This window comes from Chryseobacterium sp., from assembly GCF_022869225.1.
GTDB lineage: Bacteria > Bacteroidota > Bacteroidia > Flavobacteriales > Weeksellaceae > Chryseobacterium.
This window is the reverse complement of sequence record NZ_JALIHL010000001.1, coordinates 2,593,583-2,651,253: the sequence shown is the minus strand read 5'-3', so window position 1 is coordinate 2,651,253 and position 57,671 is coordinate 2,593,583. Positions and strand designations below refer to the sequence as shown.

The window sequence follows — 57,671 nt, the reverse complement described above, 5'->3', positions numbered from 1 at the left end:
ATTGCACTGTAATTGAAACTCCAGTCTTTATAATCTGCCATTAGGGTGAATGATCCGCTGTGCCACGGGGTGTAAGGAATCTGATTGCGATAAAAGGTATCTTCAGGATCACTCATATCTTTTGCACTCTGATAGGTGTAAGAAAGCAACGGCCTGATCTTTACTTTTCCAACCTGCAGCTCTGCCTGCAGATTCACATCAGCTCCAACGATTTCAACCAGTCCAAGATTCATCATCAGCCAGCGGAACATACTTCCATTCGGAGCCGCTACGATTTTGTCCTCTGCTCTGTTGTAATAACCATCCACTTTAGCATAAAAAGCTTTTAAAACAGGATTATTATACTTCTTCTGATACGTAAAGCCAAAGTCATACTGATTCGTAAATTCCGGCTTCAGATAGGTATTGCCGATATTGGTATAATACAGGTCATTGAAAGTAGGCAGCCGGAAAATTCTTTTGTAAAAAGCTCTAAGGGTAAGCTCAGGTACATTTGCAGGCTGATAGCTCATAAATACGGCAGGAGTCCATTCACTTCTGTCTTCAGGCCTTTTATTCCGTTTTACTTCTTCGAAAGTAAAAGTTCCCAGCAGACTTCCCAGAATTTTGAATCTGTTCCACTGATAGGTGGTTGCCAAAGCCACCAATGAGGTATACCGCGTAGGATAAGAAAAGTCTTCTAAGTTGGCATCCAGATTATTGTACTGGAAATCTCCGCTCAGGCTGACATCCCAATTGGGCGTAATAGAATATAAATTGGATGAAGAGAGATATACTTCCCGCTGGATATAAACATTGTTTGAAGGAATAATAAACTGTGAGCGAACGGTATCCAGAAAATGGGTATAGTCATAGGCAAATTTTGCTTTCAGCTGGGTTTCCAATTTTGGAAAAAGCTTTTTCTCAGGTTAGCCTGTATAAAGTAATTTTCATCTGACAATCTCGCACCTCTGCCGTTAAAGCGGCTATTGACAATAGGTGCCGGCATTCCCCGGTCTGAAATATAGCCGTATCCTCTTATATTCCAGCTTCCGTTATTTACCGTTCCATTGAGAGAAGTCTCAAAACGTTTTGCTTTGATATCAGAGTCCCGCCTCTTCGCTATGGTATCATAGGCCTGCTGGCCGTCAGGATATTTTTTAGCATAACGGAACCTATAGATTCCGTCACTTTGCATAAATTCAGCACTGAAACTTGCTGAAACCCTTTTTGAAATTTTCTGTTCCAGCCGGAATGATGGATTGAAAAGGTCTATAGAAGCACTTTTCGCCCTCACAACAAGATTCGTCTTCCCGGCTCCTTTAAATACAGGTGTTCTGGGCTGTAAATAAATAGATCCTGAGGACCCGAAGTCCTTTGCAGGCTGGAAAATCTCACTTTTCTGGCCATTGTATAGTGAAATTTCCTCCAGATCATCTAAAGAATATTTTCCGAGATCAACAAGCCCGTTTTGGGCATTCCCCAATTGAATTCCATCATAGAAAACTCCCACATGCTGGCTTCCGAGGCTTCGGATATTAACAGTTTTTAACCCTCCCATTCCACCGTAATCCTTGATCTGAACACCGGAAAAATACCGCAGGGCATCTGCTACTGAATGGCTGTTCAGCCTTTCAAGGTCTTCTCCCTGTAACGTCTGTGCCGGAAGGATTTCTTTAAAATTCTTTTTATAGAGATTGACCGCTTTGATAGCCTCTTCTTTCAGGCTGTCTTTTTTCTTTGTTTGGGAAAACACAAATTGAGATGTTAACACCAATATTGTGAAAACAACTTTATGAAGTTGAGATGTAGTTAGTTTTGCCACCATTAGCTCATTTAGGGATAATGATGACGCTAATGGGATATAAGAAAGCAACGACCAAGCACAGCAGCCACTGCACAGAATCATTGATGTCCTAAGCTTTATTCCACGAAAGCGTCAAACGATTATTTTCTGGCAGGTCTTCTGACTTACTCCGTTTTTGAAATCCTTCCCATTAAAAAAACAGTGGATATATTCTTCAAAAACTTTGGTGTGGAGCTTACAGCAGCGGGTCTGTCCCGGATTTTCACCGGATTCCCTTTTAAGAGCTTTTTATGGCTCACCAAATTTCGGCAAAGATAGAAAATTAATAATACATAGCCTAAATAACAAAATGATTTACAATATTATAAAAAGGATGACGATAAAAGCGGATTTAAGTGTAAGGTTATTAAAGCTGATCCGGAAGCTGTCAGTCATTTTCATGCTTAATTTTTAACACAAGTTTTATTCTCTGAATTCAGTCTCTTTTATACCATACTTTATTTTCTATGACAAATAGGCTGTCTCTAGATGGAGACAGCCTATTTCCAAGCAAGTATATTATTCTTTCAGGTCAAATCCCAATATTCAGAAAAATACTGAAACGGGATTTCGCTTCAATATCTCCTCCGGCAAGATGGGTATATACCGGGAGCATCACTTCGCTTCCCAGGCTGAATTTTTTATAAGAGGCTTCAAAACCGAGCTTTCCATACAATGCACTTCCTGCAGTATTGGGCAGCGCTTCATTAAACTGTTTATTTTGTACATATACTTCTCCCTGAAGACCGGTCTTAGCTGAGAAAATGGTTTTTTCATTTCCCGTGATTTGATAAAATCCTGTTGCGGCATAGTTCCATTGATTCCCAAAGCGGTAATTCTTTTTGTTTTCCGTTTTAAGGGTATAATCCGTATTAATCATGACAGCAATTTTATTCTTCTGAAATTTATAATTCAGTGCTGCCTGATAATCCCAACTTCCTGTTCCCAGCTGGAAACTCGGATTAACTCCCGATATTCCTTTTTCATCAAACCTGCCTAAAGGGATCTTCACTCCCAGCCCACCACTGAGCTGATGGAAGCTGTCTTCAGAATGGATAAGCTGATAAATTCCCATCAGGTTAAGATCCCCGATCCCATTAATTCTGATATCCCCCTGCAGGGTCTTCTTCTCGTGAAAATGGAACGGTAAACTCGCATATAGACTCAGTTTTTTTGTTACCGGAATTTTACCCCAAAGCTGTAAGGTATTGAAATATTGATCCTGGGTAAGATCTTTAACAAATAAATTTTCTTTGGCTTTATAATGCTGTGCAAAATATTTGATCCCGATAAACTGTGGATTTAATAAAGATTCAAAACCTGACGATCCGTTGCCGGCTGCACAACCGCAGGCATCGCAGTCGTCATAAAAATCGTCTGTACTAAAATGATATTGGGGGATATAAGCACTATCCCTGATGATTTTGGCCTGACTCATCGTACATAGAATCATGCTTATGATGAAAATGAATTTCTTCATGTCTTTTTAAATTATTCTGCAAATTTTGGATTGGATATAAAACTTTTATCGGATAACGTCTTTAAGAAAGCAATGATCAACTGTTTTTCCTTGCTGTTCATTACAATTCCGATGTGATTATTCTGTTTCAGCTGCGGATCCAGATTCGGATTATCCTCTACCCTGTCGGTATAAAAATTCAGCACAGCTTCCAATGTATAAAATCTTCCGTCATGCATATAAGGGGCCGTATATTCTACATTTCTCAAACCCGGCACACGAAATTTCATCCAGTCGTTCTGATCCAGGGTTACCCGATAGCGTCCTGCATCTTTAAACTGTGTATTGTAATACATTCCCGTATTCCGGAAGCTCTCATCGGTAAACAGTTCTCCGCTGTGGCAGGAAGCGCATTTCTGATTGAAGAGCGCCATCCCTTGAGATTCTTCTGAGGTAAAGCTTTCTTTTCCTTGCCTGAACCGGTCATATTTTGAATCTGCAGAAATCATGGATGCCATAAACTGTGACAGGGCTTTCAGGATTCTTTCTCCTGTAACGGTTTCATCACCGTAAGCTGCACTGAAAAGCTTTTTATATTTCGGATCATCTTTTATTTTTGAAATCGCTTCCGGCATGGAGCTATCCATTTCATTCACATCTGTCATCGGAATGATCGGCTGTTCATTTAAATTGTGAATCACCCCATCCCACATATATCTTTTCAGAAATGCCATATTCTGAATCGGGGGAGCATTCCTGATTCCGGTCCTATCATCAACCCCATGGCTTACGGTATGCCCGTGATGGGTAAAAGCATTTTCCTGGATGTGGCAAAAACCGCATGAAATGGTATTATTCCGGGAAAGTCTCCCTTCGTAAAAAAGTTTCCGCCCCAGCTCTACCCCATTTTTGGTAACCAGATTCACGGACTGGTCAAAAGTCATTTCCGGAAAATAGGAAGGAAACTGAAGGGTATACGCTTCATCTTTTTCCAATGGCTGGATCACCTCATCAGAACAAGAAACACAGGTCAGCACCAGGGCCGCCATGATCCATACTGTTTTTATGAAAGCCTTAGTCATTGTGAACGTGATCTACTTTAAACATTTTTGTAAGATTATTGGTTACATCTGCCAAATGCTGGCTTGAGCCCATCATCATATCATTCGCAGAGGTAAGGGTTAAAGGCTTATCTCCGCTCAAAAACTGGTTCAGATCTGCCAGAATATGAATGGAAGGTCTGATCTGGCCTGTCACTCGTGCAGTTGTTGGTAAATTCAACGTAATTTCCCGGTAAAGATCAGGGGTATTGTTAGCTGCTACCTTTCCCATATTTCCCGTATGGTTCATAAATTCCGCAGCGGGAGAACCGGTTCCGTATTTTCCTTCTAATTTTACAAAAACATAGCCTGCTGCCCAGGACCATGACATTCCTTTCTGCTTTGCTTTACCCCAAAACTCAGCCTGACCGTCCTGCCCTAATAAATAGGCATTCTGGCTGATTCCCAATCCGAATCTTATTTTTTTATAATTATTCTTAGGGATTCCGTCCAGGTTCAGATAGACGATCCCTGCAACGGCATCGGCCTGATCAATGATAAATGCTCCTTTATCGGGATTATTTTCATTGTATTTAAATTCATTTCCATTTTCATCAATAAGGGCAATGTTACTGATGACATATTTTAAAGCGGAAAAATAATGTTTCTGCCCCTGAGAAGAAGTCTGTACCGTCTGGTTTAGCACAATATCTCCCAGATTATTAAATCCGTTTTCGAATTTTATCTGAAGATTTCCAGGGGTTGTATCCTGTGGATCATCATCATCCGGCTTCCACATGAAGAAAAAGAAAATAAAGTAAAGACAATAAAGAATAGGGATAAAAATTTATAAATTTTCATTGTTGATTTTTAAGTTGAATACAATTTGAATTTGTGCAATAGCACTGTTTTGAATATGAAAACATTCTTTTTTTACCACAAAAGGCACAACAATTTTTACACTTAAGGTATTGTAAGTGCTACGTTTTGTGCATATGAAGAGCACCTAAGTTTTTGAAAATCAAAGATTTTCAGCTTAAGCGGGCTTTTCATTCAAAGCAATGATCTTAAAAACTGATGAGGATTAAGAAGATACTTTGTGGCTTTTGTCGTTTAATAGGGAAGTATAACTTAAAACACCGGGGGTTTGAAAATGTGTTTCAGAAACAGAAAGGAATACGCTGTTTTATAGATGAAATTAAAATTGGAAAAATGAATTTTTTCCGTGAGAGAAACCACTGTGATTTCCGGAAGAATATAGATATCCAGAATTTTCTGTCCGGAATTCTTTGTTTTATTGAATGGTAAATTGTCGGAATCACTTGCTTTTGCAAGTTCTTTGCTCAGGTAGCATTTTCCGTTGCAATGAATCTCCGGCCTGCTTTTATTAACACACAGGGTATTAACAATATAGTTATAATTTACAGCATACTCTACCATGGGGATCAGAGGCCTGAACACCATATAGAAAGTAAAGAGTATACTGTAAATTAATTTCATGAGTTTATTTCTTGCTCAAAGCTTCATCATATCTTCTGCTTACTTCTTTCCAGTTTAAAACATTCCAGATAGCTGTAAGATAATCCGCTCTCTTATTTTGATACTTCAAATAATAAGCATGCTCCCAAACATCAATTCCAAGAACAGGAGTTCCTTTTTCTTCCACAATATCCATTAAGGGATTATCCTGGTTCGGTGTTGAGGAAACAAACAGTTTTCCATTTTTATCCACAGAAAGCCATGCCCAGCCGGAACCGAAACGGTCTGCACCTGCCTTGCTCATTTTTTCTTTGAAGGCTTCCAAACTCCCAAAAGCTTCATTAATTGCTTTAGCTAACTTTGCTGATGGCCGGGTATTTTTTTCCGGGGTAAGAATCGTCCAGAAAAGCTCATGGTTGTAATGTCCACCGGCATTATTTCTTACTGCAGGGCTCAACTTTGATGTTTCAGAAAGGATCTGAATCAGAGTTTGTTTCTCCTGTGGTGTTCCTGTGATTGCTTTATTCAAGTTACTGGCATAGGCTGCCCCGTGCTTTGAATAATGAATCTCCATCGTTTGGGCATCAATAGAACCTTCCAATGCATTATAAGCATATGGTAAAGGAGTCTGTTTAAACTGGGCCATTGTAAACTGGGCCGCAAATACTGCAGTTACAGCAGCTATTTTCAAAATCTTCATAACGTTTTTGTTTATGGTTGAACAATGTTTTTCTTATTAAGCTGGAAGATGGGAGATGGAGGCTGGAAGTGATGAATGCCATAACATAGATTCTTCAACTTCTATTTGCTTTTACAGCTATCTCAAAAACTGCCAGAGATTCATCGTCTGGATCAGCTTCAAGCACCCAGCTTCCCTCTTTCTTATTTCAATAATTTCTTAATATCCTCCATCAGAATTTCTCTGTCAGGATGGTATTTTCCGGTCAGTTTCGGGGTTTTCCCTTCCGGATCTTCATAATTCAATCCTGAATAATACAGAATCGGCATATGGTCTTTATTATATCTGCAGCGGATATTTCCTTCCTGATCCACCAATGCAATCATCCCACTGTGATTAAGACTTTCACCTTCATTTTCCTGATCCCCTACATAAATATTGAATTGATCTGCAAGCTTTCCAATATAGGTTCTGTCTCCTGTCAAAAAATGCCAGTTGGGAGATTTCGCACCTATTCTTTTGGCATGCTCTTTTAAAGCTTGGGGAGTATCATTTTCAGGATCAATACTGATGGAGACCATACCAAAACCAGGATCATTGATCTGATTTTGAATGGCTTTCATATTGGTATTCATTACGGGGCAGATCGTAGGACATTTACTGAAGAAGAACTCTACAAGATATACTTTTCCCAGCATATCTTTATTGGTGATTTTTTTGCCGTTCTGATCGGTCAGTTCAAAATCAGGAACCTTCATAACAGTATAAAGATTCTTTTTAAAGTATCCCATTCCTACGCCTATTCCCAGGAACAGTAAAGCAATCACCACGATCGGGATAATAATTTTACTCTTATGATTGGGCTTATTATTTCTGGGCATATTTTTCAGGGCTTTTTTTAAATTCATCTTTGCAGTAGGTACTGCAAAAACCATACGTTTTATTGTTGTACACCGCTGTATCTTTAAGGAACCCTGCAGTCTTCATATGGCAGATCGGATCCTCTTCGTTCACTACCTGTATATTTTTCATATTTTCTTTGGAAGAAGTCATACTGCTTTTATGTTTTACCTGAGGTGTTTCTTTCGCACACGACAATAGAGAGATTGACAACAAAGTTGACAAAATAATCGGAGATTTCATTTAGGTATAAATTGAAATTAATGATAATATAAAATAGAATAGCCGGCTTTCAATGAAACTGATCATTTTTTAAGCTTGTTATAGTACCATATAATACTTAACAATAAACACCAGATTCTCTTGAAGCAAAAACTAAAAAATTAGTTTAAATAAATTTAAACCAAAGGAGGATGGAATATCCTGGAAAAATAGTCTGAGGTATGAAAATTAAAATAGTCTGGTTCCGGGACGGAAACTGAAAACTCAACTCCTTTTTTCCCGGAAAAAGAAAAGATATCATGGGAAAGAAAAACATCCAGTCCGGTCATCTTTATGGTTTGAGTACTGTTAGACTGTTTCTCTGTTTTTGCCAGTTCTTTTTCCACATAGCACTTACCTTTACAGGTTGACTGTGGCACATTCCTGTTCTCGCAAAGGTTCTTCACGATATAGTCATAGTTCACAGCATAATTTACCAATGGCAAAACGGGGCGTATTGCAACGGTAAAAATGATGAATATGGAAATCAAAAACTTCAACGGTTTTGTTCTGTGTTACAAATATACTATTTCAAAATTGTTTTATAATAGATTTATGATGAATGTCATTGATCATTTCTTTTCTTACATATGATTTTTACAGCGTTTATTTTTTGGAATACGCAACGGCGCAAGTATATTTTCAGTATCTACTTGATCAGGCGTAAAGATTTTATCTTCGATAACATTAAATACCATTTGGATACTGTTACCCATAAAAATTACAAAACTGTGCCTGTCACCGGTGTAATATTATCCCGAACTTTGAGTAAAACTTTAGACCTAAACAAAAATTTAGTTCTTTATATACAATTTAATCTTGTTGATAAAAGCTCTGCTGATGTTTTTTAGCAGAGCTTTTTTGTTTTCTTAAAGAGTTTTGTTTTGCTGGAAATCACAAGGGTGCAAAAGGTATTTTTAACGCTATGCTTTAGTAAGGCGCGAGGATTTTATCTCCGATAAAATTATTTTCTGTTAATTAAAAATATGATGTATAATTAAAAAAAGCCCCGCTAAAATTCAGCAGAGCCTTTATTGAATATAATTTAGTTGTGTTTATTATTTGTTTTTTAAAATTTCATTCTTTGAATTCTCACTGCATTTAAAATAGCCAGCAATGCTACTCCCACATCTGCAAAAACAGCTTCCCACATGGTAGCCAACCCTCCGGCTCCTAAGATAAGAACAACTGCTTTTACCGCGAAGGCAAGGATGATGTTCTGCCAAACGATCTTTTTCGTCTGTTTCCCGATGTTGATCGCCATTGGAATTTTACTTGGCTTATCATCCTGGATCACGACATCAGCCGTTTCAATGGTCGCGTCGCTTCCTAACCCTCCCATAGCAATTCCTACATCACTAAGAGCCACTACCGGAGCGTCATTCACTCCATCTCCTACGAAAGCTACAGTTTGATTTTTGGCTTTAATTTCTTTGACTTTGTTAACCTTATCTTCCGGCAGCAGATCCCCGTACGCATTGTCGATACCAAGCTGTTCCGCTACATATTTTACAACGGTACTCTTATCTCCGCTCAGCATAGTGGCTTTTACATTCATTTTATGAAGGTTATCCACCGTTTCTTTTGCATCTTCTTTGATACTGTCTGCAATGGTAATATACCCTGCAAACTTTTTATCATAGGCTATAGCAATAATGGTGTACACAATATGGGCGTGGTTGATATCATAGCTGATCTTGAACTTATCCATCAATTTGAAATTCCCGACAAGAAGCTCCTTTCCATTGACTGTCGCTTTCAGCCCGTGTCCGGCAATTTCTTCTACATTTTCCAATGGGATAGAATGGTTGATATCTCCTGCATAATGATGGATGGCAGTAGCAACCGGGTGTGTACTTTTACTTTCCAGTGCATTGACAAGCTGAAGGATTTCATCTTTGTTAAATTCAGAGGTAATGCTTACTTCCTGAACTTTGAAAACACCTTCCGTCATGGTACCGGTTTTGTCCATCACCACATTCTGAATTTCGGCAATACTGTCAAGAAAATTACTTCCTTTAAACAAAATCCCGTTTCGGCTGGCGGCTCCTATTCCTCCAAAATATCCCAACGGAATAGAAATTACCAATGCACAGGGACATGAAATCACAAGGAAAATCAATGCTCTGTACAGCCAATCTCGGAACAGATAATCACTGACAAAGAAATAAGGCAGTAAACAGATTCCTATGGCAAGAAAGACAACGATCGGAGTGTATACTTTGGCAAATTTTCTGATGAATAATTCTGTAGGAGCCTTTTGAGCGGTCGCATTCTGAACAAGTTCCAATATTTTGCTCAGCTTACTGTCTTCATAAGCTGTCGTCACCTTTACCAGCGCAATACTGTTCATATTGATCATCCCTGCCAGTACGGCTTCGCCTTTATTTTTGGTATCCGGTTTACTTTCACCTGTCAAAGCAGCCGTATTGAATGAAGCGGAATCAGAAAGCAGCTCCCCATCCAAAGCCAGTTTTTCCCCCGGCTTCAGCTGAATAACATCTCCTACTTTCGTTTCTTTTGCCTTCATGGTTTTAGGCTGATTATTCTCCACCACCGTTACCTCATCCGGGCGCTGATCCAATAAGGCTTTTATATTTCCTTTGGCTCTGGTGACCGCCATAGACTGGAACACTTCTCCTACGGCATAGAACAGCATGACAGCAACTCCTTCCGGATATTCTCCAATAGCAAAGGCTCCAATGGTTGCAATTCCCATCAGGAAAAACTCGGAGAAGACATCTCCATTGATAATGCTTTTGTAAGCATCCTTCAATACGGGGAAGCCTACAGGAATATAAGCCACTAAAAACCATACTAAACGGATCCAGCCGGTAAACCATGTTGGTTGTATATAGTTGTCAAAAGCGATTCCTGCCAATAACAGGACAAAGGATATGACTGCCGGAAGAAACATCTGGAAGACGCTCTGATCACCGGAATCATGAGAATGGTCATGACCGTCATGGTCATGTCCGTCTCCTTCTGAATGATTATGTTTTTTTGTTTCTGGTTTTTCCGGGGTTGTACTACAGCACTTTTCCATACATGATATTTTTATACAAATTTAAGAGTGAGACTGATGCAATGCTATTGCAAACTTTCAAGACAATTTTCACAGATTCCTTTCGCAAACAGCCTTATTTCATCAATTCTGAAATGGGTCTGTCTATTTTCCGGAAACGAAATATCTTCTTTACAGGTGGTCTGTTTGCATATTTTACAATAGAAATGCAGGTGCCAGTCTTTATGTGTTTTTTCATCACAGCCATCTTCACATAGTTTATATTTCGTGGTTGTATTTTCCTGAATACTATGAACGATCCCTTTTTCTTCAAAAGTTTTTAAGGTTCTGTAAATGGTGATCCTGTCGGCATTATCAAAATGATTTTCTATTTCAGAAAGAGACAATGCCGCTTCCTGTGAGCTTAAAAAATCATAGACCAGAATCCTCATACTGGTAGGCTTGGTATTTTTGTCAATAAGCTTATTTTCTATATCCTTTTTCATGTTCAGCAATTTAAATATTACAGATGGACTTCATCTTCTTCGTATCCCTCTTCCTCTATCTGAAAAGTAGTATGACTTATTTTAAAATTTTTAACGGTCTTTTCCTGTAATGCTCTCAACAGTAGATTTTGAGAAGCTTCTCCTTCTTTGACAATATGGGCGCTCATCGCATTTACACTTGATGTAAGAGACCATACATGAAGATCATGCACGTTCTTTACTCCCGGAGTCTGCTCCAGCGATTGACGCAATTCATGAATATCTACATCTTTTGGAGTTCCTTCCAGTAAAACATTGATCGCTTCTTTCAACAGCTTCCATGTTCTGGGGAAGATCAACAGTCCGATCGCGGCAGAAATTAATGGATCAGCATAGTACCATCCTGTAGTCAACATAATAACTCCGGCCATCATAACGCCTACAGAAGTAAGCATATCTGAAAGGACTTCAAAGTAAGCCCCTTTCATATTTAAACTGCCTTCCGAATCTTTCCGCAGAATCATCATTCCGATAATATTGACCACTAATCCGATTCCTGCTACGATAAGCATCGATTTGCTTTGTACTTCCGGAGGGTTTTGAAAACGCTGATAAGCTTCAATCAATACATAGATTGAAATTCCCAATAAAACTACCGCATTCACTACCGCTGCCAATATTTCAGTCCGGTAATATCCATAGGTCCTTGAAAGGTCTGCCTTTCTTTCTCCTATTTTAATGGCTATAAATGCTAAAAGCAATCCCACCACATCTGTCAGCATATGGGCTGCATCTGCCAATAGTGCAAGGCTATTGGTAATAATTCCTCCGATAACCTCAGCGATGAGATAGGTACCGCTCAGGCATAATACAACCAGGAGACTCTTTTTATGCCTGCTTGCCGCAGACGGTGTTTGTACTGGTATTGGTGTGTTTTCCATATCGCATCTATGATTTAATTACATTTCATAATAGGATGTATTTTCTTTTTTTAACGGAACATTCTCTTCGCCAATCATTTGTCTGATATTGATCTCTATGGTTTGGGCCAGAGAAGTCATCGGTGTATCCACCGGCCCGTTTTCAAAAGGGTCCTGCATAATGATGGATGTCTTTTCAATTGCAATAAACATAACCGGAATCAGAAAAGTAACCGCGATTTCCACCACCAGCTGCGAATCGTCCAGACCAAATGGAAGTATGGCAGCAAATACATAGATGAGAATATGGACTAAAATGCTGTAAGATCTCGGAAAAACAGTATTTTTCAGTCTTTCACATTTTCCCATACTGTCACAAAGCCTTGTAATGATATCATTCAGCTGCATTTGCTGAAAATCCGTTAAGCCTCTGCCCATCGTAATTTCTCTCAATTGTTTGGAATGGGCATCCAAAAGTGCATTGGGAATATTCATTCCATGGATGTGATTCTTATCGAGGTACTGTTGTACTTTTTCAGAAAAGGGCCGCTTTCTTAGAGACTCTCCCAGTGCATAGGTCCAGATGATCTGCCGTTCAGCAAAATCTTTGACCGCTTTATCTTCTCCCGCAGGCATAAACTGGATAACCAGCCTTACCAACGTCCTTGAATCATTGACGATAGCTCCCCACACCGTTCGTGCCTCCCACCACCTCTCGTATGACTGGGAGGTCCGGAAAGCCAGCAATAATGATACAGCCGTTCCTAAAAGGGCAGGAATATTCAGCGGAAGTGAAATCTTCTTGAACCATGGCAGCATATCCAAAAGGCCAATAGCCGCAGCGAATATTCCAATGAAAAGAATCTGAGATTTTATTTCATGGATGAAATACCAGACTGATATTTTTTTATTTAATAACATAATGTATCATTTATTAAATCGGATAAGAAATGTTATCTTTTCCTTCAGTCGATTTTTATACTTCTATAAAAACTATTCTCTAAACAGTTCTAATATAAGCATAAAAAACGATATTTACCTGATTCCGGCTGCTTTCATTAATGTTCGTGCTCTCCGGAATTCACTAATTTAGCATTGACAAAAAAGGCTCCTTTCACTACAATTTTTGCATTAGCAGGAATTTCTCCTACGGATGTAATTGCCGTATATCCCATATCGGATGTTCCTTTCACAACTTCTATTTTTTCAAAATTCAAGGTTTTAGGATGGGGTTTACCTTTTTCATCATGTTCTTCCGCCTCTTTTTTATCAGTCTGAATAAAAACATAGTATTTACCGTCCGCTTCCACAATCGCTTCAGTAGGAACAGCCGGAGTAGTGCTTTTATCGAGACTCACTATTCCGGTAATATTCATTCCGTCGATCAGTCCGGATTTGTTGCCGATCACTTCGCAGTGCATGGAAATGGTTTTACTTTCATTTTCAAAAGAAGATCCTATGCTGTAAATCCTGGCGTCATATTCCGTTTCAGGATTATTGGTCAGTTTAAAGTGAACGATCTGCCCCACTCTCATCTTCGGAAGGTCTCTTTCGAAGACCTGCAGATCCAGATGAATAGAACCGTTATCAATTACAGTGGCAACAGGAGAAGAAATATCCACATAACTTCCTATCTGTGCCGTTATACTGCTGATCGTTCCGCTGATCGGAGATGTGATCACTAACCCTGACTTCATATTTCCATTGCTTACATTCCCGGGGCTTATCCCCATCATCTGAAGCTGCTTTAGGAGCGAGGCTCTTTTGGTTCTTAACGTTTTCAGCTCAGCATCGGCGCTCTGGAGGTTCTTTTTTGCTCCTGCATCGTTATCAAAAAGCTCTCTTTGTCTTCTGTACTCCTGCTCTGCATAGGTAATCCTGCTGTTGGTCGTCAGGTAATCTTCCTGAAGCTGGATGTATTCCGGGTTGGCAATCGTGGCAATCACCTGTCCTTTTTTCACAATGCTTCCCACCTGAATGTTTAATGTTTTAATTATCCCGCCATACAGAGAAGTAATCGTTGCTTTATTACTGTTGGGAACACTTAATAGGCCGTTTGCTTTTATCGTTGATGTCAGCTCTTTCATTTCTACTGTTCCCAGAGCAACTCCTACGGATTTCATCTGTTCTTCCGTGAGTGAAGCTATTGTTTGTGGAGCTTCTTCATGTGCCTGCTCTTTCTGTTCTGTTTTTTCAGGGGCTTTTTCTTCCGAAGCTTCTTTTTTTCCACAGCTTGTTAGTAACATTGAGATCAGGATAAGAGGGATGATATTATGTTTGAGTTTCATAATTAAAAATGTATTTTGTCTGATGCTGTGTGCCATCGATTTCACTTGTCTGGCAGAACGTTTTATTAACAGCGATTTCATATTATTTATTAATGATAGAATTAATGGTAACTACAGATTGATTCACCTGCTGGATAGATTCCAGGTATTTTAACTGAATATTGGTGGCCGTTTGCAAAGCAAAAAGGTACTCTACGTAAGAGATCTCTCCTGTTTTGTACCCTAACTGGGCCGCTTTTACAATTTTCTCTGCATTAGGTACAGCCTGATTTGCATAATATTCATACTGCTGTACATCCTGCTGATACTGGCTGAACGTATTCTCCAACTGGGTGGACAGCTGTTTCTGCTGCATTCTGGCATTCGTTTCCGCCACCTGTTTTTCATATTCCAGCGCCTGGATTCTTGCTTTTGTAGCCCCAAATGTGAGAGGAATAGCCACTCCTACTGTTGCCGACTGAAAACGTTTCCCTGAGTTATAAAAATTCTCCTGTCCGTTGATGGTATGAAAGCCGATCAGAGACTGATTGGTATATCCTAAGCTAAAGTCGGGAAGCCCGAGAGACTTTTCAACCTTTTTATTCTTTTCTGCAATTTCCATTTCCTGATAAAAAGCTTTTACAGTCGGATTGTTGGCAACTACTGCGCTATCGAGTACATTTTCTGCTTTTAAAGGTTCATAGTTTTTATTAAACGGAACTTCAAACTCTTCTGAGGTATTCATAAGGGTCTTCAAGTTTTTATACGCATTACTCAAAAACACCTCATTCTGTCTCAGCAGCAGATCGATCTCTCCTTTCTGGGTTTCTGCCGTATTGATTTCAATCTTTTTAATATCACCGGCTTTAAATCTTACCGTTGCAATTCTGATAAAATCCTCATACACCTGATCCAGGCTCGCCAGCTGTGCTTTGTTGTACTGCAGGTATTCGATCTGATAATAATAAGTACGGACCTGTCTTATCAGCTCATTCGCTGCGATCTCTTTGTCAATCTTCTTACTTTTGATATTCTCATTGATCAGGTCTTTTCTTGCTTTGAACAGCGTGGGAAAAGGAATACTCTGAGAAATGGCAAAAGACTGGTCAAACTTGGGACTGTTGTACTGCCCAAGCTGAGCCTCAAAGCTTAATTTGGGCAGTTCTTTAGCCGTAGGTCTCAGGGCTTCTGCTGATTTGACGCTTAAATCTTTTGATTGTAAGGTTAAATTATTATCCACCGCCATCTCTACCGCCTGTTCTACAGAAATCGGTCTGGACTGTGCCTTAAAAGTCTGTCCCAGCATCATGAATCCCAGCATAAGAAGGATAGTCAATGTTCCTGTATTATTCTTTCTTTTCAAAATCTTGGTATTAAAAATAATATACAGCATCGGCAGCACGAATAAAGTAAGGAAGGTTGCTGTTATCAGTCCACCGATCACTACGGTTGCCAACGGTTTCTGAACTTCCGCTCCCGCCCCTGTGGAAATCGCCATCGGCAAGAATCCTAATGAGGCTACTGTTGCTGTCATTAAAACAGGTCTTAGCCTCGTTTTTGTTCCTTCAAATACTCTTTTCAGAATGTCTGTTTCACCTTCTTTTTCCAGCTGGTTGAAAGTTCCTATCAGAACGATTCCATTCAGCACAGCGACTCCAAACAGGGCAATAAACCCAATCCCGGCACTGATACTGAACGGCATATCTCTTACCAGAAGAGCGAATACTCCTCCAATAGCACTCATCGGAATCGCTGTAAAGATCAAAGCGGCCTGTTTGAATGAACGGAAGGTAAAATACAACAACATAAAAATAAGAAATAACGACACCGGAACCGCGATCATCAGGCGTTTACTGGCTTCCTGAAGATTTTCAAACTGCCCGCCATAGGTAAAGTAATAGCCGGATGGCAGCTTCACCTGTTTATCCAATTTTGCCTGAATATCTTTCACTACGCTTTCTACGTCGCGCCCTTTTACATTAAACCCGATTACAATTCTGCGTTTTCCCTGCTCCCGGCTGATCTGCGCAGGTCCCAGCTTATAGCTTATATTCGCGACCTGTGATAATGGGATCTGCGCTCCTGTAGCTGAGGTAATCATTAAGTTATTAACATCTGAAATATCGGTTCTGTGAAGACTGTCCAGACGGACTACCAGATCAAAACGCCTTTCGTTTTCGAAAACCTGTCCGGCAGCTTTTCCTGCAAAGGCCGTACTTACAGCATTATTTACGTCTTCAATATTCAATCCGTAATTGGCTATTCTTGTCCGGTCATATTGGACATTGATCTGTGGAAGACCGCTTACTCTTTCAATCTGAGGTGCGGTAGCTCCGTCAACGGTCTGAATTATTTTTCCAACCTTATCTGCATATACCGCCAGAGAATCCAGGTTTTCCCCGAAAATCTTTACAGCAACATCCTGTCTGATCCCGGTCATCAGCTCATTGAAACGCATCTGTATAGGCTGGTTTTTCTCAAAGAAAACTCCGGGAATGGTCTCTAATTTCCCGCTGATCTCGTCTGCCAGCTCATTATACGATTTTTTTGTTTTCCATTCGCTTTGAGGTTTCAGGACGACAATCATATCGGTTGCCTCGGGCGGCATCGGATCTGTAGGAACTTCTGCAGAACCTGTCTTTCCCACTACCATTTTCACCTCATCAAACTTCTTAATAATCCTGGAAGCCTGCATCGATGTTTCTATACTCTGGCTCAGCGAGCTTCCCTGGGGAAGTATACAGTGAAATGCAAAATCTCCTTCCTGCAGCTGGGGGATAAATTCACCGCCCATATTTTTAAAAATGAAAGCAGCCAGTACCAAAACCAATATGGTAGCGGAAACTATGGCATACTTTACTTTAATCGCCTTCTGAAGCAATGGCTGGTAGATCTTCTGCAGACGGTTCATCATTTTATCTGAAAAAGTTTCTTTGTGGGAGATTTTTTTAGATAAAAATAATGCGCTCATCATCGGGATATACGTCAATGATAAGATCAAAGCGCCCAGAATGGCAAATCCTACTGTTTTTGCCATTGGAGTAAACATTTTACCTTCCACCCCAGCCAGGGTAAGAATGGGAATGTAGACAATAAGGATGATGATTTCTCCGAATGCAGCACTGCTTCTGATCTTAGAGGCTGAAAGGAAAACTTCTTCGTCCATTTCAGACTGTGTTAATGTCTTTACAGACTTCCTTACTCCCAGATGATGCAGTGTTGCCTCTACAATGATCACAGCGCCATCTACAATCAGTCCGAAATCTATCGCTCCCAGACTCATCAGGTTGGCACTTACCCCAAAAACGTTCATCATTCCCAATGCAAACAACAGGGATAACGGAATAGCCGAAGCCACAATAAGACCGGCTCTCAGATTTCCGAGAAAGATGACAAGAACGAAGATGACAATTAAAGCTCCTTCAATCAGGTTTTTTTCAACGGTACTGATTGCTCTGTCCACCAGATCGGTTCTATCCAGAAACGGTTCTATCACAATATCGTCCGGAAGAGATTTTTGAATGGTGGGAATTTTAGCTTTGATATTGTTGACGACTTCATTACTGTTGGCTCCTTTCAGCATCATCACCACACCTCCTACCGCATCCACTTTTCCGTCATAGGTCAGAGCTCCGTAACGAACAGCACTTCCCAGACGAACATCGGCAACATCTTTTATAAAGATCGGAACGCTGCCCGTTTCATTTTTAACGGCTATATTTTTAATATCTTCCAGAGAAGTTACAAGGCCTATTCCCCTGATAAAATAGGCATTCGGCTTTTTATCAATATAGGCGCCTCCTGTATTTTGATTGTTCTTTTCAAGTGCCGTGAATATTTCAGTAATACTTGTTCCCATTGCCTTTAAACGGTTAGGATCAATGGCTACTTCATATTGTTTCAATTCTCCTCCAAAGCTGTTGATTTCTGCGACTCCCGGAGTTCCGTTGAGCTGTCTGCGGACAATCCAGTCCTGCATGGTTCTGAGTTCTTTGGGATTGTACTTCTTTTCGCTTCCCTTTTTAGGGTGAAGAATGTATTGATATACTTCTCCAAGCCCGGTGCTTACCGGTGCGAGCTCAGGAGTTCCTATTCCTTTCGGGATTTCTTCAACTGCATTTTTTAATTGTTCACTGATGAGCTGTCTTGCAAAGTATATATTGACTTCTTCCTTGAAGACTACTGTAATTACAGAAAGTCCAAACCTTGAAATACTTCTTGTCTCAAGAATATCCGGAACATTTGCTATACTCTGCTCTATAGGAAAGGTGACCAACTGCTCTACTTCCTGTCCCGCCAATGTAGGACATGCTGTAATGATCTGCACCTGATTATTGGTAATATCCGGGACCGCATCTATCGGCAGCCGGGTAGCACTCCAGATTCCCCAGATAATCAGCAGTAAGGTCATTACCCCAATAACGACTTTATTTTTGATACTGAATTTTATGATTTTATCTAACACGATTTTTATTTAATTTTTATTGAAAAACAAGCACTTACAGCTTATAAAGCTGCAGCAAAAATATCATGAAAACCTCTGCAATGGTATTGCAAAGTTTCAGGTAATGCTTAGAAAGCGAACTCTCTAAGGAATCAATAAAAATTAAATTTTAGGAGGCTGCCAGACGTGGTCATACACCTGATAGGCAAAACCATTCTTCTGGAATAGAATTTTCTTTGAAAAATAAGCAGGGATCTGCTCGGGAATTTCTAATAGCGGATCCATTTTAAATGCTGAAACCGTGATTTGACAACAGCTGCAGGCACAAAGCGGTGAACAAACGTCCCCTTTTTCAACAGAGTGTACCCCGTGGATCGTTAATGAGATTTTCTTTTCCCCTGAATCTAACGGTCCGGACATATCTTCACATGGCATCAATGATAACGCCATGAAATAAATTGCCAGTATCCATCTTAACAGATTCATTGTGACAAAGGTAAGTTTTTTTTCTAAAGATGAAGTCTATTGCTCTACAACTTGCTCAGAAAAAACATATTTTCTTGTCTTAGCTTATTTGATTTACTGACTTTTTATTAAAAAATTCACTATCTGGATAAATTATTACAATAGAGATAACAATAAAACAAACCATTCATTAAAAACAACACAAAAACAAACATTTTTTATTAAAAAATATTAACACACTCATAATTAACTAATATTAAGCAACAATTTTTAATAAATTTGCAAAAACAAAAAAAACAACATTAAATACGACATTATTTGTCGCATTCCATTTATAGTTTTACTAAAAAAAATTTTACTAAATAATATGAAAACACAATTATTTTCGATTGCACTGTTAGTGTCATCATTAACATTCGCACAAAATGCAGCAGGTCTAACCGTTCACGATACTAGAACGATCAATGATTTACCCTCTGCCTATAGTAATATAGTTAAGGCAGAATTTAAATCCAGAGATGCAGTGGGGGTTCCAGGAATAGGAAACTATTCGGGTATGTTAACAATTGCTCCTTGGTTTGATAATTCAGGGAACAAACGTCATCAGCTTAATTTTAATGATGGGGGTATTTTTTATAGAAATGGTTTATTTACAAGTACTCAATGGGGAAACTGGAGCAAACTGCTAATACAATCAAGTGAAGGAAAAGTAAAAATTGGTAATAATGATCCTGACACAAATACTGCTGCTTTATTAAGGATATATGATAAAGATGATGTTATGATGGAAGTTGCCAATTCATATGGTACATTTCAGATTGCCAAATCTGGATGTAATGGTTGCTACGGAGGCACGACAGGTGATACGGTTTTAAGAAATCTGGGACAGACTCATAACATTATTATCGCTCAGCCAAACAATAATAATGACGGTAATTCCTTCGTAGGATTTCAGGATGCTTACCGAGGGATATGGATCAAATTTCTCAACAATGGAATTGCCAAATTCGATGGTAAAATCCATGCTAAAGAAATTGAAGTGAAAGCCAATGTATGGGCAGATTATGTCTTTAAAAAAGATTACCAATTAAAATCTTTAGAGGATGTTGAAAAACATATTATTGAAAAAGGACATTTGCCTAATATCCCAGCAACCCAGGAAGTACTCGAAAACGGAATTAACGTTGCCGAAATGAATTCCAAGCTTCTTGAGAAAATTGAAGAATTAACTCTTTATTCGATTGACCAAAATAAACAAATAAAGCAACAGGCAGAACAGCTTAAACAGCTTCAAAATGAAAATGAAGTTTTAAAAGCTCAATCTGCCAAAATTGAAAAACTGGAACAACAGGTTCAACAACTCTTATCAACACAAAAATAATCACAAATGAAAAGAAAATTATTATCGCTATCATCACTGATGATAGGGTTCTTAGGTTTTTCCCAAACCGAAGTTTATTTCAAATATGATGAGGCTGGAAACCAGAGATATAGAGGAATCGATGCTGCGGGTAAAAAAGCCGAAGAAATTGTTTCAAAAGAAAATAATACAAAAATAGCCGCAGTTGCCCAACAATCTCCTGTTATCGATGAAAAAGCATTCTTAAAACAAATACGTCTGTACCCGGTCCCTGTCAATGACTACCTTACCATAGACTGGACAGAGGAAGTAGATGGACTCATAGAATCTGTTTCATTGTATCAACACAGTACAGTTCACTGGAAATTTCAGCAGCAGAATATCCCAAGCTTAAACCGTCAGGTTAAAATCAATATGACTGGTTATGATTGGGGAGTATATGTTGTACGTTTTACGCTAAAAGACGGCAGAATTTTTAGTAAAAACATCACCAAACGATAAGAATCATGAAACTTTACGATAAGAAAATACAACTATTTTCATCATTTATACTGTCTTTATGTTCAGTTTTGGGATTTTCACAGACTATATTATATCAGGCAGAAACCACATCGCGCACAGTTCAGGATCCACAAACAGTGGTGTTAGCTCCAGGATTCCGTGCTTCTTCCAGTTCATCGAATCCCTTTGTTGCTAAGATTGGTCCTGCTACGGAAAATCCGGGAGGAGGACCAACTGATTCCAACGCAGGAAGTACAAGCCCTAGTGGTATAATTGAGACTGACAACATTAAATTTCATGATACAAAAGGAAATGTAGAAGTCAATCAGGCTGGCCAATTACAATTTACATTGCCTATAGCTCTTCCTCCAGGCATTAAGAATGTAGCTCCACAGATTAACCTAATGTATACTAGTGGCTCTGGAAACGGAATTGCTGGTTATGGATGGAATATTTCAGGAATTACAACTATCTCGAGAATTGGAAAAAATATTGAACAGGATGGAGAATCCAAGGGAATCCAATTAAATTATTCAGATTATTATAGCTTTAATGGACAAAGATTGATTCTAAAATCTGGAGAATATGGCAAAGATGGAGCAGAATATGTAACAGAGAAATATTCTAATATTAAGATAAAATCAATCGGACAAAATTCTGGACAAACCGGCCCTCTTTATTTTGAAGTAACTTTTGAAGATGGCTCTCAAGCCCTATATGGACTTAACGCGGACGCAAGAACTTCGCTTGAATACAACATTAATATATGGAAGGATATTCAAGGGAATTATATTTCTTATAATTATGTGCAGGGAAATGGAGTCACTACGATACACAGCATAGCATGGGGAGGAAATGAGAATTTAAATAAGCCTCATTTTAACACAATCGAGTTTACATATATCAATAGATCTTTAAGAGAACAATCTTATGTAAGTGGAGTAAGCCTTATACAGAATAACTTATTAAAAGAAATTAAAGTAACTTCAAATGGCAACCAATTTAAAAAGTATAAAATCGAGTATGCCAATAACAATACAAATTATCTATTTGCCAATAAAATAACTGAATACAATTCTAATAATGAGCCGGCAAATCCTATAATTTTCGAAAACGAGTCTGACCCAGCCGGTGTCAATAGTAACCTCTTCAGACAAGATGCCAGATTTGATAACATTAGGGGTGACAATGTTCTTTCCGGAGATTTTAATGGAGATGGAAAATTGGATTTCCTTAATGAAAAAACTTTGATGCTGGGAAGATTAGATGGGACTGGTAACTTTGTAAATGTTAATTACAGTGGAACAGCATTATCCATAGGAACATATGCTGATGCTAACACACCATTTAGCGATCAGGTATTGATAACAGGAACCATAAATAGAAATTTAAAGAAAGGCATTATTTACTTTTATAAATATGTTAATAATGCTTTTGCCAATATAGCAATCAAAGAAGTTGACCTGAGCGCTTATCCTCAGCTTTTTGAAGCTGCGGACCCAGATGAGCTTAGATGTCATTTTGACGGCAGCACCAATAGAATAGATGCAAAAGAAGTAGATTTCAATGGTGATGGTATATCTGAGCTAATTCTTATGGTCAAAAATGAGCATATGTGGACCTGTCAGGATTATAATTCCAGCTATACATGGCCGGAAACTACAGGTGTGGATATGAATTTCTATGTTGATTTTAAAAATAATATATTTTCTCTTATTGACGATGCTAATTTTTATGTTGATTATAAAAACACAATAAATATTGATCTTGATGGAGATGGGAAAACCGAGCTACTTCACAGATTACCCGGCATCTTAACATTTTTAACATTCAATGTTCAAAACTCTAAATTTGAGAAAATATATTCTGATATCCAGGCTGGAAATAGCGGATATAATGGCAGTCTTCCTCCAATCATAGGAGATTATAATGGTGATGGAAAAACAGACATTTTAGTCCCTGTAGCAGAAGATTCTTCTGATTGGAATATGTATATTTCTTCAGGAAAGGGGTTCGTTAATTATTACTACTCTAATCTTTTCTTATACAAACCTTCATATACAGGATCTGGAAGAAAATTCAGAAACAGCTTAAGATCTTACTGGGCACCGGATTTAAACAAAGATGGAAAAAGTGACTTTTTGGTATTTGAATCACAGAAGTGGTTTAGAGATTGTCTAACATGCGTAAATAATCCCGACTCAAGCTATGGGTTTAATTATTTTAGAAATACCGGCGTAGATTCTACAGGCAAACCTATTTTCACCTTTAATTATAATATAAATCCTAAGGAAGCTACAGATACTGGAAATATCGAAGATGAAGACATCAATTATTCAATGTATGGAGAGCACTATGTTCCTATGTTTGGATCTTTTAGATTGTCAAAACTAAACACTGAGTTTATTATTTTACATAAAACCAAATTAATTACATGGAACTTAGACATAAAAACAGATGTTATTTCAAGAATAAAATCTATCAGTCAAAGTGGAATTAAAACGCAAATTGATTATTCAAATTTAGTAAACGGAAATGTATATAAATCTTACTACAATACATCTCCTATTTTCTATCCATACGCCAATATTATTCAAAACTTCAACTACTATGTAGTCTCTACAGTTACTCAGGGAGAAAGAAGGCAGGAATTCAGATACAGGGATCTTATTGGAAACCTTAACGGAAGAGGGATAATAGGCTTTAGACAAACCGCAAGATCCACTTTTTTCACAGATCTATTTGTAAATACTAAAATATGGAATGGTTCCGAAATTAATCCATTAAACGAAGGGTTACCATATAAGGACTGGTCTATCAGAACTACCGATGAAAATAAAATTTTCCCGGATGATATTTCACTGAATAATTATCAATTATTATCGTTTAAGCAATATGACTATAAAATTGACAAGCTTTTAAATGGTAGCGTAGTCACAAATACAGTAGATCCTATTAATAAACCTAAAATTGTTACGGCAATCAATCCAGCTATTACTGTTTCAAAAGATTTTCTGAATGATATTAAAACCGTTAATAAGGTAGAAGAATATGACAATCTATATTTTCCAAAAAAATCTGTAAAAACTATCAATGATGGCTATGCTATTTTGACAACTCAGTTAGAGTACTATCCTCCCAATACAACTCCGGGAAGCAATTATAGTATTGGTAAACCTAAAAGCAAAACAGATACTAATCAAGCCTATGGGGATACTAAATCTACCAAAGAAGAATATACTTATGAAAACAACCTCTTAAAAACTCTTAAAGTCTGGAATAGAGATAATACAGCATACCTGTTAGATTCCTATAACTATGATGAGTTTGGAAATATCACAGAAAAAACAGTAAGCAACAGTCTGGATTCTCAAACTCAAACTTCAAGTAATAAATATGACGACAAGGGAAGATTTGTTACTAAAAAAACAGATAATCTAGGTTTACAAACTAATATTATTTACAATGATTGGGGACTTGTTACAAAACAAACCGATCCTCTTGGAAATACTTTAGTAAATGAATATGATGGTTGGGGAAAAGTTTTAAAGTCCAAAACTAATTTAGGAGGAACTACCACAAATGAATATAAAAAAGATCAACAATATAATTCCACAGTAATCCAGTACGACCCTGACGGAAATATTTCAAAAAAATACACCAACAAATGGGGACAAGAGTACAGAACAAGCATAAAAGCACTTGAACAAGGATATTATATTTCCACAGATACTCAATATGACGTCTTAGGAAGAAAAAAAGCTGAAAGCGAACCTTATGGTGAAGGGTTAAGTCCATGGCAATGGAATGTTATAGAATATAATGACTTATTCTATCCTGCCAAGGTTAAAACTACAGCATTGGCAATGCTTAATAATTGGGGACAAATTTCTTCTTTTTCCGGAAAACAGGTGGAAACATTTGTTTCAGGAACTATAACTACCTCCACGGAACTCAATGGATACCATAGGATTACTTACAAAACTACGGATGCTTTAGGAAATACCACATCCACAACTGATCCAGGAGGATCTATAGTTTTCTCCTACAATGCAGCAGGTGAACAAATCAAAGCTCAATATGCTGAAAATATTGTTACGACTAAATATGACACCTGGGGAAGAAAGTCAGAATTCAACGATCCTTCCAACGGAATTTATAAATATGAATATGATGGATTTGGACAGCCTAAAAAAGTTATCAGTCCTAAAGGAACAAAAGAATATATTTATAATAATCTGGGGCAATTAATCTCTCAGAAAGAAATTTCTACTGCTGATGGCGGACAGGCTACCAATAAAACAATATCGTTTGTATATGATGACAAAGGAAGGTTGGTTTCAAAATCAGGAACATCCAATGGAAAACCGTACAGTTCTAATATTACTTATGATCCACAAGGTAGAATCTTATCATCATCTGAAAGCAGTAATGAAAGATATTTTATTCAAAAAGGAATTACTTACGATGATAAGCTAAGGGTTACGTCTTATGAAAAGCAGCTATTCTCTGCCGGAGTATTAACTAAAGTCCAGATAGAAAATGTTTACAGTGCCTGGAATGGAGATTTATATCAGATCAAGGATAAAAACTCAGGGAAAATTTTATGGGAACTTAAAAATTTAGATGCAAAAGGACATGTTATCAAGGCTCAACTGGGAGCTGCTGAGATTAATCAAACGTATGAACCCGATGGTACTTTAAGTCAGGTAAATCATGGATCAGCAGCTAAACAACATATCTTAAGACTTTCATACACTTTTAATCCTATTAAAAATGAGCTGGAATCAAGAAGTACAGATGGAGATTTTTATATTCCAGAATCATTTGACTATGACGATAACAATAGGCTGATCAATTGGAGCAACCCAGTGACAGGAACTAAAACACAAAATGCAATCCTGAATACTTATGATGCAAAAGGAAGAATCTTAGAAAATAATCAGGTAGGAAAAATCAAATTTGAAAATTCAACTAAGATCTACCAACCAACAGGGATGACCTTAAATGCTGCAGGAGAACAAAATTATAATAATGACCTAATTCAAACGATCACTTATAATGAAAACAATGATCCTGTATTCATTGATGGAATGAAGGGTGATATAACCTTCCAATATGGACTGACTGCAATGAGACAAAGGGTTACTTACGGAGGTAATTTTAATGCTGACGGAAATGGAAAATTCACCAAATTCTATAATGAAGACGGAAGCTTCGAAGTAACAAAAGACAATATCACAGGTAAAGAAAAACATATTCTTTATATTGGTGGATCTCCTTACGAAAGCTCTATTATTTATGTTAAGAATTATAATGAAACATCAGCTTCCTATAAATTCTTGCATAAGGATTATTTAGGCAGTATCTTAGCCATTAGCGATGAAGCCGGAAACAAACTGGAACAAAGACACTTCGATGCTTGGGGTAACCTTACTCATCTTCAGATTGGCAGCGGGCAAATCATAACTGATGTAAATAAAATACAGGAAATTGTAAACACCGGAGGACTGTTATTGGAAAGAGGTTATACTTCTCATGAACATTTCATGGAAGTTGGAATCATTCATATGAATGGAAGATTATATGATCCGTTATTGAGGAGATTCTTAAATGCAGATGAAAATATTCAGGATGCATACAATACGCAGAGTTATAACAAATATGGATATGTAATGAATAATCCATTAATGTTTAATGACCCCAATGGTGAGATTGCACTTCCTGCCGCTATGCTTGTTGCATTTGCTGCCGCAATTGTTACCTCTATCACCGGTGATTATATTATGAACAGGCCAGTTAATATAGGAAGTTTATATCAATCGGTAACTCTTGCTGCTATGACCTCTTATTTAACATTTGGTGTAGGTGAGCTTTTTAGAGCAGGAGGCCAGATAGCAAATTCGTTAAGTCAAACAAGCCTGATCATTGCAAGAGCTGGAGCACATGCTATAACCCAGGGAACGCTTTCCTATATGCAAGGCGGAAACTTCTGGAGTGGAGCTTTAAGCGGAGCCTTTGCAAGTGCATCTAATGATTTATTAGATCTGGCTGTAAAACATGTAGGAGAAAATAATATACTTAGAAGTGATGGTTTTGCTCTATTCAATGGAGCTGTAAGTGGTGGTGTTGGTTCTGTACTTGGAGGTGGAAATTTCTGGATGGGCGCAGGACAGGGTCTAATGGTAACTGCTTTTAATTTTCTAGCGCATAAAACCTCCTTTCATGGAATTAAATTTGTTGATGAAGATGATAATGTCATCGCTAAATATGCAACAAAAAAATATAATGCAACTATTAAAGTTCCATATAAATCGATAGGAAAGGGGTTAAATTTGAACGAAATGTATAAAGCTCTACCAGACATAGATGTAGTAGGAATTGGTATTGGTGGTGACTTTACTTTCGCAATGGGAGGAGGAAAATCAATTGAGTTCGTATTTTTCCTTGATGGTGTAAACGCAGGCAGCTGGAGTACCTTCACCGCAGAAAGAGGAAATATTGGTATTTCTGGACAATATAGTGTTTATGGTATCTTGGGAGATTATTTTGATGATGCTAACTTAAAATCTAGCGACTATACTGGATACTCATTTTCAGTTTCTTCTGATGTAAAAAAGATTAATAATGTTGGAGCAAGTTCCTTTTGGTCACCAAAAAATTATGAAGCTGATAAATCGGGCTTTAAATCAATGTTTGATTTATCTAAAAGATCTTGGTCTGGGGTTAATGTTTCTGTAGGTTTAGGAGGTGGATTTCAATGGAGCCGTACACATACTAATTTTTATAAATAAATGAAAAAGAATATTAAATACTTAGTTTTCGTATTATTGTTTATTATTGTTATAATTTATAATAATTTAAATTCAAATTCATTCACTGATGAAATGAAATCCGATTATTTTCCCATGGAAATGAAAGGAAAGATATATGATATCTCTCGTATAAAAGGAGGGTCTGTATATTTAAATATTCATACGGATTCCAATGATGACGGAATCAGTATTAGAAATTCAGATTTTGTTTTAAATAGTATTAAAAAGCAATCTTATTTCCGAAAACTCCCAAATAGTAATCAATGCTATATGATAAAAGGGGACAGCATTATGTATTTTGATTGTTATATTTTTTCAAAAGAAGATTCTGTCAAGATAGGAAAAATTAAAGGATGGAATCCAACCATTACAAATCACTGGTTATTAAAGAAATAAATAATAAAACTCCTTAATAGCAGATAGATTAACTTAATTTTTAAGTATAAAATTTCCATTCTATTAAAAAACATAGACCACTCTTTAATAAGGGTGGTTTTTTATTATTCATACTTAATTATTAAAATTAAAAAACCACCGCAAAAAGCAGTGGCTAAAAAATCAAATCTAATTATTGAACGATGGACTATAAATTCGGGTTATTTTCAAATTCTTTCTGTGGAATGCTGAACAGATAGTAGCTGCTGTTCGGAACAAAAGCAGACTGATCAGGGAATGCAAAAACAGAATGTCCCCTGCCATCAACGGTTTTCACAGTACCGTCCGGCGTGGTTACCTGAACTTTAACAGGTTGACCGTTAGCATCTACAAAACGTTTTCTTACTACGGTTCCCTGTGTTCTGATAATATCTGAAAGCGAGAATCCTTCTCCAAAAAGTTCTTTTCTCCTTTCAATTAATACTTCCTTCACTACCTCACTCTGAGCCAGAGACCCGCTATAGACGTTTGCCATTCTTGCCGATTTCAATTGGTTTAAAACCGTTACAGCCTGAGATACGTTTCCATTTCTGGCCTCTGCTTCAGCTTCGATCAGGTACATTTCTGCAGCCCTCATGTATACAATATCCGCAATAAGACCTGTTTTAAATTTAAACTTAGCATACCTCAGCAGTCCTTCTCTGCCTTTAAGACCGTCCCATGAGAATAGCTGAGACCTGACATCATTGGAATCAAACAGATCTTTAAAATACGGGTCAGCCATAAAACTGTAATAATAACTTCCTGAAGATGACACATCCAGGTAATGGAAAGCATAGCTTGCTCCCGATTGTTCCTGAGTCTGGCCATGTCCCCAGATCCATTCTGCATTATTGATATCATTGAAACCGTCCTTATACTTTTCAGGAGCCATCAAAGAATACCCTTCTCTTGCCACTTTCGCTGCAGCGGCGGCTTTACTCCATTCCCCGGTATTCAGGTAGGTTCTTGCCAAGATTCCGTTCACTACGGAGCGGTTGATCTTATCTTTATTATTTCTGGTATAGTCTTTTAACAGGTGGTCTGCATCAACGAGGTCACTTTTAACCAATGTATAAATCTCCTCCAGACTGGCTCTCTTCTTTCCTGCTGTGCTTATGGTTGAGGGTTCTGTATAAATGGGAGCCGTCAGGGCCGTTTTATCCTTCAGGTAGCTGAACTGGTAAAAGCTCGCTATGTTCAGATAGCAGAAAGCACGCAAAGCCTTTGCCTGCCCTTTTACCTGGTTCTTTTTTTCCTGGCTGCCATCAGTCCCGTCAATCCGTGCAATAACATTGTTCATGTTGTTGATCGTGGAATACAGCATAGACCAGATGAATAACGGCCGGCTGGCTGTGTTGTTGACCATCTCAGTAAAGGCATACGTAGAAGAAAACCCGTACTTATTGGTCAATACTGCCACATCGCTTCCCATCGCATCACTGGCTCTAAGAACGGTAGAATATCCAATATTCGCATAGGTGGTCCCATCATCATTGAATCTCGCCCATGTTCCGTTAATTACTGTTTCAGCACTTTCAGCAGTTTTAAAAACCTCTAAATCATTAGCCTGGTCAGTAGGAGCTGTAGCGAGCTCACTTTCACAGCTTGTAAGAGACCATGCTGCGATGAAGGCAAAAGATAAATATTTTAAATTTTTCATTGTTTCAATTTTATATGTTAAAGAGTAGCCTGAAGACCAAAAGTGATCGTCCTCATCGCAGGATATCTGTAATAGGTAGTTCCATCCAGTGCCTGCTCAGGATCCATTCCTTTATGTTTATAGAAAGTCAGAAGGTTTTCTGCCTGAACATAAATTCTGAATTTTTTAAGGCCTAATTTTTCAAAATAATCTGAAGGAAGGGTATATCCAATACTTACATTTTTAAGTCTTGCATAGGTTCCGGAATATAAAAACCTTGAAGAATTGGAAGTCCAGTTATTGGTAATGGTACTCAATGCAGGAACGTCGGTATTAGGATTTTCAGGAGTCCATCTGTTCAATATTTCCGTACTCCATGCACGGCCTCCCGAGCTTCCGTTATGCATCAATGAGGTATAATCCGTATCGAGGATTTTTCCTCCGATCTTAAAGGTCAGCAATCCTGAAAAGTCAAAATTCTTATACACAATACTTGTGCTGATCCCTCCGGATACCTTTGGCAGTGCAGATCCCTGCAATGTTCTTGTCGCTTTTGCATATTCGGAAGTAGTTCCTTCTACGGTATTTCCATTCGCATCTGTACTGATGGTTTTCCATAGCGGTTTTCCGTTGCTTGGATCTACTCCTGCCCATTCCGGAATATAGAAATCATATACCGAACCGCCTACCTGCAGGAGTTTTGTTCCGGTAAGGATAGATCCTTTCGGTAATTTTGTAATTGTATTATTCAGCGTACTCAGGTTGATATCTACATTCCATTGGAAATCATCATTCTTAACCGGTGTTGTGAAAAGGGAGAATTCAAAGCCTGTATTCTTGATCGTTCCGATATTGGCTGGAAAATCATTGATTCCCAAAGACGGAGCAACCGGCATATTAAAAAGAAGATCCTGGCTTTTCCGCTCAAAATATTCAATATTTCCTTTCACTCTGTTATTCAAAATTGCAAATTCCAGCCCTACGTTCAGATTAAGATTCGTTTCCCACTTCAATGCATTTGTTCTTGCCTTTTCGAGCACCGCTCCCGGCTCACCTAGATTGTTATAAAATTTATAAAGCTCCTGATAGGCATAATAAAGAGGAAGTTTATTGGGCTGCAGTAATTTATCATTTCCCTGGCCTCCATAACTTGCACGAAGGGTCAACTGGTTAAAGAAATTTAAATTTTTAATAAATTCTTCATTGGAGATCTTCCATGAGCCACCCACAGACCAGAATTTACCCCACCGGTTGTCTTTATAAAATCTTGAAGAACCATCCGCTCTTCCTGATGCGGATAAGAAGTACGTACTGTTAAAATCGTATTCCACTTTTCCAAGGTAGCTTAATAAGCTGACTTTATCACTGTTCCCGCTGAAACTTCCCAATAGGGCAGCCGCATCCGGCTCATAATAGTACGGAAGTGAAAACTGGCTTCTGGTCCCGGAAATGGTTTGATAATCATATTTATAAAATTCCTGCCCTGCCAAAACATTGAAATGATGTTTTCCGAATTTTTTGTCAAAAGTCAAAATATTACTGGTGGTATAAGACAATGTCCTGCTGTTTGACTTGGTCACAGATCCGCCAATCTCGCTTCCCTGACCGATCAGCGGGTTTGAATAATAATGTCCGTTATAGTTTACCAAATCCACAGAGAAACTTGACCTGAACTTTAATTCAGGAAGGAAAGTAAAATCCAGGAACCCTTTTCCGGAAAAGTTATCTTCTTTATTTTCATTTTTATCCAGTGGTAAAGTGGCTGCTAAATTTTGATTTTGAAGCGCACTGGTAGGTCTGTATTTTCCGAAATCATAGATTCTGTTTCCGGCAGCATCCAATACATAAGATCCATCAGGGTTTCTTTCGTAGTAAGGATAAAAAGAAGGAACTACCCTTGCCGCCTGGATCACATTACTGGCCTTGGAATCTGAAGAAGTCGGAGCCTGCTGAACGCTGTTGGTATAGCTTAAATTCACTCCTACATTCAACCATTTTTTTACTTCAGAATTGATTTTTAATCTTGTACTGTATTTTTTAAATCCAGACTCAATGGCCAATCCTTTATCATCCAGATATCCTAAGGAAAAGAAGTAGTTGCTTTTCTCGCTTCCTCCACTGATATCCAAATCTACCTGGTTTCGGGAAGCAACTCTTTGCAAAACATCCCTCCAGTCATCATTCCACAAAGGAGTGGCTCCGGGTAATAATTTTCCGTCTACCCCAACCGGTTTTGAATAATTGGGACCATAAGGATTAATTCCAAGTTCAGACACCAGGTTATTGGTTGCCATCTGTGCAGCCTGCTGAGCATTGACCTGGCTGGATCTGTATCCGTTTCTCAATGCTTCCCAATATAGCTGGAAGTATTGATCCGTATTCACCTGCTCGTAATCTTTTACCGCTCTGCTGGAAAATCCCTGGCTCATATTAAAATTGATCCTTGCCTCTCCTTTTTTACCGGATTTTGTGGTAATAATGATGATCCCGTTTGCCCCTCTTGAACCGTAAAGAGCACTTGCGGTTGCATCTTTCAGTACGCTGATGGATTCAATATCGTTAGGGCTGATGGAATTGAGATTTCCGTCAAAAGGAATTCCGTCTACCACATAGAGCGGATCACTGGAAGCACTGATAGATCCGATCCCTCTGATTCTAATAGTAGCCGTAGATCCCGGCTGCCCGGAAGCACTTGTCGTTTGTACGCCCGCAACCTGCCCTTCCAGTGCTTTGGTTATATTGGTAACAGGTCTGTTATTTATTTTGTCACTGGAAATCGTCGCCACTGAACCGGTATAACTCGTTCTTTTAGCTTTACCATAGGCTACCACTACTACTTCATCAATCTCCTTCTCTTTGAGTGTATCTTTTTTAGCCTGAGTACTCTGCCCGCTTACACTGCCAATTCCTAAGAAAAATACAGCAACCGGTGGAATCCACACTTTTGACTTTGTTAAATTTTTATTAATCATAATCAATTTTGTTTATCATATATTAAAATTTTGCCCTTTGCAGATAATACAGCAAAGGGCATCGATAAATACGATAAACCAAATGCTTATTTTTCCTTTAAAGGCTGAATGTAACACCTTGCGAAAAAGCAGGTTGTTAAGATTTCACAGGGTCAGTTCCCTCCATCTTTCTTTATAAGCCGATCGAAATATGTTTGCAAAGCTAAAAATATTTAGTCTACAAAACAAGTAGACTTATTAAATTTCATGATAATTTTTCAAAATTTAACTTAATTTTTTATTAAAAGCCATTAAAATAGAGCATTATAAAAATTATCATTTCACCAGACATGACAAATGTCATTGAAAATAATTCAAACAACAAAAAACAGACAGGAAGAAAGTTTTAATCTTTACCAGAAAAAGTTTTAATTTTATAGAATGAAAGTTTTGATTATAAACGGGCCTAATCTCAATCTTTTAGGCACAAGAGAACCTGAAATCTATGGAAGTATTTCTATGGAAACTTATTTGGAAACTCTAAAGTCCGAGTTCAGTTCCTATGAATTGAAATATTATCAGTCTAATATTGAAGGGGAATTGATCAACAGATTGCAGGAAGATGATTTTGATGCAGTAGTCATCAATCCAGGCGCTTTTACTCATTATTCCTATGCCATTGCAGACTGTTTGAAGAACATCCGGAAGCCTAAAGTTGAAGTTCATATCAGCAATATTTATAAGAGAGAAGAATTCAGACAAAAGTCTGTGACTGCTGCCAATACTGACGCCGTTTTATCCGGTTTTGGAATGGATGGATATAGATTGGCAATAGTAAGCTTACAATAAATCGATACTGTTTCTGAGAGGTCGGGGTAATCAGATTTTTTGCAATGTTTTATTTTCTATCCCATCAATATCTGTAAAGCTTACCTAACTTCTGGAGAAAAAATGATCTGAATCCGGAATAAACAACACCATTCAGATCTAGCACACTACGTTTGAATTAATCCGAATGATCAATATTCCCCTATTGCTTAACAAAATGTATCCATGAAGGTCAATGATAAAATTTACTGTACTAATGTTGGAGTCTATTCAAATCAATTAACAAAAAGAAAATGTTACAGTATTGGAGAGATAAATTCCCAAAATGTAAGGATTTATAATGATGAGAACAGGCTTAGATGGTATTCAAAATTTTATTTCAGCTCAGAAATTGATCCTGAGATCGTTTCCATTCATTTAGATGATAATATAAAAAATGCAGAATCTGATGCTGTAGAAGTCACCTTTACATTTTCAAATCAGGATAAATATTGGGTAGCCTTTACAACCCCAAAATACCTGGATCAGCTTCTGGAAGCCCAACCTTATCTTTCTATAGACAGCATTATCATCGTTAAAAACCTGAATGATGGGATAATCAAATCAACAATTTATAAGCTGGATGCGCAGAATGAATTGACTGGAAATTGTAAAAAATACTAAAAAAGCCTCATCGATGATGAGGCTTTTGTCTATATTTAGTACTATGATTAGATCGTCTGTTCCTGCAATTGAGGTCCTGAAACCACTAATTTCTTACCTTCTTCAGTATCGCAATACTGCTCAAAGTTTTTAATATATCTTGAGGCAAGATCTTTTGCTTTTTCTTCCCATTCTGAAACATTGCTGTATGTATCTCTCGGATCAAGAATACCTTCAGAAACATTTGGAAGTTCAGTAGGAATTTCAAGGTTCATAATCGGAACCTGAGTTTTAGGAGCGTTCTCGATAGAGCCATCGATGATTGCATCAATGATTGCTCTTGTATCTTTTAAAGAGATTCTTTTTCCGGTACCGTTCCAACCTGTATTTACCAAATAGGCTTTAGCACCGTGTTCTTTCATTTTACCGATCAATGTTTTAGAATACATCGTAGGGTGCAATGTAAGGAATGCTTCACCGAATGCAGGAGAGAAAGATGGCTGAGGTTCTGTAATTCCTCTTTCTGTACCTGCTAATTTAGAGGTATATCCGCAAAGGAAATGATATTGTGCCTGTTCCTCATTCAGAATAGAAACCGGAGGAAGTACTCCGAATGCGTCTGCTGAAAGATAAACAATCTTTTTAGCATGTCCTGCCTTAGAGGGCAATACAATTTTATTGATATGATAGATTGGATAAGAAACTCTTGTATTCTCCGTGATTGAACCATCCTTATAATCAGCTATTCCATTGTTGATCACAACGTTTTCAAGAAGAGCATCTCTTTTAATCGCTCTGAAAATATCCGGTTCTTTTTCTTCTGACAAGTCGATTACTTTAGCGTAGCATCCTCCTTCATAGTTGAATACTCCGTTGTTATCCCATCCGTGCTCATCGTCACCGATAAGATATCTTTTCGGATCTGCGGATAAAGTTGTTTTTCCTGTTCCTGAAAGCCCAAAGAATAAAGCAACATCTCCTTTTTCTCCAACATTAGCAGAACAATGCATTGAAGCCATCCCTTTTAGCGGAAGGTAATAGTTCATCATCGCAAACATTCCTTTCTTCATTTCACCTCCGTACCAAGTACCTCCGATGATCTGTAGTTTTTCAGTAAGGTTGAACATAATGAAGTTTTCAGAGTTCAATCCCTGTGCTTCCCAGTTCGGGTTTGTTGTTTTAGAACCGTTGATTACTGTAAAATCAGGCTCTCCAAAGTTTTCAAGCTCATAATGTGAAGGACGAATGAACATATTGGTAACGAAATGTGCCTGCCATGCCACTTCAACGATAAATCTTACTTTAAGTCTTGTATCTGCATTGGTACCACAGAAAGCATCCACAACATAAATCTTCTTAGCTTCAGAAAGCTGGTTCATCACTAGTTCTTTACAAGACCCGAAAATTTCCGGTGTTGTAGGTAAATTGACTTTACCATCCCAAAAAATTGTATCTCTTGTAACATCATCCTGAACAATATATCTGTCTTTAGGTGAACGACCTGTGAAAATTCCTGTTTTTACGGATACCGCGCCAGACTCGGTAAGCTCAGCTTTCTCAAATCCCTGATTTTCAGGAGAAACTTCAGCCTGGTATAATTCTTCATACGAAGGATTGTACACTACTTCATAGTTTCCTTTAATCCCTAATTTCTCTAAATCCTGGATGATTTTAGTGTTTTTCATTTTACTTATATTTTCTATTTCTTTATTGAGTTCAACAAAAATAATATTAATTATTTGTTAAAGGTGGTTTAAATATACTGATATAAGTCAGAATGACAAATAAAAAAAGAGGTTTGTAAAATACTGATTACAAATCAATTATATCAGACCATTCAAAAACAGATGTAAAACCTTTCTCCCAAAAATAGTCTTTAAAGCCCCTAAATTTGGCACTCATCACAAAATCTCCGCCCCAGGCACCTAAACTTTTCACAAATGAAGGACAATCGGAGAATATTTTTTCTTTAACTGTGAGAATTTCAAGAAAATCAGCAATTTTATGCTCATGAATCATCATTAGTTCTGAAAATTTTTCCAATTCATTGCATAACAAAATTTTCTTTGTGATATCTGAAAATTCATGAACCAATTTCTGAGATTTTGGTTTTGACTTGTAAAAACTGATTCCTTCCCGGCTGTCCTGCTTTTGATTTAAGTGGATAAAAATCAATTCATTTTTAAAAGAAGGACTAAAATCTACTTTCTCATATTGGATCTCCGGTTTACTTTGGAAAAGAACGGCAGATTTTTCTTTTGCAACGGCAATATCATATCCACTACCTCCCAAGCTGATGGTATTGAGATAAAAAGGGTCTACTTCAGCCCATTCTGCAAGGTTATTCATCAATGTAGAACTACTTCCAAGGCCGAAATCTGCTGGAAACTGAAGGTTTGTTTTTAAATGATAGGAACAATCGTTTGTGAATCGAATGTTGGAAAGCTGCTGAACATTCTTTAATGTTTTTAGAATAAATTCAGCGCTGGCTGGAATATTGGTTTCCTGAATCTGCCAGTTTTTATAATCCATGACAGCCGTTAACCATAATTTGTTTTGATGAAAAGCTTCCCAGTGAATAAGGAATTGATGATCATCCTTTTCTTCAAAAAAAAACTCTTGTCCCAGCTTGGTAGGTACCGCTAAGACAAGAGCTCCGTCTATCGCGAAATATTCTGAAGTAAGCATAAGCTTGCCCGGTGAAAATATCGCGTTCATATTTTCTATTATTAGATGGCAGACGTAGCGTCTACCGATGCATCAATTTTTTTGATCAATCCCTGAAGTGTTTTCCCAGGACCTACTTCCACAAAATTGGAAGCTCCGTCTTTGATCATGTTCTGAACAGACTGTGTCCATTTTACGGGACCTGTCAGCTGATCAATAAGATTTTGCTTAATTTCATCAGGATTAGTCACCGCCGTAGTGGTGATATTCTGATATACCGGAATTGTTGCTTTTCTAAATTTCGTTTTCTCAATAGCAGCGGCCAGTCTTTCCTGTGCAGGCTGCATCAATGGAGAATGGAAAGCTCCGTTTACAGGTAATAATAAGGCTCTTTTAGCACCTGCTTCTTTCAATTTTACACACGCTTCTTCTACCGCAGATGTTTCACCAGAAATCACCAACTGCCCGGGGCAATTGTAATTAGCAGGCACCACTATTCCGCTGATCTGAGCGCAGATTTCTTCTACTTTAGCATCTTCCAATCCTAAAATAGCAGCCATAGAACTTGGATTGGCATCACAAGCTTCCTGCATCGCCTTAGCTCTTTCGGATACTAATTTTAAACCATCATCAAAAGACAACACGCCATTGGCTACCAATGCTGAGAACTCCCCTAAAGAGTGTCCTGCTACCATTTCGGCTCCAAGACCGTTGACTGCTTTTAATGCGGCTACGGAATGTATAAAGATAGAAGGCTGGGTAACCTCTGTTTTCTTAAGATCTTCATTCGTTCCGTTAAACATAATGGAAAGAATGTCGAAACCCAAAATTTCATTGGCAGATTCCATCAGATCTTTAATATCTTTTCTAGAATCATACAATTCCTGTCCCATTCCTACGAACTGAGAACCCTGCCCCGGAAATACAAGTGCTTTCATGTACTGAATTAAATATTATGCAAATATAACTATAATGTTAATAACATTGTGTTAAAGAGATATAAATCATTTACGGAACCAGTCTGATTACTCTGTAACCGGTATTTACGTAGGCTCCGTTTGCTTTAGACTTTACAAATTCAAATTTGGTGGCAAGCTGAGTCTGAACCTTATTCATTTGTTTAAAGATCTCTCCTTTTTTATTTTCTCTGGTCAGCATATCATTTACCACGTCAAAACCTACTATTGCATATTTAGGAGGCGTTTTGCAGTATTTGGTTTTATAAGCTGCTAAAATTTCTTTTTCAAAACTACCGTCTGTATTGATCTTTCTATCCATCAGGTATACTAAACTGGCCTGGCTCAGATCATCCACTCTCTTTTCAAAGGCCGGAGAATAGAACATGCTAAATGCTTTTACACCCTGAACTTCTTTAGAAAGAGCAATCAGTCTGTTGGCAAAAGCATCACCAACTCCATCGTTATCATTGGCCAAAATAGCAATAACCGGTGCAGACTGCCCTGTCATCATATTCTGATCCAGCTGAATTTCTGCAGGAGAATTCACAATAACAATATTTGGATTTTTCACTGCTTTTTCAAGACCGGTTTTAATGTAGCTGGCATTTTCTTTTTTAGTATCTGCCACTACATATATTTTCTGATCTGAATATACTGATTTTACTTCTTCTACTATTTTATCAGCATAGGTCTGATTGTTCGTTTCAACAATAATCAGATTGTTGTAGTTGTATAATTCCGGAGAGTTCGCAAAGGGTGCCACAATCGGTATTTTCTGATTTTTAGTAAAATCAAGGACATCAATTACATTGGATTTAAAGAACGGTCCGATGATCAGGTCCGTATTATCCGGATTGATCTGCGTCAAAGAGTTTCTAAACGAAGCTTCATTTCCGGAGTCTACCACTTTGATGTCCAGTTTCTGTCCTCCTCTGGCATTTCTTTCGATCGCCAGTTTAGCTCCGGTAAGGAAATCTAAAGCCATTCCTCTGTACTGAGTTTCGTTCGTACTGTATCCGAAAGGAAGCATCAGCACTACGCTCAAAGCATCCCCGTTTTTCTTCACATAAGCCGGATCCTGCTTTTTGATCTTTAAAACCATTCCGGTTTTCAATCCATGGGAAAGGTCCGGGTTAAGAGCGATCAATTCATCAATACTCACTCCGAATTTATTAACAATGGAGAATACGGTATCTCCCTGCTGAACGGTATAGGTTACGTAATCATCTGCTACGGTAACATTGGATACGGATGATGACGGTTTCCCGGCTTCTGAATCTATTTTTGCCTTTGGATTGGCAGGTTCAGCAACCGTATTATCTGCAGTTGATTTCTTTATTTTAATAGAATCACCGGGCTTCAGTCCCTTTTCTTCCAATCCCGGATTCAAGGCGAATAATTCCTGCTGGCTGATTCCAAACTGTTTTGTAATTCTGTAATAATTATCTTTTGCCTGGATCACATAGGCTTCTCCTTCTGTATGAGCAGCAGCAACCGGGTTTTCTACGGGTGTTTCTACAGGCTTTTCAGCCGTAACAACAGCCTGTTGGCTTCCGCCATATTTTTTGATGCTTTCAAGAGGCAGTGTAATCTCATCACCGATCTTCATATGGGAATCCAGCTCCGGATTCAGTTTTCTTAAATCGGTTTCAGAGATTCTGTATTGCTTTGTAATTCCGTAGATCGTTTGCTTGGGCTGTAAAACAATTTTTCCTATTGAAGTACCTGCGCTGGTTTTTACCTTTTCGGCAACGGCAGTTTTGGTAACAGCCGGAACAGCTGCCTTATCTGATTTTATTGTTAAAACATCTCCAATAGCCAACTTACCGTCTTTAAACTTTGGGTTTAATTTCAGCAATTCATCTACAGTCATTCCATACTTCTTTGCAATGTTGTAAGGGTTGTCACCTTGTACAACGGTATGCGATTTTTGAGCTGAAACTCCCAAAACCATACATAAACTGGATAGAATAAAAAACCTCTTTATCATATTCGATAATTATAATTTACAAAAATACTTCTTTAAAATTAAATGGCAACAATTATTAATTTGGATTCTTGAACCACCATCTCTTCCAAACAATTTTCAAGCCACGAATACCCGTCATCCGAAAAGAATACGCTAAAGTTATAGACCCTCTCCTGCCAGGTTTTGGACGGGTGCACACTGAGGAACAGGTTTTCAAGCCTTTCCAGCAATTCACTCTGCTTTATCTTTTCAGCATGAAGCAAACGTTTCTTCATTCTTTTAAAAGATTTCAGCTGTCTTACTTCTTCTGCTTTCACCATATTGCCAAAAGACTTCTCCGTGGTTTCGGCTTCGGTTTTCAATTCAGAAAATTGACGGATCAGAAGTTCTTCCTTTTCATCCAATAGTTTTAGAATTGCATTATTTTCTAAAATCTTATGATTGGTAATGACCGTAAAATTCTGGAAAAAATCTTCTATTTTAAGGTCTAATTTTTCAATTTTCCCGAGTGTTTTTTCTTTCAGGAACAGCATCGAATTCCTTGGAACTAAAATGGGAAAAGGAATATCCAGCATTGAAAAATAATCTTTGAGCTCCAGCCAATACATGATTTCTGCATTACCCCCAATATAGGCCAGGTTCGGCAATACTTTCTCCTGGTAGACCGGCCGCATTAAAGCATTCGGACTGAACCTTTCGGGATAATTTTCGAGCTCGGCCAATATTTCTTCTTCCGTAAACCGGATATCCGTATCTACAATGATATATTGCTGGCCGTTATAATCAATTCTATCCCTTGTTTCAGTAAGATAAAAAAGATTGATTTCACGCGGATTCACCTGTACTTTCCCGTACTTTTCCGTCAGAAAATCAACTTTATTTTCAGAAGTTTTTTGTAAACTGAAATGCAGAAGCTCTTCTTTAAAAACTTCTTTAATCTGATTTTTAAGTTCTTTAGAGTCTCCATCAAGAATCAAAAGACCAAATTCTGAAAACAGACGATTTACTAGAATCTGAATAGCCTGAGTCAGTGTATTTCCTGGTTTATAGGCTTCTTTCATCATTAAGATCAACTCCGTTCCAAAAATAGAATCTTTAAATTCTTTTTCAAATTCAGAAATGAAAAAGGTATCGGTGATCTCAATTCTCCCTACCGGGCCTCCGGACTTTTCATGGGTCTCATAGTAGTTATTTTCCGTTTTAAAATGATTGATCTCTATAAAATCATGATCTTCCGACGCCATCCAATATACCGGTACAAAATTAAAATCCGGGAAGTTTTCTTTTAGATAGCTGCATGTTTTAATGGTCTGTAAAATCTTATAGACGAAAAAAACAGGTCCTGAAAAAAGATTCAGCTGATGTCCTGTTGTAATGGTGAATGTATTGGGAAGCTTAAGATTTTCCAGATGCTCTCTCTGCCTTGAAGAAAGACGAAGATCTGAAAGTTGCTTTTCCAATACATCCAACAGAATTTCCCTTTGTTCCGATGAAAAAGATTCTTGCTTTAGGTGGATCTGATTTCTGAAATGATCCAGAGAGAAAGTATTGTTTTCAAAACCCTCAATTTTCTGATTCAAAAAATCTTTTACCAGTTGGGGGATGCTTTCGATATCGTTAAATGATATTTTATTAATTGTTTTCAACTTGCTTTGTTTTTAGTTGAACAGATACCACACAATTCCGATGTTTAACCTGAAATCATATACCGGATAATGTGAAAATGCATATGCTTTATTATTGGAAATAACGGTTCCGATCTGCTGCCCTTCGATGAAGAAAAACATTTTTTTGACCTTCATATTGATATAAAGATCGGCAATAGGCTGACCGCCAATAGAGAATGAATTGGCATTCGGAAGAATATATTCATTAAGGATAGGGAAATAATCCCTTGAGGCAAATTTAGAGAAGTAATATACTTTAACTCCGGCCTGAATTTCTGCTGCTTTTTGAAATGCCTGTGTCTGATAGAAGAAATTTGCTCTTCCGATAAATCCAGGCATAGGCAGCAGATCTTTATTCGTCAATGCATTTTGGAAGTGAAGTCTTGTGTTTAAATGAAATTTACCATAGCTGAATGTAGCATCCCCTCCAATCTGAGAAATGTTCAACGAGCTTTCACTCTGTTTTGGATTGGCATTGCTGTCAAAATAGGTATAATTATCAATTCTGAAATAGTTGGCAAAGATTTCCGTTTTGAACCACTTTAGGTTAATGCTTCCCCCGATTTCCATCACAGACTGATTCTTGGCATTTTCAAGATAATAGTTGTACTTGCTGTACACAGAAGTATTCAATAAATAATTAAAGGAAGGATAAGCGCTTTGGAAATTGACCTTTGCATTGACAAAATAATCTTTTATAGGCTCAAACTTCAAACTGTTTGTTGTTTTAAGATAGCTTTTAAACTGGCTTCCATTTGAAAACTCTAAAAATGATTTCAACTGAATTTTATCCCAGAGTTTCACCTGTAGGTTTCCTACGGCTCCAATTCTGTTTTCCTTAAGTTCATTCGGGAAAGTGACTCCATTGGCAATAACGGCATCATTAATTCCGAATTTTAAGGTCTGGTAACGGACTCCGGCATCCAACCTGAATTTTTCATTATTAAAAACAAGGCTTACCGTATTGCTGAAATTTTCCGAATACTTTTTGGTGGCCATAGGAAAACCGTTGACCAATTCTGTAGGTTCGGTATACCAATAGGTTTCCAATCCTCCGTTATAGTAATATTTGTTGCCCTGATGAGAAATTGTATGTCTGATGCTGAAAGGGAACTTTTCCGAATTGAAAGGAGTTAGCTGATGGCTTAAATAATATCTCCTGTAAGCGAATTGCGAGCTGCTGGTTGCCAGATTAACCTGCATATTCTGCCTGTTGTTCGAATTACTGTCTCCATTTTGAAACAGATCATCTTCAGCAATTCCTCCGCTTTCCTGATTGTTTACGTTCTGATGAAGGTAATGGGCAAACAATTCATAATTTCCGTTTTTGGAAATATAATGTCCTGAAAAAATTGTATTGTTATTCGCTGCTAAGGAGTTCCGATACATTCCCTGAGAACGAAGTCCCATATATTCTATAGCAAAGTTGAATCTTTTCCCGATATTTTGGGTATAGGTAGATTGTAATGCGGCTCCGTTTTTCATGGCATTATGATAGATGAACGATGCGGTAGGTGTTTTCACATCATAATACTTCACATCATCTGCTCCCAGGATCATATAGGATTTATTGGAAGGCAAAAGCGACAAACTCTGTTCTGCATTTACCTCAAATACAAGAGGGTTAAACCCGGCACCTATATTGGCCGGCTGTACTTTTCCAAAGTTGTCATGATTGTTATACTGAGAAAAGATATAGGTCTTATTAAAAGTCATTACGGTATCAAAAACCTTTTTTCTGCAAATTGAGTCTGATACTGATAATCGTTGATGGTAGGTTTGAAAATTTTTAAGGAATCTTTTTTCCCTGAGTCTATAACTAATGTATCTTCTTGTTTTTGTGCGGCTTTACCAGCATCAGCTGTTTTGTCAACAACCTGGGCTTTGCCAGCAAAACCCAAAAAGATGATTATGAAAAGGATGTACTTCATTATTCATTATTGTACAGCAAAAATAAGAAATAATAAGAAATAAAAACCCCTGCCGACGGCAAGGGTTAATTTATACGATTACTTGTTGACAAAATCCACCAGTTTTATCATGTCCGGTTCTTTGCTAAAGCTGATCTTATTAGACTTCACAAAGTTTTCAAGTTCTTTTTTATCTACAGAGAAAAGTTCGGCTGCATCAGCGGTATTTTTAGGAAATTTATAGAATTTTCCTTTTCCGGAGATCAGGTACAGATCTTTTTCTTTGGCATAATAGTCATTGGCATCCTGAGTAAATCCATTATTGCTTTTCGTGCCTGTTATAAGCTCCATTTTCTCTCTTTTGTACAAAGAAAACTTAGGATTATCTACAAGCAGTACCAGAAACCCGGCCTTTGCTTTTCCATCATAGGTATAAGTAAGGGATTCATATGTTTTTTTCAGTTCCGGGAATTGAATTTTAAGCCCGTTTTCTTTATTGGCATAGTAAAGTTCATTACCTGTTTTGAATTCCATCTCATCATGGTAAGCGTTATAACGAAGATCCTGAACATTTTTGCTGTAATCTTTGATGATTACTTTGTCAAACTTATCTCCATTAATATAGGGAGAACCGTCAACTTTACGATCTTCTTTATTCACTTTGTTCGGCTTACTGTAGAATCCGTTTGGAGTGGTAACCACTTGCTGTATATCGTGGTTTTGGGAAAAGAGCCCATGCCCTGCAACGATGGTTATCATAAAAAGTGTTTTTCTCATATTAATTGTCTTCATGGTTAAAAAAAAGCCGCTCTAGAGCGGCTTTACTATGTATTAATTACCAAACCCAGGGTTAGGCGTTACCAATGTTCCAGGAACATTGATTTCAGCTCTTGGGATCGGGAATGTCAATAACTGATTTCCGATACTTCTAACCGTACCATCAACACCGTTTGCATTTCTTTGAGTAATAGACTGACTTCTTCTCAGTAGATCCCAGTACCCAAATCCTTCACCAACAAGCTCTTTCTGTCTTTCAGTATAAATCATATCTTCGGTAACAGAAGTTACTAAAGGAAGAGTCCCAGCAGTTCCTTTTCCACGTTTAGCCTGAATTTGATTGAAATAACCTACTGCAATAGTAGGATTTCCAGCCTTAATTTCTGCTTCAGCACCATTTAACAGCACCTCTTCATATCTAACAAGGTGAATATTATCAAAGCTGTTTACATATTTCCCGTTAAGCACGTTTGCAGGTGTAATCACATCTTTTCTAACATCATCCGCTACATAAGAGTTTCTTAAAGCAGGCAATACTTTCATATTTCCGTACCCGTTCGGAGCAACGTTTAATTTATTTGCAATAGATGTTGTTCCTAAATCGTTAGTAGAACCTACTGCAATTTCAAAGATAGAGTTTGCTGCAGAGTTCGGCTTAGAGAAGCTGCTTGAGAAATCAGAAGCAGAAATAACAGCATATTTCCCTGAAGCAACAATGTCTGCTACTAAAGATTTCACTTTTGTATAATCACCTTTGTATAAGTAATATCTAGACATTAATGCTTTCACACCATATTGGTTGATCTCTGTTCTGATAGTATGTACGTTAGATGATGGAGTTCCCATTAAAGCAAGTGCTTTATCAAAGTCAGCTTCAATCTGAGCTCTGGTTTCTGCTACCGTAGATCTAGCTTGTTTAGCCTGAGGATTATAAGTAACAGGAATCACGACTCCGGTAGTTCCGCCTGAATATTCCTGCCCAAACATTCTCAAAAGGTCAAATAAAGCCAAAGCTCTTGAAGCATAAGCCTGTCCTTTCAGATAGTTAGCTCTCGCCTGAATAACAGCAGGATCCTGAGATGATTTCCAAGTCAGCTGACCAGTAGGCACATTGTTGATCACAATATTTGCCTTGGCAATAGCCTGATACATATTCATATACGGACCTGAAGAGTATTGATCACCAGCTGTCATTGAATAGGATGCTACTGTTTGATAATAACCGGCACCGTTAGCAAAGTCAGAATACATATTATTACTTCTTACCTCTCCAATCATTAAGAAATCACATCCATAATAAGATGCATTTCTCATAGAAACATACTGTCCTTTTACAAAAGACTCTAATTCTTCGATTGTATTTAATGGTCCCTGCTGAACCTGCTGATAGAATTCAGTATCAATGAAGTCATCACTACATGAAGCTAATGCTGCAGTAGATAATACTGCTAACATTCCATATTTTAAAATATACTTTTTCATTTTTTCTTAACTAATTAAAATTGAAGGTTAAACCCTAATGAATACGTTTTCTGAACAGGTAAGTTAAGGTTATTAGTTGCGTTTAAGTTGTTCTCAGGGTCAAACTTAAGATTCTTATCATAACGGTACGTCAGGATGTTATTACCTTGAACATATACCTCGAATCCGTTAAGTCCGGTTCCTTTTAACATATTAGCATCAAATCTGTATCCTACTCTTACATTGCTTAATCTTAAGTAATCTGTTTTAGCTAAGAATCTTGTAGAAGCTCTGTTTGAGTTTGTAGCATTTAAATATACTGGTTTCGGGTTAACTGCGTTAGGGTTTGATGGAGTCCAGAAATCAAGAGCATCCGTTGAACCAGGATAAGAGAATACGTATTGACCGTCAGATTGAGTATATGAAGCCCAGTCATTCAATACTTTACCTCCAAATCCGAATGTTCCTAGAGCAGATAATGTAAAGTTTTTATAAGAAAGGTTAAGGTTTACCCCTCCAAACACGTTAGAATAAGATCTTCCCTGTACAGCAAGGGCTGCATCTGCATATTTGTTGGTAGTTTCTCCGTCTACCCCATTTTTATACCATAGCGGATCTCCGTTTGTAGGATCTACACCAGCCCATTTTCTAATGAAGAATGTTCCGATTCCTTCCCCTTGTCTCAGGATGGTAGAACCTGTAATAACGTCCTGACCTCCATATAACGACGTGATTTCGTTTTTCAGTGTGCTCAAGTTACCTCCAATGCTTAAGTTGAAGTCTTCGTTTTTGATTACATCATAGTTTACCGTAAATTCGAAACCTTTGTTTACCAATGATCCAACGTTAACATCCATAAATGGATACGTTAAAGTACTTTCTGAAGGAATAGGCAATCCCTGAGACAGTTGCAAAGGCACACTAAATACCAAGTCTTCTGTTTTCTTGTTATAATATTCTGCAGTAACGGTAAGTCTGTTTCTGAAGAAGCCCATATCAACACCTAAGCTTAATGGCTTTACAGTTTCCCATCTTAGGTCTGGGTTGTAAACGTATTTTGTAAATCCGGCAGGGGCATCATTATAGTTTGCAGTATATTCATATAAAGAATATGGAGTACTGTTAATGGTGTTCCCTACTTTACCATAAGATCCTCTTAGTTTAAATAGAGAGATTTTTTCCCAATCTTTTACAAACTGAAGTCTTGCCAAGTCAACCCCTACTCCAACTGAATAGAAAGTCCCCCATTTTTGACCAGGTGTAAAGTTTGATAATGCGTCTCTTCTTACGGAAGCGTCCACTAAGATTAATTTATCATAATCATAGTTTAATACAGCTGCGTAACCGTTTCTTGAACTTGTAGATCTTTCACCTCTTGCATAGATAGGCTTGATGAAGTTACTCAATGTTTCAAGATTCGGAGATCCTACATTCACTCCTTGTCCGGCAACAAATCTATAATTTCTCTGATATGCTTCCTGGATTGCAGAGATGTTGAATCTGTTTTTATCTCCTAATCTGAAGTTATAGTTAACGATATTCTGTAAGTTCCAGTTAAAATATCTTGATGTAGATTCGGTTTTTCTACCGTTTACCTGATATCCGTCCCCATGAATCGGGTTGTAATATGTATCGTTTTCGATGTTGTTTAATTCAGCTCCGAAAACAATTTTATATGATAAATTCTTTAAAATCTGATATTCTCCATATAGATTTCCAAAGATTCTTGCAGTAGAAGCTCTGAAGTAGTTATTATCCTGTACATAACCTGAGTTATATAAGTTATTACTCAATCTACCGCTGTTTCCTAGATAATAAGTTCCATCCGGATTATAACCTAGATCGGTAGGTCTTGCAAATAATTCAAATAAGATTGGGTTTGCAAATCCTCCTCCGTTTGGCAACGTGTTAATTCTACTGTATGATAGTTGTAAATCTGTACCAAATTTGAAATTATCCGTCGCTTTATAATCAACTTTTGTTGTAAATCCTAAACGTTTGAAATCAGATCCTTTCAATTCACTTTCCTGTAAGAAGTAGTTGGCAGAGTTATAATAAGTAATTCTGTCATTACCTCCACTGATGGATGCGTTTACTGAATTCTGATATCCACTTCTGCTGGTTACGTCTCTCCAGTTGGTATTGTTGGAAGTCGTGTAGATATTTTGTGCTACAGCTCCGTAACCACCTTTCACGGCATCTGAATAAACAGATTCAGGGCTAACTTTATAATAGTTACCCAATGCATTAGCTAAAAGATATCTATACTGATCCGTATTCAATCCTTTCATGCCTTCAATAGCACGGGAGTTGGTTCCGGATTCGAAGTTTAATGAGATCTTCGGTTTACCTTTCTTACCTGATTTTGTTGTAATTACAATTACCCCGGCACCAGCATCCGCTCCGTATACTGCTGTAGAAGCAGCATCTTTAAGTACGGTTACACTTTCAATATCATCACTGTTAAGGTTAGCTAAGATATTGGCAGTAGTAGCTCCGGTTGTAAGGTCACCACTCTGTACTCTGACCCCATCAACCACGTAAATTGGATTGACACCACCATTCACGGAAGCAATACCTCTTACACGAACCGATGCAAAACCTCCAGGCTGTCCTGATGCATTTCCTGTCTGAACACCGGAAACCCTACCTTGAAGCATTTTGTCAACTGATGCTACAGGAACATCCTTTATCGCATCACTTTTCATCGTACCCACAGCACCAGTTAATTCCTGTACTGTTTTCTTCTGTCCGAATCCAACCATTACTACCTCTTCAATCTGAGTAGTCGTTGAATCCTTTTTTGTTTTTTGCGCAAAAGCAGTCTGCCCCATAAAAAACAAAGCCCCCACACTTAACACACTTAGTTTCACATTCATATTAACAAATTTTATTAATAAATTTTAAGAAGACAAATATGTTAATAAATATTAACATTCGCAAGTTTTTTAAGTATAGCAGTTATTACCAATGTATTATTTCAAACTTAGTAGATAAAAATATATTTCTATAAGTTAGAGTTATAGGCATTTTTATTTCAATTATAAAAATTATATTTAGAAAAATTATAATAAAAAATTAAAATTTTAACAAAAAAAATAACTTTTAAAAATTCAATAATTGATTAATAAAATACTACAATAAGTTTAAAAAACATCACAATAAGCAAAAGAAAACTATCAAAATCGGCTATGTTGTAAAAAAAATATACTCCATGAAATTCATGAAGTATATTTTTTTTATAAACAATTAAGATTTCTCTTAAAATCCTGTTAGTTAGGATTTTGAACGATTGCTGGATTCGTATCGATTTCAGCCTGAGGAATCTGCCATAAGAATTTAGACGAGTTTGCAGGAATATCTGCTATTTGTCCGAATGCCGGGTGATTGGATCCAGAATAAATTCTGTTCAAGCCAACCCCTAATCTCTTCATATCGAACCAAGCTGTTCCTTCGCCCCACATTTCAATTCTCTTTTTAGTAATGATTTCATCAATTAATGCAGCTCCTGTATTTACAGATGGCACATAAGCAGGGTTTCTGGCTTGTTCGATCTGAGCAAGTACTATTTTCGCCTGAGCTTCATTTCCAGATTTAGCCAAAGCTTCTGCTTCCACATAGTACATTTCAGATGCTCTCATGTAAATATAATCACCATCAGTTACCGTAGGATCTATAAACTTAAGGTTAGCATAAGCCGGCAACCCGGATCCACCTCCCGGCGGAGCAAATGCAGCTTTTCGGTAGTCCGTAGCAGGAATTTTATCATATAATCTTTTATCAATTGATTTATAGATCTGAAGACCTCCAGCATATCCACTTGCATTTGTATTATCAAAATGCCCAAAGAAGCTTGCTACGAAAGAAGTGTTTTCTCCTGTAATAACAGCACCCCACATGGTATCTTTTGTCAATGTAAGATCATAGAACCCATTACTCCACTCAGATTCAGTTCCTAAAGAGTAACTTTGCTTAGCCGCATTAGCATTTGTTGCAGCCTGAGCATATTTCCCCATTTCAAGAGAAACCTGAGCTAAAAGAGCCTGAGCAACAGACTTATCTATTTTTTCTTTATTAGGTCTTGAATACCCATCAAGCAATTCAACTGCTTTAGTAAGATCACTTTCAATCACGGTATACACCTGTGCAACAGTAGATCTTGGCACACCTTCTTTAATAATTGCAGGATCAGTATATAATGGCACACACAGATCACTGGTATGTCCTACATAAGTAGGTCCATAAATTCTCGCCAGCATAAAATAGCAAAGCGCTCTGATGGCATATGCTTGTCCTAAAATATCTTTATTATCGGGATTAACACCTGCACTAAGAATATTCTTGATAATTGTATTAGCAGGTCTGATCTGAAGATAATAGGTATTCCAAGGCAGAAGAGATCTACCATTAGTCTGAACTCTTCCATTATAATTATACCAGCTGCTATACCAGCTAGATTTTGTCATTAACACGTCATTGGACATTAGGTCCAGACCTGCTAACATTGATTTGTGGCCGTAATCTTCGTGGTTTCCACTATTGGTATTCCCAAAAGTTCTGAAGTTAGTATAGATCCCATCTAAATACCCTCTGAGTCCAGCAGGAGAAGTTTGAAGCTGCTCATCATTAATAGTAGACTGAGGGATAGTTTCCAGATAATCATTACTACAACTGGTTGTTGTAAATGATAATGCAGAGACCAACAGTGAATATATAACTATTTTCTTATTCATTTTTTAAAATTTAACTGTTAAACCTAAAGAGATTGATCTTACAACCCCATAATTATTTAAAGAAACCCCATTGTTTCCTGAGGCACCTATTCTAGTTAATCTTGGATCCATTCCTTTTCTCTTACTCCATAAAGCTAAGTTAGAACCGTACACCCCAAATCGGATTCCGCTAACTCCTTCAGGTAACCAATCCTTACCAAAATCATAGCTGATAGATGCATCCTGTAAACTGATGTAATCAGATTTGATTAGGAATAGATCTGAAGCTGCCATTTGATTTGGTCTTGATAAATCTAATGCAGGAAGCTGAGCATCGGTATTGGTAGGTGTCCAAGTTTTGTTTACATCTACATGATAATTTTGTCCGATATTATCTTCCCCTGAAGGTAACATTGCCTGATATACACTATCAAACATGTATCCTCCAAACTGGAATGCAAAGTTTGCAGAAAGATTAATTCCTTTATAAGACAGGCTGGTACCAAAACCACCGTATGCTTTAGGGTTTAACGTTTTATCACTTAAATATAACGTAGCAGTTGTATAGTCATTAGTTGTTACTCTATTTCCATTAGCATCATCCTTATACCATAAAGCATCTCCGTTCGTTTTATCTACTCCTGCAAACTGTCTCAGATAGTAAGTATAGGCAGCTGATCCTTCCTGGAATTTAAATAATCCAGAAACAAACGAGTTAGGAAGTCTGGTAACCTCATTTTTATAAGTAGTAATGTTAGCAAATAAATTCCATTTGAAATCTTCAGTTTGAATAACATCACCATCGATTGAAACTTCAACACCGGTATTTTTCATATCCCCGATATTTTCAGATAAGAATCTCACCCCGTTAGAAGGTTTTAATGGTCTGTTATAAATCATATCACTAACAGATCTCTGGAAATACTGTACATCAATATTTAATCTGTTGAACAGGCTTAACTCTGCACCAACGTTAAAGTTTTTAGAAACCTCCCATTTTAAGTCAGGATTACCTACATATACTTCTTTGATGGTAATGTTACCAGCAGCATCAGGTACAACCTCATATTGAGTTTGGTCTGCATGATAGTTTCTAGCGTATCCGAAATACCCTCTGTTGTTAAGGTTTACGTTACCAGGATAAAGGATATTATCGTTTCCTTGTTCCCCGTAACTCGCCTTAAACTTAAGGTTTGTTAAGATCTTATTACCATTTAAGAACGATTCGTTAGTAGCTACCCAAGCACCACCAAATCCGAAGAAGTTACCCCATCTGTTATCCGGAGAGAAAACAGAAGAACCATCTCTTCTAAAGCTGGCGTTAATGAAGTATTTATTATCATAGTTATAGTTTACTCTTGAAAGGAAACCTTCTACTCTGTATAAGTCATTATATCCGTTTAATGATGCAAATTTCGTAGCATTATTTAAAACCGGTAATCCAGGAATAGCGATATTATTTTTAGTACCCGCTAGCATTTTGCTTGTAAAATCAGACGTTTCGTGTCCGATCATTGCACTGATATTGTGCTTTCCTAAAGTTTTGTTCCAGTTTAAGAGTTGCTGATTAGTGATCGTATAATCATTAGTCGTTGCATTAGTAAGACTTCCTCCATATCCAGCTGCATCTCCACCAATAGTGTTCGCATAACTTGTATAGTATCCACTTACTAAATCATACCCTAAGTTATAGGTAAAATTAAAATCTTTAAGGAAATTAATGGAAACAAAAGCTCTACCACTTAAATTATCCTCTGAATTTCTCTGCATATCCAACAATGTACTTGCATATGGGTTCAGGTTTCCACCATAAGGTCTGGCAAGTCCCATTGGCCCTGTAGCATTACCAAAGTCAAATATTCTTTCTCCTGACAAAGGATCAAGCATAAAGCTTCCGTTTGAATTTCTTGCCCAGATCGGATAAATCGGAGCAATGTTTCTTGCCCAGCTGAAAAGGTTACTATACTGAGTGGAAGAAGCCTGTTGTACAGGAGCTTTTTGCTCAGATCTAGCGTAGTTTACGTTAACTCCAACTTTGATATTATCCGTTAGTCTTAATTCATTGTTTAATCTGGCCGTATATCTTGAAAATCCTGAATTGATTACATATCCTTCATCATTAAGATAACCGAAAGATAAATACGTATCATTTTTCTCAGATGAATTGGAGATATTAATGTTATATTCCTGACGGGTTCTGTCCTTGAATAAGTTTTTATGCCAGTCATCGTTGTACAATAGCTTAGCATTTGGATTGATTCTTCCTGTAGCAGGATCAATAATCTTGTTATCAGCTACATTATAGTTGTTATAAACCAACCAGTCAGGGATCATGGTATTCACCGCATTAGTGATGGCATTACCCATAGTCATTCCATTGTGAACACCAGTTGTAACTAGCCTGTTATAGAACGTTTCATAATATGTTCCCGGGTCAGTAATCATCTCGTACTCTTTAACCGCTCTTGAGTTTACCCCAAATTTAGTATCAAAAGTAACCGCAAATTTACCTTTCTTAGCTTTCTTTGTTGTAATTAAAACAACTCCGTTCGCTCCTCTACTACCATATAAGGCATTCGCAGATGCATCCTTAAGGAAGGAAATCGTTTCGATATCCTGGTTTGAAATGGCATTAATATTTCCGTTAAAAGGAACTCCATCCACCACATATAATGGGTTGTTGGAAGAAGAAAGAGATCCGATACCTCTAAATCTTACTTGTGGAGGATCACCAGGCTGCCCTGAGTTAGCAGAAATCTGTACCCCTCCAACTTTACCTGTTAAAGACTGTACAGCGTTAGATGCCTGAGCATCTTGTAATTGTTTTGCATTAATCGTGGTAATAGACCCTGTAATACTCTGCTTTTTCTGAGTACCATAAGCAACCACAACTACTTCATCAAGTTCCTTTGTTTTCTGAGGAATTGTATCATTAGCTTTTTTTTGTGCCAACAAAGTCTGTCCTCCGATGAAGAACAAAGCCCCTGCACTCAATACACGTAGTTTAACATTCATATTAACAAATTTTAATATATTTTAGCGACAAATATGTTAATAAATATTAACATCAGCAAATTTTTAACCTATATAAAATGGTATAATTTTAACATTAAACACTAAATTCAACTTAAATTATAAACATATCACAATTTAAAAGGTAAAAAAACTCACATAATTTAATAAAAATATAAAAATGTACACTTTTAATAATTTATCCATAAGTTTATTTTTTTATTTATAAATATTCTAAACTAAAATATTGAATAAAATCAGCTTTTTGACGTAAAACAACCCTCAAAAAACTAAATTTGAACAACATACCCTCAATTTTTTTTACATAAAAAGCTAAAATAAAGGAAGAAACCGATCCAGATTTCACCATAGAATGATTTTAAGATATAATCAAAAGAACAAGTAAAAACCTTTAGACAAAGTCTTTTATAAATTCCAATAAGATTTTAAAAAAGAAAAAATTACAGCTGATACCACTATACGAAAATGTAAAAAATAAACACATATCTAAAATAACATTAATAATATTAACATCCATCTGGTTTTAAAGACCCAGGTAGACTGCCCATAAAAAAGGTGCCATCTCTTTGAGATGGCACCTTCTATTTTATAATATATCTGAATATTTATTTCAGCTTTTTCTTAACAGCTACTTCTTCGTAAACTTCAAGAATATCTCCGATTTCGATATCATTATATCCCTTCAGATTCAGACCGCATTCGTAACCTTTTGTCACTTCCTTCACATCATCTTTGAAACGCTTCAAGCTTTCCAGCTCTCCGTCAAATTTAACGATACCATCTCTCAGCACTCTTACTTTAGAGTTTCTTGCCACTTTTCCTGAAAGAACCATACAACCGGCAATTGTTCCTACTTTAGAGATTTTAAATACCTCTCTGATCTCAACATTACCAATCACCTGCTCCTTAATTTCAGGAGAAAGCATTCCTTCCATCGCTTCCTTCACTTCTTCAATAGCAGCATAGATTACAGAATAGTTTCTGATCTCAATTTCTTCTCTGTCTGCAAGATCCTTAGCATTGGCACCTGCTCTCACATTAAATCCAATAATAATGGCATCTGAAGCAGCCGCTAAGTTAACGTCAGATTCTGTAATCTGACCAACTCCTTTATGAAGAATATTTACATTAATCTCAGCAGTAGATAATCTTTGTAACTGATCAGATAATGCTTCAACAGATCCATCCACGTCACCTTTCAAGATAATATTCAATTCTTTAAAGTCTCCTAAAGCAATCCTTCTACCTAATTCCTCAAGCGTAGTATGCTTCTTCGTTCTGATTGAAAGTTCTCTTTGAAGCTGTTCTCTCTTATTAGCAATCGTTTTAGCTTCACTTTCATCTTCATACACTTTAAATTTGTCACCTGCTGTTGGTGCTCCGTCTAAACCTAAAATAGTTACAGGAATAGATGGTCCTGCCTCAGTAAGGTTTCTTCCTCTTTCATCAAGCATAGCTTTTACCTTACCATGGTTTTTACCAGCAACCACATAATCTCCCACTCTTAAAGTACCTGTCTGTACTAACATAGTGGCGACATATCCTCTTCCTTTATCTAGTGAAGCTTCAATAACAACCCCTTGAGCATTTCTTTCCGGATTAGCTTTTAAATCCAGCATTTCTGCCTGAAGTAATACCTTCTCCAATAGAATATCCATGTTATTACCGAATTTCGCAGAAATTTCCTGCGCCTGAACATTTCCACCCCATTCTTCTACCAGGATATTCATTCCTGAAAGCTGCTGTCTGATATTGTCAGGATTTGCACTTGGTCTATCCACTTTGTTCAAAGCAATAATCATTGGTACACCAGCTGCCTGTGCGTGAGAAATCGCTTCTCTCGTTTGAGGCATCACATCATCATCCGCAGCAATAACGATAATTGCAATATCAGTAATCTGAGCACCTCTGGCTCTCATGGCTGTAAACGCTTCGTGACCCGGTGTATCCAGGAATGTAATTCTCTGTCCGTTTTCAAGCTTTACGTTATAGGCACCAATGTGCTGGGTAATCCCTCCGGATTCACCTGCAATCACATTTGTTTTTCTGATGTAGTCAAGCAATGAAGTTTTACCGTGGTCAACGTGTCCCATTACGGTTACGATTGGAGCCCTTGACACAAGATCCTCTTCAGAATCAATGATATCTTCGCTGTCATTCTCTTCAAGATCAGCATCCGAGAATTCAATTTTATAACCAAACTCATCTGCTACCAATAATAAAGTATCGGCTTCCAGTCTTTGGTTCATTGTAACCATTACTCCCAATGAGAAACATGCAGAGATCACTTCAGTGGGTGACACGTTCATTAAACTTGCCAGTTCACCTACAGTAATGAATTCTGTTACTTTAAGAGTTCTGTCTTGAGCCTCAAGCTCTTGCTGACGCTCATCCTGCTCTCTACGGAAAGTTCTTTTATCTTTTCTGTGCTTTGCAGATTTAGATTTACCTCCTTTATTGGTAAGTTTTTCAAGGGTTTCTTTAATCTGGTTTTTAACCTGCTCGTCAGTCAGCTCAACCGGCATAACTCTTTGACCCGGTCTGTTATTCTGGCCACCTTTTTTGAATCCTCCACCTTGACCCCCTGGGCGGTTTTGGTTATTGTTTCCAAAACGGTTACCTCCTCCCGGGCCTCCCTGACCTTGAGGACGGTTTCCTTGACCACCTTGTCCGCCGTTGTTATGCTGACGGTTTCCACCTTGCCCACCATTATTATGCTGGCGGTTTCCCTGGCCCTGGCCTCCCTGGTTGTTATTATTTCCAGAATTTTGATTATTCCCCTGGCCTTGTTGGTTATTCGGGCCTCCAGGTTTTTCAATTCTTTTTCTTTTCTTTTTTGCTCCAGAACCTGGCTTTGGCGCAAATTGAGTTAAATCTATCTTCTCCCCAACAATCTTAGGACCGTCAAGTTTCTGATATACCGTCTCAATTTTTTGTGGTTCCTGAGACTCCGGTTCAGCCTCAACTTTTGGAGCTTCAACTTTTTTCTCCTCTACAACTGGCTTTGGAGTTTCTTTTATTGGTTCCACAGATTTTATTTCTTCTTTTTTCTCCTCCACTTTTGGTTTGTCTTTTTTCACAGGTCTATTTCTAGATTCTATCTGAGACAAATCAATTTTATCCAAAACTTTAAATTCCTGCTTTTCAGGAGCTGCTTTCACTTCCGGTTCTTCTTTCACGATTTCTTCTTTCTTTTCTTCAACCGGTGTTACTACTGGAGCAGCAGGGGTTTCTTCAACTTCAGGTTTGCTAGGTTCTAAATCTATTTTACCTAAAATCTTAGTTTCTGGTTTATTAGCTTTAGCTCTTATCACTTCAGGGGTTTTCTTCTCTTCGATTTCCAGTTTTTCTTCCGGAACTTTAGTAATTACCACCTCATGGGAAGCCTTTCGCTGTTCGCCATCCTTGGCAAACTCAGCTTCCAATGCAGAATATGCCGCTTCTTCTAATTGAGCGTTAGGATTGCTTTCAACCTCAAATCCCCTTGATTGTAAAAACTCTACTAATCTGGACATCGAAATGTTGAATTCCTTAACCGCTTTATTTAATCTAATTTTTGGCATCTATATTATTTACTGTTTTTTAATTTTTAAAATTAAAGTATTTCCTTTTTACTGTTTATTAAAATTTATTTAAAATCTTAATCTTCAAATTCTTCTCTCAGAATACGCTTCACCTCCTCAATCGTTTCCTCTTCAAGGTCAACCATATTTAAAAGACTTTCAGTTTCTTTATCCAATACTGACTTTGCAGTTGTAAGTCCTACTTTCTTAAACTCATCCAAAATCCACTGCTCAATATCGTCATTAAATTCTTTCAATTCAACGTCGTCATCCTCGCTGGACTCTCTGTATACATCAATCTCATATCCTGTCAACCAAGAAGCCAGTCTGATATTCTGACCTTGTTTTCCGATTACCTTAGAGATTTCTTCAACCGGAGTATATACCAAAGCATAGGTCGTATCCTCATTGATTTCAATCTTGTTAATAGTAACATTTCCTAAAGCTCTCTTCACCAAAATCTCAGGGTTTTTAGACCACTGAATTACATCGATGTTCTCATTTCTCAACTCTCTTACAACTCCATGAATTCTGGATCCTTTAACACCCACACAAGCACCAACAGGATCAAT

39 protein-coding genes and 2 riboswitches (2 of these 41 running past the window's edge) are annotated in these 57,671 nt (G+C 37.6%); of the genes, 6 read left to right on the top strand and 33 right to left on the bottom strand.

All coding sequences use genetic code 11. From position 1 onward, the window contains the following. From MUW56_RS12310 to MUW56_RS12230, 17 genes are all read right to left on the bottom strand, one after another. Positions 1-884, bottom strand: the 5' portion of a protein-coding gene (locus MUW56_RS12310; protein WP_292013481.1) for a TonB-dependent receptor. The gene continues 226 nt to the left of window position 1, outside the view; the window shows 884 of its 1,110 coding nt (coding positions 1-884); its start codon is at positions 882-884; the stop codon falls past the left edge of the window. Further along, complete coding sequence (locus MUW56_RS12305; RefSeq protein WP_292013480.1) at positions 869-1,735, bottom strand: TonB-dependent receptor; 867 nt, start codon at positions 1,733-1,735, stop codon at positions 869-871. Before MUW56_RS12305 ends, MUW56_RS12310 begins: the two co-directional genes overlap by 16 nt. 182 nt (positions 1,736-1,917) lie before the next feature. Next, positions 1,918-2,104, bottom strand: a riboswitch (cobalamin riboswitch). Between the two features lie 253 nt (positions 2,105-2,357). Next, positions 2,358-3,305 carry a transporter gene (locus MUW56_RS12300; protein WP_292013479.1) on the bottom strand — a complete coding sequence of 316 codons (948 nt, stop codon included), beginning with the start codon at positions 3,303-3,305 and terminating at the stop codon, positions 2,358-2,360. A gap of 11 nt (positions 3,306-3,316) precedes the next feature. After that, positions 3,317-4,366, bottom strand: a complete 1,050-nt coding sequence (locus tag MUW56_RS12295; protein ID WP_292013478.1) for a cytochrome c peroxidase — start codon at positions 4,364-4,366, stop codon at positions 3,317-3,319. Further along, positions 4,359-5,123: an MbnP family protein gene (locus tag MUW56_RS12290; RefSeq protein WP_292013477.1), complete on the bottom strand. Its 765-nt coding sequence runs from the start codon at positions 5,121-5,123 to the stop codon at positions 4,359-4,361. Before MUW56_RS12290 ends, MUW56_RS12295 begins: the two co-directional genes overlap by 8 nt. A gap of 332 nt (positions 5,124-5,455) precedes the next feature. Continuing rightward, on the bottom strand, positions 5,456-5,824 hold the full coding sequence (locus tag MUW56_RS12285) for a hypothetical protein (protein WP_292013476.1): 369 nt from the start codon (positions 5,822-5,824) through the stop codon (positions 5,456-5,458). A 4-nt stretch (positions 5,825-5,828) separates the two neighbouring features. After that, on the bottom strand, positions 5,829-6,503 hold the full coding sequence (locus tag MUW56_RS12280) for a superoxide dismutase (protein ID WP_292013475.1): 675 nt from the start codon (positions 6,501-6,503) through the stop codon (positions 5,829-5,831). Positions 6,504-6,685: 182 nt separating this feature from the next. Continuing rightward, on the bottom strand, positions 6,686-7,363 hold the full coding sequence (locus tag MUW56_RS12275; RefSeq protein ID WP_292013474.1) for an SCO family protein: 678 nt from the start codon (positions 7,361-7,363) through the stop codon (positions 6,686-6,688). Then, a complete protein-coding gene (locus MUW56_RS12270; RefSeq protein ID WP_292013473.1) occupies positions 7,350-7,625 on the bottom strand; it encodes a YHS domain-containing protein in 276 nt (91 codons plus the stop codon). The genes MUW56_RS12275 and MUW56_RS12270 overlap by 14 nt, the downstream gene beginning before the upstream one ends. A 155-nt stretch (positions 7,626-7,780) precedes the next feature. Next, positions 7,781-8,134: a hypothetical protein gene (locus MUW56_RS12265; protein WP_292013472.1), complete on the bottom strand. Its 354-nt coding sequence runs from the start codon at positions 8,132-8,134 to the stop codon at positions 7,781-7,783. Positions 8,135-8,712: 578 nt separating this feature from the next. Further along, positions 8,713-10,689, bottom strand: coding sequence for a heavy metal translocating P-type ATPase (locus MUW56_RS12260; RefSeq protein WP_292013471.1), 1,977 nt, complete (start codon positions 10,687-10,689; stop codon positions 8,713-8,715). A 44-nt stretch (positions 10,690-10,733) separates the two neighbouring features. Beyond that, positions 10,734-11,153: a Fur family transcriptional regulator gene (locus MUW56_RS12255; RefSeq protein WP_292013470.1), complete on the bottom strand. Its 420-nt coding sequence runs from the start codon at positions 11,151-11,153 to the stop codon at positions 10,734-10,736. 17 nt (positions 11,154-11,170) lie between these two features. Continuing rightward, entirely contained in the window at positions 11,171-12,073 is a 903-nt protein-coding gene (locus MUW56_RS12250) for a cation diffusion facilitator family transporter (protein ID WP_292013469.1), read from the bottom strand. Between the two features lie 18 nt (positions 12,074-12,091). Continuing rightward, positions 12,092-12,973, bottom strand: coding sequence for a bestrophin family protein (locus MUW56_RS12245; RefSeq protein ID WP_292013468.1), 882 nt, complete (start codon positions 12,971-12,973; stop codon positions 12,092-12,094). Between the two features lie 137 nt (positions 12,974-13,110). Then, positions 13,111-14,340 carry an efflux RND transporter periplasmic adaptor subunit gene (locus MUW56_RS12240; RefSeq protein WP_292013467.1) on the bottom strand — a complete coding sequence of 410 codons (1,230 nt, stop codon included), beginning with the start codon at positions 14,338-14,340 and terminating at the stop codon, positions 13,111-13,113. 82 nt (positions 14,341-14,422) lie between these two features. Continuing rightward, the gene (locus tag MUW56_RS12235; RefSeq protein ID WP_292013466.1) at positions 14,423-18,784 is read right to left on the bottom strand and encodes a CusA/CzcA family heavy metal efflux RND transporter; all 4,362 of its coding nucleotides are present in this window, start codon (positions 18,782-18,784) and stop codon (positions 14,423-14,425) included. A 141-nt stretch (positions 18,785-18,925) separates the two neighbouring features. Then, positions 18,926-19,249 carry a DUF6660 family protein gene (locus MUW56_RS12230; RefSeq protein WP_292013465.1) on the bottom strand — a complete coding sequence of 108 codons (324 nt, stop codon included), beginning with the start codon at positions 19,247-19,249 and terminating at the stop codon, positions 18,926-18,928. 346 nt (positions 19,250-19,595) lie between these two features. Between MUW56_RS12230 and MUW56_RS12225 the strand changes: the two genes are divergently transcribed. The 4 genes from MUW56_RS12225 to MUW56_RS12210 are packed head-to-tail and all read left to right on the top strand — an operon-like array spanning position 19,596 to position 28,300. Next, the gene (locus MUW56_RS12225; protein WP_292013464.1) at positions 19,596-20,609 is read left to right on the top strand and encodes a cell wall anchor protein; all 1,014 of its coding nucleotides are present in this window, start codon (positions 19,596-19,598) and stop codon (positions 20,607-20,609) included. Positions 20,610-20,615: 6 nt separating this feature from the next. Beyond that, positions 20,616-21,089 carry a hypothetical protein gene (locus tag MUW56_RS12220; RefSeq protein WP_292013463.1) on the top strand — a complete coding sequence of 158 codons (474 nt, stop codon included), beginning with the start codon at positions 20,616-20,618 and terminating at the stop codon, positions 21,087-21,089. Positions 21,090-21,094: 5 nt separating this feature from the next. Next, a complete protein-coding gene (locus tag MUW56_RS12215) occupies positions 21,095-27,883 on the top strand; it encodes an RHS repeat-associated core domain-containing protein (protein ID WP_292013462.1) in 6,789 nt (2,262 codons plus the stop codon). Next, positions 27,884-28,300 carry a hypothetical protein gene (locus tag MUW56_RS12210; RefSeq protein WP_292013461.1) on the top strand — a complete coding sequence of 139 codons (417 nt, stop codon included), beginning with the start codon at positions 27,884-27,886 and terminating at the stop codon, positions 28,298-28,300. Between the two features lie 187 nt (positions 28,301-28,487). Here the strand turns inward: MUW56_RS12210 and MUW56_RS12205 are convergent, their stop codons facing one another. Both MUW56_RS12205 and MUW56_RS12200 read right to left on the bottom strand, forming a co-directional pair. Then, the gene (locus tag MUW56_RS12205; protein ID WP_292013460.1) at positions 28,488-29,981 is read right to left on the bottom strand and encodes a RagB/SusD family nutrient uptake outer membrane protein; all 1,494 of its coding nucleotides are present in this window, start codon (positions 29,979-29,981) and stop codon (positions 28,488-28,490) included. Positions 29,982-29,998: 17 nt separating this feature from the next. Beyond that, positions 29,999-32,932 (bottom strand): TonB-dependent receptor, encoded by a 2,934-nt coding sequence (locus tag MUW56_RS12200; RefSeq protein ID WP_292013459.1) that lies wholly within the window; start codon positions 32,930-32,932, stop codon positions 29,999-30,001. Between the two features lie 83 nt (positions 32,933-33,015). Then, positions 33,016-33,113, bottom strand: a riboswitch (SAM riboswitch). 239 nt (positions 33,114-33,352) lie between these two features. Here MUW56_RS12200 and MUW56_RS12195 point away from each other — a divergent pair. After that, a complete protein-coding gene (locus MUW56_RS12195; RefSeq protein ID WP_292013458.1) occupies positions 33,353-33,760 on the top strand; it encodes a type II 3-dehydroquinate dehydratase in 408 nt (135 codons plus the stop codon). 204 nt (positions 33,761-33,964) lie between these two features. Further along, a complete protein-coding gene (locus MUW56_RS12190) occupies positions 33,965-34,402 on the top strand; it encodes a hypothetical protein (RefSeq protein WP_292013457.1) in 438 nt (145 codons plus the stop codon). A 47-nt stretch (positions 34,403-34,449) separates the two neighbouring features. Here MUW56_RS12190 and pckA read toward each other — a convergent pair whose 3' ends face one another. The 14 genes from pckA to nusA all read right to left on the bottom strand — a co-directional run. Then, positions 34,450-36,066 carry a phosphoenolpyruvate carboxykinase (ATP) gene (pckA, locus tag MUW56_RS12185; RefSeq protein ID WP_292013456.1) on the bottom strand — a complete coding sequence of 539 codons (1,617 nt, stop codon included), beginning with the start codon at positions 36,064-36,066 and terminating at the stop codon, positions 34,450-34,452. A gap of 127 nt (positions 36,067-36,193) precedes the next feature. Further along, positions 36,194-37,099 carry a GYDIA family GHMP kinase gene (locus tag MUW56_RS12180; protein ID WP_292013455.1) on the bottom strand — a complete coding sequence of 302 codons (906 nt, stop codon included), beginning with the start codon at positions 37,097-37,099 and terminating at the stop codon, positions 36,194-36,196. An 11-nt stretch (positions 37,100-37,110) separates the two neighbouring features. After that, positions 37,111-37,986 carry an ACP S-malonyltransferase gene (gene fabD / locus MUW56_RS12175; protein WP_292013454.1) on the bottom strand — a complete coding sequence of 292 codons (876 nt, stop codon included), beginning with the start codon at positions 37,984-37,986 and terminating at the stop codon, positions 37,111-37,113. Positions 37,987-38,056: 70 nt separating this feature from the next. Further along, on the bottom strand, positions 38,057-39,997 hold the full coding sequence (locus MUW56_RS12170) for a LysM peptidoglycan-binding domain-containing protein (protein WP_292013453.1): 1,941 nt from the start codon (positions 39,995-39,997) through the stop codon (positions 38,057-38,059). Positions 39,998-40,035: 38 nt separating this feature from the next. Further along, positions 40,036-41,622, bottom strand: coding sequence for a bacillithiol biosynthesis cysteine-adding enzyme BshC (gene bshC, locus MUW56_RS12165; protein ID WP_292013452.1), 1,587 nt, complete (start codon positions 41,620-41,622; stop codon positions 40,036-40,038). 12 nt (positions 41,623-41,634) lie between these two features. Further along, on the bottom strand, positions 41,635-43,359 hold the full coding sequence (locus MUW56_RS12160) for a putative porin (RefSeq protein WP_367118516.1): 1,725 nt from the start codon (positions 43,357-43,359) through the stop codon (positions 41,635-41,637). Next, entirely contained in the window at positions 43,359-43,574 is a 216-nt protein-coding gene (locus MUW56_RS22830) for a hypothetical protein (RefSeq protein ID WP_367118515.1), read from the bottom strand. The genes MUW56_RS12160 and MUW56_RS22830 overlap by 1 nt, the downstream gene beginning before the upstream one ends. A 78-nt stretch (positions 43,575-43,652) precedes the next feature. Then, positions 43,653-44,312 carry a hypothetical protein gene (locus MUW56_RS12155; RefSeq protein WP_292013451.1) on the bottom strand — a complete coding sequence of 220 codons (660 nt, stop codon included), beginning with the start codon at positions 44,310-44,312 and terminating at the stop codon, positions 43,653-43,655. Positions 44,313-44,384: 72 nt separating this feature from the next. Further along, on the bottom strand, positions 44,385-45,812 hold the full coding sequence (locus tag MUW56_RS12150) for a RagB/SusD family nutrient uptake outer membrane protein (RefSeq protein ID WP_292013450.1): 1,428 nt from the start codon (positions 45,810-45,812) through the stop codon (positions 44,385-44,387). 14 nt (positions 45,813-45,826) lie between these two features. Next, a complete protein-coding gene (locus tag MUW56_RS12145; RefSeq protein ID WP_292013449.1) occupies positions 45,827-48,670 on the bottom strand; it encodes a SusC/RagA family TonB-linked outer membrane protein in 2,844 nt (947 codons plus the stop codon). A 393-nt stretch (positions 48,671-49,063) separates the two neighbouring features. Then, positions 49,064-50,524: a RagB/SusD family nutrient uptake outer membrane protein gene (locus MUW56_RS12140; RefSeq protein ID WP_292013448.1), complete on the bottom strand. Its 1,461-nt coding sequence runs from the start codon at positions 50,522-50,524 to the stop codon at positions 49,064-49,066. A gap of 3 nt (positions 50,525-50,527) precedes the next feature. After that, positions 50,528-53,518 carry a SusC/RagA family TonB-linked outer membrane protein gene (locus MUW56_RS12135; RefSeq protein ID WP_292013447.1) on the bottom strand — a complete coding sequence of 997 codons (2,991 nt, stop codon included), beginning with the start codon at positions 53,516-53,518 and terminating at the stop codon, positions 50,528-50,530. A gap of 623 nt (positions 53,519-54,141) precedes the next feature. After that, positions 54,142-57,099 (bottom strand): translation initiation factor IF-2, encoded by a 2,958-nt coding sequence (infB, locus tag MUW56_RS12130; protein WP_292013446.1) that lies wholly within the window; start codon positions 57,097-57,099, stop codon positions 54,142-54,144. A 77-nt stretch (positions 57,100-57,176) separates the two neighbouring features. Then, positions 57,177-57,671 carry the end of a transcription termination factor NusA gene (gene nusA / locus MUW56_RS12125; RefSeq protein ID WP_292013445.1) on the bottom strand. 741 nt of this gene lie beyond the right edge of the window, so only the last 495 of its 1,236 coding nucleotides appear in the window; its start codon lies off the right edge, out of view; the stop codon is at positions 57,177-57,179.

What these genes read in the sequence shown, in the direction of transcription:
- MUW56_RS12300 (WP_292013479.1), bottom strand. Translation starts at nt 3,305, where the DNA reads ATGAAGAAATTCATTTTCATCATAAGCATGATTCTATGTACGATGAGT.
- MUW56_RS12295 (WP_292013478.1), bottom strand. Translation starts at nt 4,366, where the DNA reads ATGACTAAGGCTTTCATAAAAACAGTATGGATCATGGCGGCCCTGGTG.
- MUW56_RS12290 (WP_292013477.1), bottom strand. Translation starts at nt 5,123, where the DNA reads ATGTGGAAGCCGGATGATGATGATCCACAGGATACAACCCCTGGAAAT.
- MUW56_RS12285 (WP_292013476.1), bottom strand. Translation starts at nt 5,824, where the DNA reads ATGAAATTAATTTACAGTATACTCTTTACTTTCTATATGGTGTTCAGG.
- MUW56_RS12280 (WP_292013475.1), bottom strand. Translation starts at nt 6,503, where the DNA reads ATGAAGATTTTGAAAATAGCTGCTGTAACTGCAGTATTTGCGGCCCAG.
- MUW56_RS12275 (WP_292013474.1), bottom strand. Translation starts at nt 7,363, where the DNA reads ATGCCCAGAAATAATAAGCCCAATCATAAGAGTAAAATTATTATCCCG.
- MUW56_RS12270 (WP_292013473.1), bottom strand. Translation starts at nt 7,625, where the DNA reads ATGAAATCTCCGATTATTTTGTCAACTTTGTTGTCAATCTCTCTATTG.
- MUW56_RS12260 (WP_292013471.1), bottom strand. Translation starts at nt 10,689, where the DNA reads ATGGAAAAGTGCTGTAGTACAACCCCGGAAAAACCAGAAACAAAAAAA.
- MUW56_RS12255 (WP_292013470.1), bottom strand. Translation starts at nt 11,153, where the DNA reads ATGAAAAAGGATATAGAAAATAAGCTTATTGACAAAAATACCAAGCCT.
- MUW56_RS12250 (WP_292013469.1), bottom strand. Translation starts at nt 12,073, where the DNA reads ATGGAAAACACACCAATACCAGTACAAACACCGTCTGCGGCAAGCAGG.
- MUW56_RS12245 (WP_292013468.1), bottom strand. Translation starts at nt 12,973, where the DNA reads ATGTTATTAAATAAAAAAATATCAGTCTGGTATTTCATCCATGAAATA.
- MUW56_RS12240 (WP_292013467.1), bottom strand. Translation starts at nt 14,340, where the DNA reads ATGAAACTCAAACATAATATCATCCCTCTTATCCTGATCTCAATGTTA.
- MUW56_RS12230 (WP_292013465.1), bottom strand. Translation starts at nt 19,249, where the DNA reads ATGAATCTGTTAAGATGGATACTGGCAATTTATTTCATGGCGTTATCA.
- MUW56_RS12225 (WP_292013464.1), top strand. Translation starts at nt 19,596, where the DNA reads ATGAAAACACAATTATTTTCGATTGCACTGTTAGTGTCATCATTAACA.
- MUW56_RS12220 (WP_292013463.1), top strand. Translation starts at nt 20,616, where the DNA reads ATGAAAAGAAAATTATTATCGCTATCATCACTGATGATAGGGTTCTTA.
- MUW56_RS12215 (WP_292013462.1), top strand. Translation starts at nt 21,095, where the DNA reads ATGAAACTTTACGATAAGAAAATACAACTATTTTCATCATTTATACTG.
- MUW56_RS12210 (WP_292013461.1), top strand. Translation starts at nt 27,884, where the DNA reads ATGAAAAAGAATATTAAATACTTAGTTTTCGTATTATTGTTTATTATT.
- MUW56_RS12205 (WP_292013460.1), bottom strand. Translation starts at nt 29,981, where the DNA reads ATGAAAAATTTAAAATATTTATCTTTTGCCTTCATCGCAGCATGGTCT.
- MUW56_RS12200 (WP_292013459.1), bottom strand. Translation starts at nt 32,932, where the DNA reads ATGATTAATAAAAATTTAACAAAGTCAAAAGTGTGGATTCCACCGGTT.
- MUW56_RS12195 (WP_292013458.1), top strand. Translation starts at nt 33,353, where the DNA reads ATGAAAGTTTTGATTATAAACGGGCCTAATCTCAATCTTTTAGGCACA.
- MUW56_RS12190 (WP_292013457.1), top strand. Translation starts at nt 33,965, where the DNA reads ATGAAGGTCAATGATAAAATTTACTGTACTAATGTTGGAGTCTATTCA.
- pckA (WP_292013456.1), bottom strand. Translation starts at nt 36,066, where the DNA reads ATGAAAAACACTAAAATCATCCAGGATTTAGAGAAATTAGGGATTAAA.
- MUW56_RS12180 (WP_292013455.1), bottom strand. Translation starts at nt 37,099, where the DNA reads ATGAACGCGATATTTTCACCGGGCAAGCTTATGCTTACTTCAGAATAT.
- fabD (WP_292013454.1), bottom strand. Translation starts at nt 37,986, where the DNA reads ATGAAAGCACTTGTATTTCCGGGGCAGGGTTCTCAGTTCGTAGGAATG.
- MUW56_RS12170 (WP_292013453.1), bottom strand. Translation starts at nt 39,997, where the DNA reads ATGATAAAGAGGTTTTTTATTCTATCCAGTTTATGTATGGTTTTGGGA.
- MUW56_RS12160 (WP_367118516.1), bottom strand. Translation starts at nt 43,359, where the DNA reads ATGACTTTTAATAAGACCTATATCTTTTCTCAGTATAACAATCATGAC.
- MUW56_RS22830 (WP_367118515.1), bottom strand. Translation starts at nt 43,574, where the DNA reads ATGAAGTACATCCTTTTCATAATCATCTTTTTGGGTTTTGCTGGCAAA.
- MUW56_RS12155 (WP_292013451.1), bottom strand. Translation starts at nt 44,312, where the DNA reads ATGATAACCATCGTTGCAGGGCATGGGCTCTTTTCCCAAAACCACGAT.
- MUW56_RS12150 (WP_292013450.1), bottom strand. Translation starts at nt 45,812, where the DNA reads ATGAAAAAGTATATTTTAAAATATGGAATGTTAGCAGTATTATCTACT.
- MUW56_RS12145 (WP_292013449.1), bottom strand. Translation starts at nt 48,670, where the DNA reads ATGAATGTGAAACTAAGTGTGTTAAGTGTGGGGGCTTTGTTTTTTATG.
- MUW56_RS12140 (WP_292013448.1), bottom strand. Translation starts at nt 50,524, where the DNA reads ATGAATAAGAAAATAGTTATATATTCACTGTTGGTCTCTGCATTATCA.
- MUW56_RS12135 (WP_292013447.1), bottom strand. Translation starts at nt 53,518, where the DNA reads ATGAATGTTAAACTACGTGTATTGAGTGCAGGGGCTTTGTTCTTCATC.
- infB (WP_292013446.1), bottom strand. Translation starts at nt 57,099, where the DNA reads ATGCCAAAAATTAGATTAAATAAAGCGGTTAAGGAATTCAACATTTCG.